At 70.7% G+C, this 56981-nt stretch carries 55 protein-coding genes and 2 riboswitches (2 of these 57 running past the window's edge); of the genes, 19 read left to right on the top strand and 36 right to left on the bottom strand.

Features of this window, described 5'->3' with window-relative positions; genetic code table 11:
- Positions 1-1166, top strand: partial view of a DUF3488 and DUF4129 domain-containing transglutaminase family protein gene (locus OG329_RS32405; RefSeq protein ID WP_405799932.1) — the final stretch only. The gene continues 1264 nt to the left of window position 1, outside the view; the window shows 1166 of its 2430 coding nt (coding positions 1265-2430); its start codon lies off the left edge, out of view; it ends in the stop codon at positions 1164-1166.
- Between the two features lie 265 nt (positions 1167-1431).
- Here OG329_RS32405 and OG329_RS32400 read toward each other — a convergent pair whose 3' ends face one another.
- The 3 genes from OG329_RS32400 to OG329_RS32390 form a co-directional block, all read right to left on the bottom strand.
- Positions 1432-1827 (bottom strand): DUF3040 domain-containing protein, encoded by a 396-nt coding sequence (locus tag OG329_RS32400; RefSeq protein ID WP_354607508.1) that lies wholly within the window; start codon positions 1825-1827, stop codon positions 1432-1434.
- Between the two features lie 285 nt (positions 1828-2112).
- On the bottom strand, positions 2113-2901 hold the full coding sequence (locus OG329_RS32395) for a methyltransferase (RefSeq protein ID WP_405799931.1): 789 nt from the start codon (positions 2899-2901) through the stop codon (positions 2113-2115).
- Positions 2902-2994: 93 nt separating this feature from the next.
- Complete coding sequence (locus tag OG329_RS32390; RefSeq protein WP_405799930.1) at positions 2995-3537, bottom strand: SAV_6107 family HEPN domain-containing protein; 543 nt, start codon at positions 3535-3537, stop codon at positions 2995-2997.
- Positions 3538-3757: 220 nt separating this feature from the next.
- Between OG329_RS32390 and OG329_RS32385 the strand changes: the two genes are divergently transcribed.
- From OG329_RS32385 to OG329_RS32375, 3 genes are all read left to right on the top strand, one after another.
- Positions 3758-4366 carry a TetR/AcrR family transcriptional regulator gene (locus OG329_RS32385; RefSeq protein WP_405799929.1) on the top strand — a complete coding sequence of 203 codons (609 nt, stop codon included), beginning with the start codon at positions 3758-3760 and terminating at the stop codon, positions 4364-4366.
- A 304-nt stretch (positions 4367-4670) separates the two neighbouring features.
- Positions 4671-5276, top strand: coding sequence for a DUF4126 domain-containing protein (locus OG329_RS32380; RefSeq protein WP_405799928.1), 606 nt, complete (start codon positions 4671-4673; stop codon positions 5274-5276).
- A gap of 69 nt (positions 5277-5345) precedes the next feature.
- Entirely contained in the window at positions 5346-6887 is a 1542-nt protein-coding gene (locus tag OG329_RS32375; protein ID WP_405799927.1) for a phytoene desaturase family protein, read from the top strand.
- Positions 6888-6959: 72 nt separating this feature from the next.
- Here OG329_RS32375 and OG329_RS32370 read toward each other — a convergent pair whose 3' ends face one another.
- From OG329_RS32370 to OG329_RS32350, 5 genes are all read right to left on the bottom strand, one after another.
- Positions 6960-7961 (bottom strand): hypothetical protein, encoded by a 1002-nt coding sequence (locus OG329_RS32370; protein WP_405799926.1) that lies wholly within the window; start codon positions 7959-7961, stop codon positions 6960-6962.
- A gap of 51 nt (positions 7962-8012) precedes the next feature.
- Positions 8013-8930 (bottom strand): methylenetetrahydrofolate reductase [NAD(P)H], encoded by a 918-nt coding sequence (metF, locus tag OG329_RS32365; RefSeq protein WP_405799925.1) that lies wholly within the window; start codon positions 8928-8930, stop codon positions 8013-8015.
- A gap of 143 nt (positions 8931-9073) precedes the next feature.
- A complete protein-coding gene (gene thiE, locus OG329_RS32360) occupies positions 9074-9742 on the bottom strand; it encodes a thiamine phosphate synthase (RefSeq protein ID WP_405799924.1) in 669 nt (222 codons plus the stop codon).
- A 93-nt stretch (positions 9743-9835) separates the two neighbouring features.
- The gene (locus OG329_RS32355; protein WP_078077767.1) at positions 9836-10201 is read right to left on the bottom strand and encodes an Rv2175c family DNA-binding protein; all 366 of its coding nucleotides are present in this window, start codon (positions 10199-10201) and stop codon (positions 9836-9838) included.
- 112 nt (positions 10202-10313) lie between these two features.
- Positions 10314-11477, bottom strand: coding sequence for an NAD(P)/FAD-dependent oxidoreductase (locus OG329_RS32350; protein WP_405802144.1), 1164 nt, complete (start codon positions 11475-11477; stop codon positions 10314-10316).
- Between the two features lie 175 nt (positions 11478-11652).
- A riboswitch (TPP riboswitch) is annotated at positions 11653-11767 on the top strand.
- On the opposite strand from OG329_RS32350, the gene thiO reads away from it, so the two are divergent.
- The 5 genes from thiO to OG329_RS32325 all read left to right on the top strand — a co-directional run bounded on the left by thiO (position 11764) and on the right by OG329_RS32325 (position 17218).
- Positions 11764-12969: a glycine oxidase ThiO gene (gene thiO / locus OG329_RS32345; protein ID WP_405799923.1), complete on the top strand. Its 1206-nt coding sequence runs from the start codon at positions 11764-11766 to the stop codon at positions 12967-12969. (Overlaps the previous riboswitch by 4 nt.)
- Before the next feature lie 80 nt (positions 12970-13049).
- Positions 13050-13250: a sulfur carrier protein ThiS gene (gene thiS / locus OG329_RS32340; RefSeq protein ID WP_405802143.1), complete on the top strand. Its 201-nt coding sequence runs from the start codon at positions 13050-13052 to the stop codon at positions 13248-13250.
- 6 nt (positions 13251-13256) lie between these two features.
- A complete protein-coding gene (locus OG329_RS32335; protein WP_405799922.1) occupies positions 13257-14051 on the top strand; it encodes a thiazole synthase in 795 nt (264 codons plus the stop codon).
- A 143-nt stretch (positions 14052-14194) separates the two neighbouring features.
- A complete protein-coding gene (locus OG329_RS32330; protein WP_405799921.1) occupies positions 14195-16333 on the top strand; it encodes a PASTA domain-containing protein in 2139 nt (712 codons plus the stop codon).
- Positions 16334-16336: 3 nt separating this feature from the next.
- Positions 16337-17218 (top strand): deoxyribonuclease IV, encoded by an 882-nt coding sequence (locus OG329_RS32325; protein ID WP_405799920.1) that lies wholly within the window; start codon positions 16337-16339, stop codon positions 17216-17218.
- A 25-nt stretch (positions 17219-17243) separates the two neighbouring features.
- Here the strand turns inward: OG329_RS32325 and OG329_RS32320 are convergent, their stop codons facing one another.
- A complete protein-coding gene (locus OG329_RS32320; RefSeq protein ID WP_405799919.1) occupies positions 17244-17876 on the bottom strand; it encodes a sulfite oxidase-like oxidoreductase in 633 nt (210 codons plus the stop codon).
- 152 nt (positions 17877-18028) lie between these two features.
- Here OG329_RS32320 and bfr point away from each other — a divergent pair, with 152 nt between their 5' ends.
- Positions 18029-18508 (top strand): bacterioferritin, encoded by a 480-nt coding sequence (gene bfr / locus OG329_RS32315; RefSeq protein ID WP_405799918.1) that lies wholly within the window; start codon positions 18029-18031, stop codon positions 18506-18508.
- Positions 18509-18726: 218 nt separating this feature from the next.
- Here bfr and OG329_RS32310 read toward each other — a convergent pair whose 3' ends face one another.
- Positions 18727-19029 (bottom strand): bacterioferritin-associated ferredoxin, encoded by a 303-nt coding sequence (locus OG329_RS32310; RefSeq protein WP_405802142.1) that lies wholly within the window; start codon positions 19027-19029, stop codon positions 18727-18729.
- Between the two features lie 153 nt (positions 19030-19182).
- On the bottom strand, positions 19183-20538 hold the full coding sequence (locus tag OG329_RS32305; protein ID WP_405799917.1) for a class II 3-deoxy-7-phosphoheptulonate synthase: 1356 nt from the start codon (positions 20536-20538) through the stop codon (positions 19183-19185).
- Between the two features lie 96 nt (positions 20539-20634).
- Here OG329_RS32305 and OG329_RS32300 point away from each other — a divergent pair, with 96 nt between their 5' ends.
- Together OG329_RS32300 and OG329_RS32295 are read left to right on the top strand one after the other, a co-directional pair.
- Positions 20635-20703, top strand: coding sequence for a trp operon leader peptide (locus OG329_RS32300; protein ID WP_405802141.1), 69 nt, complete (start codon positions 20635-20637; stop codon positions 20701-20703).
- A gap of 123 nt (positions 20704-20826) precedes the next feature.
- On the top strand, positions 20827-22866 hold the full coding sequence (locus tag OG329_RS32295; protein WP_405799916.1) for an anthranilate synthase family protein: 2040 nt from the start codon (positions 20827-20829) through the stop codon (positions 22864-22866).
- Positions 22867-22930: 64 nt separating this feature from the next.
- On the opposite strand, the gene OG329_RS32290 is transcribed toward OG329_RS32295, so the two are convergent.
- The 4 genes from OG329_RS32290 to OG329_RS32275 all read right to left on the bottom strand — a co-directional run bounded on the left by OG329_RS32290 (position 22931) and on the right by OG329_RS32275 (position 26917).
- Positions 22931-23959 carry a 6-phosphofructokinase gene (locus OG329_RS32290; protein ID WP_405799915.1) on the bottom strand — a complete coding sequence of 343 codons (1029 nt, stop codon included), beginning with the start codon at positions 23957-23959 and terminating at the stop codon, positions 22931-22933.
- Between the two features lie 144 nt (positions 23960-24103).
- Positions 24104-24787, bottom strand: coding sequence for a response regulator (locus OG329_RS32285; RefSeq protein ID WP_405802140.1), 684 nt, complete (start codon positions 24785-24787; stop codon positions 24104-24106).
- Between the two features lie 71 nt (positions 24788-24858).
- On the bottom strand, positions 24859-26106 hold the full coding sequence (macS, locus tag OG329_RS32280; RefSeq protein ID WP_405799914.1) for a MacS family sensor histidine kinase: 1248 nt from the start codon (positions 26104-26106) through the stop codon (positions 24859-24861).
- A gap of 106 nt (positions 26107-26212) precedes the next feature.
- Positions 26213-26917, bottom strand: a complete 705-nt coding sequence (locus OG329_RS32275) for a lysophospholipid acyltransferase family protein (protein WP_405799913.1) — start codon at positions 26915-26917, stop codon at positions 26213-26215.
- A 155-nt stretch (positions 26918-27072) separates the two neighbouring features.
- On the opposite strand from OG329_RS32275, the gene OG329_RS32270 reads away from it, so the two are divergent.
- Complete coding sequence (locus OG329_RS32270) at positions 27073-27852, top strand: alpha/beta hydrolase (protein WP_405799912.1); 780 nt, start codon at positions 27073-27075, stop codon at positions 27850-27852.
- Positions 27845-28552, top strand: a complete 708-nt coding sequence (locus OG329_RS32265; protein ID WP_405799911.1) for a hypothetical protein — start codon at positions 27845-27847, stop codon at positions 28550-28552. Before OG329_RS32270 ends, OG329_RS32265 begins: the two co-directional genes overlap by 8 nt.
- A 36-nt stretch (positions 28553-28588) precedes the next feature.
- On the opposite strand, the gene OG329_RS32260 is transcribed toward OG329_RS32265, so the two are convergent.
- From OG329_RS32260 to OG329_RS32235, 6 genes are all read right to left on the bottom strand, one after another.
- On the bottom strand, positions 28589-29335 hold the full coding sequence (locus OG329_RS32260) for an endonuclease/exonuclease/phosphatase family protein (protein ID WP_405799910.1): 747 nt from the start codon (positions 29333-29335) through the stop codon (positions 28589-28591).
- Positions 29336-29560: 225 nt separating this feature from the next.
- On the bottom strand, positions 29561-30502 hold the full coding sequence (locus OG329_RS32255; protein ID WP_405799909.1) for an ROK family glucokinase: 942 nt from the start codon (positions 30500-30502) through the stop codon (positions 29561-29563).
- 66 nt (positions 30503-30568) lie between these two features.
- Positions 30569-31045 carry a DUF5304 domain-containing protein gene (locus OG329_RS32250; protein WP_405799908.1) on the bottom strand — a complete coding sequence of 159 codons (477 nt, stop codon included), beginning with the start codon at positions 31043-31045 and terminating at the stop codon, positions 30569-30571.
- An 89-nt stretch (positions 31046-31134) separates the two neighbouring features.
- Positions 31135-32394, bottom strand: coding sequence for an ArsA family ATPase (locus tag OG329_RS32245; RefSeq protein ID WP_405802139.1), 1260 nt, complete (start codon positions 32392-32394; stop codon positions 31135-31137).
- A 38-nt stretch (positions 32395-32432) separates the two neighbouring features.
- Entirely contained in the window at positions 32433-32918 is a 486-nt protein-coding gene (locus OG329_RS32240; protein ID WP_405799907.1) for an SRPBCC family protein, read from the bottom strand.
- 98 nt (positions 32919-33016) lie between these two features.
- Positions 33017-33895, bottom strand: coding sequence for a metallophosphoesterase (locus tag OG329_RS32235; RefSeq protein WP_405799906.1), 879 nt, complete (start codon positions 33893-33895; stop codon positions 33017-33019).
- A 279-nt stretch (positions 33896-34174) separates the two neighbouring features.
- Here OG329_RS32235 and OG329_RS32230 point away from each other — a divergent pair, with 279 nt between their 5' ends.
- A complete protein-coding gene (locus tag OG329_RS32230; RefSeq protein ID WP_405799905.1) occupies positions 34175-35989 on the top strand; it encodes an AMP-dependent synthetase/ligase in 1815 nt (604 codons plus the stop codon).
- A gap of 158 nt (positions 35990-36147) precedes the next feature.
- On the opposite strand, the gene OG329_RS32225 is transcribed toward OG329_RS32230, so the two are convergent.
- Positions 36148-37302 (bottom strand): glycosyltransferase family 4 protein, encoded by a 1155-nt coding sequence (locus tag OG329_RS32225; RefSeq protein WP_405799904.1) that lies wholly within the window; start codon positions 37300-37302, stop codon positions 36148-36150.
- A 109-nt stretch (positions 37303-37411) separates the two neighbouring features.
- On the opposite strand from OG329_RS32225, the gene OG329_RS32220 reads away from it, so the two are divergent.
- Positions 37412-38803, top strand: a complete 1392-nt coding sequence (locus OG329_RS32220) for a glycosyltransferase 87 family protein (protein WP_405799903.1) — start codon at positions 37412-37414, stop codon at positions 38801-38803.
- Positions 38804-38866: 63 nt separating this feature from the next.
- Here the strand turns inward: OG329_RS32220 and OG329_RS32215 are convergent, their stop codons facing one another.
- The 5 genes from OG329_RS32215 to OG329_RS32195 all read right to left on the bottom strand — a co-directional run bounded on the left by OG329_RS32215 (position 38867) and on the right by OG329_RS32195 (position 44544).
- On the bottom strand, positions 38867-40066 hold the full coding sequence (locus OG329_RS32215) for a hypothetical protein (RefSeq protein ID WP_405802137.1): 1200 nt from the start codon (positions 40064-40066) through the stop codon (positions 38867-38869).
- 123 nt (positions 40067-40189) lie between these two features.
- Positions 40190-41218 carry an NlpC/P60 family protein gene (locus tag OG329_RS32210; protein WP_405799902.1) on the bottom strand — a complete coding sequence of 343 codons (1029 nt, stop codon included), beginning with the start codon at positions 41216-41218 and terminating at the stop codon, positions 40190-40192.
- A 324-nt stretch (positions 41219-41542) separates the two neighbouring features.
- Positions 41543-42568 carry an NlpC/P60 family protein gene (locus OG329_RS32205; protein WP_405799901.1) on the bottom strand — a complete coding sequence of 342 codons (1026 nt, stop codon included), beginning with the start codon at positions 42566-42568 and terminating at the stop codon, positions 41543-41545.
- 336 nt (positions 42569-42904) lie between these two features.
- Complete coding sequence (locus OG329_RS32200) at positions 42905-44266, bottom strand: NYN domain-containing protein (protein ID WP_405799900.1); 1362 nt, start codon at positions 44264-44266, stop codon at positions 42905-42907.
- Between the two features lie 35 nt (positions 44267-44301).
- Entirely contained in the window at positions 44302-44544 is a 243-nt protein-coding gene (locus OG329_RS32195) for a hypothetical protein (protein ID WP_405799899.1), read from the bottom strand.
- Between the two features lie 173 nt (positions 44545-44717).
- Here OG329_RS32195 and OG329_RS32190 point away from each other — a divergent pair, with 173 nt between their 5' ends.
- Entirely contained in the window at positions 44718-45446 is a 729-nt protein-coding gene (locus tag OG329_RS32190) for a rhomboid family intramembrane serine protease (protein ID WP_405799898.1), read from the top strand.
- Positions 45443-45724 (top strand): Lrp/AsnC family transcriptional regulator, encoded by a 282-nt coding sequence (locus OG329_RS32185; protein ID WP_405799897.1) that lies wholly within the window; start codon positions 45443-45445, stop codon positions 45722-45724. The genes OG329_RS32190 and OG329_RS32185 overlap by 4 nt, the downstream gene beginning before the upstream one ends.
- Positions 45725-45744: 20 nt before the next feature.
- Here the strand turns inward: OG329_RS32185 and OG329_RS32180 are convergent, their stop codons facing one another.
- The 6 genes from OG329_RS32180 to OG329_RS32155 form a co-directional block, all read right to left on the bottom strand.
- Positions 45745-47112 carry an aminotransferase class V-fold PLP-dependent enzyme gene (locus OG329_RS32180; protein WP_405799896.1) on the bottom strand — a complete coding sequence of 456 codons (1368 nt, stop codon included), beginning with the start codon at positions 47110-47112 and terminating at the stop codon, positions 45745-45747.
- 215 nt (positions 47113-47327) lie between these two features.
- Positions 47328-47445: riboswitch (SAM riboswitch) on the bottom strand.
- A 152-nt stretch (positions 47446-47597) separates the two neighbouring features.
- Positions 47598-48665, bottom strand: a complete 1068-nt coding sequence (trpD, locus tag OG329_RS32175) for an anthranilate phosphoribosyltransferase (protein WP_405799895.1) — start codon at positions 48663-48665, stop codon at positions 47598-47600.
- 244 nt (positions 48666-48909) lie between these two features.
- On the bottom strand, positions 48910-50538 hold the full coding sequence (locus OG329_RS32170; RefSeq protein ID WP_405799894.1) for a cytochrome bc complex cytochrome b subunit: 1629 nt from the start codon (positions 50536-50538) through the stop codon (positions 48910-48912).
- Positions 50535-51590 carry a Rieske 2Fe-2S domain-containing protein gene (locus OG329_RS32165; protein ID WP_405799893.1) on the bottom strand — a complete coding sequence of 352 codons (1056 nt, stop codon included), beginning with the start codon at positions 51588-51590 and terminating at the stop codon, positions 50535-50537. Before OG329_RS32165 ends, OG329_RS32170 begins: the two co-directional genes overlap by 4 nt.
- Positions 51587-52393: a c-type cytochrome gene (locus OG329_RS32160; protein WP_405799892.1), complete on the bottom strand. Its 807-nt coding sequence runs from the start codon at positions 52391-52393 to the stop codon at positions 51587-51589. The genes OG329_RS32165 and OG329_RS32160 overlap by 4 nt, the downstream gene beginning before the upstream one ends.
- A gap of 75 nt (positions 52394-52468) precedes the next feature.
- Positions 52469-53089, bottom strand: a complete 621-nt coding sequence (locus OG329_RS32155; RefSeq protein ID WP_405799891.1) for a heme-copper oxidase subunit III — start codon at positions 53087-53089, stop codon at positions 52469-52471.
- Positions 53090-53271: 182 nt separating this feature from the next.
- Between OG329_RS32155 and OG329_RS32150 the strand changes: the two genes are divergently transcribed.
- Positions 53272-53673, top strand: a complete 402-nt coding sequence (locus tag OG329_RS32150) for a hypothetical protein (RefSeq protein WP_405799890.1) — start codon at positions 53272-53274, stop codon at positions 53671-53673.
- 59 nt (positions 53674-53732) lie between these two features.
- Here OG329_RS32150 and OG329_RS32145 read toward each other — a convergent pair whose 3' ends face one another.
- The 3 genes from OG329_RS32145 to ctaD form a co-directional block, all read right to left on the bottom strand.
- Positions 53733-54986, bottom strand: coding sequence for an Ig-like domain-containing protein (locus OG329_RS32145; RefSeq protein ID WP_405799889.1), 1254 nt, complete (start codon positions 54984-54986; stop codon positions 53733-53735).
- 129 nt (positions 54987-55115) lie between these two features.
- Positions 55116-55514, bottom strand: a complete 399-nt coding sequence (locus OG329_RS32140) for a cytochrome c oxidase subunit 4 (protein WP_329079761.1) — start codon at positions 55512-55514, stop codon at positions 55116-55118.
- Positions 55511-56981: the 3' portion of a cytochrome c oxidase subunit I gene (gene ctaD, locus OG329_RS32135; RefSeq protein WP_405799888.1), read on the bottom strand. It continues 269 nt past the right edge of the window; the window shows 1471 of its 1740 coding nt (coding positions 270-1740); its start codon lies beyond the right edge, outside the window; it ends in the stop codon at positions 55511-55513. The genes OG329_RS32140 and ctaD overlap by 4 nt, the downstream gene beginning before the upstream one ends.

Genomic DNA, 56981 nt, shown 5'->3' with positions numbered 1-56981 from the left:
AGTACACGAAGGTGCCGGACGTCCTGCCGGACGAGGTGGAGGCCACCGCGCGCGAGGTGACCGACGGCGCGGCGAACGACTACGAGAGGGCGGTCAAGCTCCAGGACTGGTTCGCCGTGGACGGCGGCTTCACGTACGACACGCAGGTCGCCTCCGGCACGGGCGTCTCGGCCATCAGCCGCTTCCTCAAGGACAAGGAGGGCTTCTGCGTCCACTTCTCGTTCACGATGGCGGCGATGGCCCGCACGCTGGGGATCCCCGCGCGGGTGGCGGTGGGCTTCACACCGGGCACTCCGCAGTCGGACGGCTCGATGTCCGTCGGGCTCCGCGACGCGCACGCCTGGCCCGAGCTGTACTTCGAAGGTGTCGGCTGGACCCGCTTCGAGCCCACGCCGAGCCGCGGCAGCGCGCCGGACTACACCATCCCCGAGACTCCCTCGGGCGACGCGAGCGACCCGGCCCAGCCCGAGGCCAGCACGTCCTCCGCGCCGACCGCACAGCCGTCCGCCTCGGACAGTTGCCCGCCGCAGGCCGCCAGGATCGGCGACTGCGGCACGACCGCGCCGGCGGGAGCCCTGCCTCCTACGGACTCGGGAACATCGGCGGGGGCGGTGGCCGCCATCACGCTGGGTGTCCTGGCCGTACTGCTGCTGCCACTGCTTCCGCTGCTGTGGCGGGTCCGGGTCCGGGGCCGACGCCTCGGTTCCGGCGGCCGTACGCCCGCCGATGCCACGGCCCGTGTGCTGGGCGCGTGGCGGGAGATCATCGACACGGCCTGGGACCACGGAATCCTGCCGGACGATTCGCAGACCCCTCGTAGGACGGCGGCCCGGATCGTGCGGCTGGGGAAGCTGGAGGGCGATGCCGCCGATGCCGTGCACCGGCTGGCGCGTGCGGTGGAACAGGTGCTGTACGCGCCGGAGCCACGGCCTGTCACGGGTCTCGCCGACGACGCCCAGCGGGTCCGCGCGGGCCTGGGCGAGGCGGCGGGACGCTGGACCAGACAGCGCGCGCTTCTCCTGCCGCGCTCGTCCGTTCGGGTGATGTGGGGGCTCTCCGAGCGCTGGGCGGCTCTCACCGAGCGCTGGGGAGTGCGCCGCCTGGAGCTGGGCCGCCGGTGGGCGGCGCCGTTCCGCCTCCGCAGGCCGTCCCGGCAGCGGGGCTGAGCCGGGCGGGACCGCGGGACAACGGTCGGGGCGGGGGTACGGGGCGGCTTTCGGGCCCGTACCCCCGCCCCTTTCCGTTTTCCGTAGGCGACGGGCGGCACAGCGCGGCGTATGTCCGGTGGCCCGACGGTCGATCGCCGGAAGGGGACCGCCGTACGCGGATACGGGTGAGGGGCGAACGCGCTCTCGCGTTCGCCCCTCACCCGTATCCGGCGTGTGTCACGGCCGTCGCACCACTACTGCAAGCTTGGGAACCTGGGAGTCTTTACTGACCCTGCTCGTCACGACGGCGCTGCCACCGCTGCTCGATCCGGTTCATGAACGAACGGCGCTGCCGAGGTTGTCGGCGATCGGCCGTGGCCTCGCCGGATGCCTGTTGCTCACCCGGTTTCGGGGCCTTGCGCCAGCCGGTGACCGCGAGAACCGCACAGCCCAGCATGACGAGAAAACCCACCACGCCGATCCAGATCTGCTTGGCGACCATACCGGTCATGAGGAGCGCGATACCCACCAGAAAGCCAGCGACCGCCTGGTAGACCCGTCGCCGGGTGTACGTACGCAGCCCGCTTCCCTCAAGCGCTGTCGCGAACTTGGGATCTTCGGCGTACAGCGCTCGCTCCATTTGCTCGAGCATTCGCTGCTCGTGCTCCGAGAGCGGCACGGAGTCCTCCTAGTCGTCGGTCGCGGGGGGCGACCGGTATGCGGCCCCTTCAGGATAGGCAGGGAATCGCCCCCGTGAAACCCGCCCTCTACGCCATTTCGCCAATCCGGGCCGCCATGCCGACTCGGCCGTTGAGGCGTTGATTCCCCAACCGTCGACCCGTCATGCCGGAAGGCGTACCCCGATCATACGGCGCGGAACGCTTTGCCGGGGGGCCTGTGGCGCACTCCATGCGCAGCTACGTTGCTGATCAGCCCGGCGATCAGTGCTCGCGGGCGTTCCGCGTCAGGCCCGCTTCGCGCCCAGGACGTGCAACTGGCTCGCGACGGAGTGGAAGGAGGGCTGCTCGGCGGCTGCCGCCTCCAGCTTCAGAAGGGCCTCCAGAGCGCCTGGCTGGGTGTCCACCAGAACGCCCGGAACCAGGTCGGAGAAGACCCGGACGCCGTGTACCGCGCCCACGTCGGCGCCAGCCTTGTCGACCAACTCGGTCAGCAGCTCGACGGTGAACCGCCGGGGCACCGGGTCGCCCTCGCCCCAGCGTCCCGCCGGGTCCGTGAGTGCCTGCCGGGCCTCGGTGAAATGGCCGGCGAGCGCCCTGGCCAGGACGGCGCCGCCGAGGCCCGCCGCGAGCAGGCTGAGCGCACCTGCGGGCCGCAGCGCCTCGACCGCGTGGCGGACGCCTTCGGCCGGGTCGTCCACGTACTCCAGGACGCCGTGGCAGAGCACGGCGTCGTAGCCGCCGCGCCCCACCACGTCGAACAGGCCGAGGATGTCGCCCTGGACGCCGTTGACCCGGTCGGCGACGCCCGCCTCGGCGGCCCGGCGCTCCAGCGCGAACAGCGCGTTGGGGCTGGGGTCCACGACGGTCACCCGGTGGCCCAGGCGGGCGACGGGCACGGCGAAGTTGCCCGTGCCGCCCCCGGTGTCGAGGACGTCCAGGATCGCCGCGTCCCCCACCGCGGCGGCGCGGCTGTCGAGGGCGCGCTTGAGGACGTCCCAGACCACGGCGGTACGCAGGGAGCTACGGGGGCGCGACGGCGTCTCTCCGCCGAAGGCAGGGGAAGGGTCCGACACGGCAGTTGACTCCTCGGCGCGGTGCCGCCCCTGGTCGCGGGGCGTGAAAGGTGCAGGCTCCGGACAGCCTATTGCCTCTGTCGGCCGTCCCCGTCACCCCACGGCGCCGCCCTTCTCCGGCTGTTCGGCCCTGGGCTGGGGCAGTACCGGTTCGAGCACGAGCAGCCGCTCCACCAGGCGCAGGAACATGGCCACATCGCGCAGCAGATCGTCGGCGTCGCGGCTGCTCGCCGCGCCCTGTATACCGGCCTCGGCCCGCGCCCTGCGGGTGGCTCCGGAGGCGAACAGAGCGCTCCATTCGGACAGCTCGGGCACGATCTCGGGCAGCACTTCCCAGGCGCTCCTTATGCGCCTGCGGCGCGGGCCCGTCGTGGGCTCGGGCCGGCCACGGGCGGCGAGGACCGCCGCCGCGGTGCGCAGGGCGGCCAGATGGGCCGTCGCATAGCGCTCGTTGGGGGTTTCGAGGGTGGCGGCCTCGTCCAGGCCCGTACGGGCCTGGGCAAGCAGATCGAGGGCGGCGGGCGGCGCGGTCGCGCGCCTCAGGACGGGGTGGACATCGGTCGCGGCGCCGGTCAGTGAGGGGGCAGGGCCGCCTGTGCTTCGCCGGCGTGCGGCTGCGGCGTAGGAACTGGCCATGACGAACCTCCTGGTCGTCTCTGTGACGGCTCTGTGGCCGTATGTGTCCATCGTGGAGTACGCCACTGACAATCGGCCCTGACCTGCGCTTTCGCCTCGTTCGTACGTTCGGAGCAGGTTTTCGCACTGACTGGTCAGCACAGGCAGGCGTGGGCGGGCCGCGTCCCGAATCGCGCCGGTGAATCGGAGGACGGCACCGGCGCCTGTGAGAATCGGGCGCATGGACAGCAGCAGCACCCGCCGGCAGGCCACCCGACAGAAGCTCTACGAGTCCGCGGTGACGCTCATCGCCGAACAGGGCTTCTCGGCCACGACTGTTGACGAGATCGCCGAGCGAGCCGGAGTCGCCAAGGGCACGGTGTACTACAACTTCAAGAGCAAGACCGAGTTGTTCGAGGAGCTCTTACGCCACGGAGTCGGCCGGCTCACCGACTCCCTCCAGACCGCGGCCGACGAGACGGCGAAGCGCGACGGCACCAGCGTGGAGGCGTTGGACGCCATGATCCGCGCGGGGCTCGCCTTCATCGACAGCCATCCGGCCTTCACGCAGTTGTACGTGGCCGAGCTCTGGCGCACCAACCGCGCGTGGCAGTCCACGCTGCTGGTGGTGCGTCAGCGGGCCGTCGCCGTCGTGGAGAAGGTGCTCCAGGAGGGGGTCGACAGCGGTGAGCTGAGCCGTGAGATCGACGTTCCGCTGACGGCCGCCGCGCTGGTGGGGATGGTGCTGGTGGCGGCCCTGGACTGGCAGGCGTTCCAGCCCGAGCGGTCGATCGAGGAGGTGCGCTCGGCGCTCTCGCTGCTGCTGCACGGGCGGGTCGGCGGAGGCTGACGCGGGCGACGGACGCGGACACGGGCACGGACACGGCGATGCGCCGCTCCGGTCGGGCTTCCGCGTTCGGGGCCCGACCGGGGCGGCGCATTGCCTCACCCCGTTAGCGGTCGGGGTGCCACGCCGCTCCGCCGCCCCGTGTCGGCGGTTTCGGCGTCGCGCCCCTCCCGTGCCCCTCACTCTTCCGTCTCCGCAGGTGGGGGCCCATCCGCGTCTCTACTCATCTCACGTACTAGGTACGGATACTCACCACCCCGTTCGAATCCTCACCCGACCGGCCCACACGCTGGCTACGATTTCGTCCGTGTCCCTACTCCCCCTTGTCTTCACGAGTGGCTGGGCCAGCGGGATCAACGCCTATGCGGTGATTCTGCTGTTCGGTGTCTTCGGCGCGACCGGCATGACCGACGAGGTCCCCGAATCGCTCCAGCGCACCGATGTGTTGGCCGTCGTCGGCGTGCTGTTCGTCTGCGAGGCCGTGGCGGACAAGATCCCGTACGTCGACTCGGTCTGGGACTCCGTGCACACGGTGATCAGACCGTTGTCGGGAGCGGTGGTCGCGGCGCTGCTCGCCGGGCAGAGCGGTTCGCTCCCGGAGATCGCGGCGGGCGCGGTCGGCGGATCGACCGCGCTGGTGAGTCATCTGGTGAAGGCCGGCACGAGGATGGCGGTCAACACCTCCCCGGAGCCCTTCAGCAACATCGCCGTCAGCACGGCGGAGGACCTGGGCGTCGCCGGGATCATCACCTTCGCGATCTTCCATCCGCTCGCGGCGGCGATCGTCGCGGGCGGCCTCCTGCTGCTCGGCATCGTGATCATCATCTTCCTGGCCTCCAGGATCCGCCGGTTCCGCCGAAGCAGGGCGCGACGGCGCGAGGAGCGGCGCCTCGCCACGTCCTGGCCTCCCTGACGGCCCGCGGCTCCCCGACCCGGCCTCCCGGGCGCTACGCCGGAAAATCCGGCCGCTAAGGTCCACTTCATGGCACGGATTGCGGTGATCGGCGCCGGGATGGGCGCGATGGCGGCGGCTGCCCGGCTGGCGGTGGCGGGGCACCGAGTGACGGTGTACGAACGCTCGGCGACGTACGGCGGCGCCCTCGGGCGGTTCGAGCGCGACGGGTTCGCGTACGACACGGGGCCCGGCCTGCTGCATCTGCCCGCCGTGTACCGGGATCTGTTCGTCAAGACCGGCAAGCAGCCGCTCGAAGAGTGCGTACGGATGACTCAGGTCGACCCGGCGAGCAGGCATCTCCTCCCGGACGGCACCGAGGTGTCCCTGCCGAACGCGTCGCGCGGCGGTGTCGTCGCGGCCCTGGACGCCGCGCTCGGCGCGGGCGCGGGTGCCCGGTGGGGCGACTTCCTCGGCCGGGCGCGGGACGCCTGGGACCGGTCGCGGCGTCCTCTGTTGGAGGAGCCGTTGCGCGGCGACTGGCAGGTGCTGGGGCGCGATCCGTATCCGGCCGTCCAGCGGCGCAGGCTGCTGCGGACGCCCCGGATGGCGGGCACCGTCGCCGAGGTGGGGTCGTGGGAGCTGGCCGATGCCCGGCTCGCCGCGCTGTTCGAGGGGTACGTCCTGTCGTACGGACTCGATCCGCGGCGCACTCCGGCGGGCGCCGCCCTGCTGCCGTACATGGAGCAGACCTTCGGCACCTGGTACGTACGGGGCGGGATGCGGGCGCTGGCGCACGCGGTGTACGAGCGGTGTCTGGCGCGCAGGGTGGAGTTCGTCTTCCACGCCGAGGTGACCCGCATCGTGGAGAAGGACGGCCGCGCGGCCGGTGTCGAGCTGGCACCGGGGCCGGCCGCGTCCGCCCCCACGGTCGTGGAAGCGGACCATGTGGTGGCGGGCACGGCGCCCGCGGCCCTGGTGGGCCAGGAGCTGTGGCGGGACGACGATGTACGGCCCCGAGGCGGCAGCGCGGGCGGCGGCGGGGTGCCGTCGGTCCCCGGCAGGTTCACGGTGCTGCTGGCCCTGCGTGGCGGCAGGCCGCAGGGTACGGCGCACCGGACGGTGGTCCACTCCCCCGACGGCGGCGACGAGGCCGGCGCGGTGTTCTCCGGGCGGACGGCGCAGCGGCCCACGGTCACGGTGCTGCGGCCCGACGACCCGACGACGCGTCCGGACGACGAGCACGAGGCGGTCACCGTCACGGCGACCGTCGCGCCGCACGGTCCGGTGGACTGGACCGACGCCGCGCGGTGCGAGCGGTACGCCGAGGTACTGGTGGAGGCGGCCGGTTCCGCCGTGCCCGAGTTGCGGGGGCGGCTGCGCTGGCGGGAGATCCGTACGCCGGCCGACACGGCGGCCCGGACCGGGGCGCGGGGCGGTTCGGTGCCGGCGCCCTCGCTGGCGGGTGTCGGGGGCCGGTTGTTGCATCCGGGCAACAGCACACGGCTGCCCGGTCTGTATCTCGTGGGCGGCGAGGCGCACCCGGGTGGTGGGCTGGCGCACGCGGGGATGTCGGGGGCGCTGGTCGCCGGGCTGATCGTGGAGGGCGCGGACTTCCGCGGTTCGCGCTGACCCCGCGTGGCCGACCGGGCCCGCGCCGACCGCAGGTGAACTCGGGAACAGGTGGCGGGAGTTGAGCGCCCGTCAGTAGCGGTACTGCTGCTCGTCGTGGTTGGGGTCGTAGCCGTACGGCTGGGGCGCCTGCTGCGGCATCGGGGGGATGTTCTCGCCCTCGCGCTGCTGCGGGACCCAGACCCCGCCGGGCGGCGTCTCCGCGCCGTACTCGGGCCCCGCTGCCTGGCCGCCCTGGTCGCCCTGGTCGCCGTAGGGGTCCGCGTACTGCTGCCGGCCGCCGTAACTGTCGTACGCGCCGTAGGAGTCGCCGCCGGTGGTCGCGCCGCTGTACGGGTCGGTGTAGGCCGCGTACTGCTGCTGCCCCGTGCCGTAGTCGTACGGCCCGCTCTGGCCGTTCTGCCCCGCGTACGCGTCCGGCCCGCCGTACACGTCCTGGCCCTGGCTCGCGTGGGCGTCCGGGGCCCCGTAGGCGTCCGCCGTGCCGTACGACGCGTCCTGGCCCTGTCCGGCGTAGGCGTCGTGGCCGGCGTGGCTGGTGTAGGTGTCCTGGCCCGTGGGGGCGTCCTGGCCGTTGTACGGGTCGTAATTGCCGTACTGGGTCGCCTGGTAGGCGGCATCGCTGTACACGCCGTACTGACCGGTCTCGTCGGGCATCGGCTCCGGCTCGTAGACGGACGCGATGTGCGAGGGCTCGTCGGGGACCGGACCCATGGGGTCGGCGGCGACCGGCTGGTACTCCAAGTCCGAGACTTCCAGGCTCGGTTCGCGTGTCTCGGCCTCACCGCCGCCCGCCCTGCGGCGGCGGCTGGCGCCGGGGCTGCCGCCGATCGCCCAGCCGGTGGAGAAGCCACGGCGGAACGACAGCGTCACATAGGTCTGGCCGATCGCGAACGCGATCGCGCCGACCGCGATGACCAGGACGGAGGCGAGCAGGACGCCCAGCACCACACCGACGAAACCCGTGAAGGCGAGCAACCGCCAACGCAGCCGCGCCTTGTACTGGAGCAGCACTTCACCCAGCAGCCACAGCGCGACGACGCCGAACGCGATGTAGAGGACCGTCCAGCCCATGCCCGCCCCTCTCCTGCGGTCACCGCCCCGGGGCGGGGCGGGTACGACCGGTCACGACTGCTCGTGCAGTCCGAGATTCTCGTAGATTTCGAGCGTCGCCGTGGAGTTGTTGAGTGTAATGAAGTGGAGTCCGGGGACACCCTCCGCGCGCAGCGTCGCGCAGAACTCCGTCGCGTACTCGATACCGATGGAGCGTACAGCGGCGGGATCCTCCTTGGCGGAGAGGATCCGCTCTTTCAGCGCCGGGGGCAGCGACGCGTTGCTGAGCTGCGAGAAGCGCTCGATCTGCCGGACGTTCGTGACCGGCATGATCTCCGGGATGATCGGGGTGTCGCAGCCCGCCGCCGACACCTTGTCCCGCAGCCGCAGATAGTCCTCGGGGTCGAAGAACATCTGGGTGATCGCGTAGTCGGCGCCCGCGCGGCATTTGGCCACGAAGTGGCGGATGTCGCTCTCCCAGTCGGGCGAGCGCGGATGCATCTCGGGGAAGGCGGCGACGCCCACACAGAAGTCGCCGGACTCCTTGATCAGACGGACCAGATCCGCCGCGTAACGCACACCCTCGGGGTGCTTGACCCACTCGCCCATCGGGTCGCCGGGCGGGTCTCCGCGCACGGCGAGGATGTTCCTGATCCCGGCGTCGGCGTACTGGCCGATCATGTTGCGCAGTTCGGCGACCGAATGGTTCACAGCGGTGAGATGGGCGACCGGGGTGAGCGTGGTGTCGGACGCGATGCGCTGGGTCGCCTTGACCGTGCCCGCGCGGGTGGAACCGCCGGCGCCGTAGGTCACCGAGACGAAGTTCGGGGCGACGGCCTCGACCCGGCGCAGCGCGTTCCACAGATTCCGCTCGCCCTTCTCCGTCTTGGGCGCCCAGAATTCGAATGAGTACGACAATTTGCCGGTCGCCAGCAGATCACGCACCGTACGGGCGTGATCCGTCCTGGTCGAAGCTGTACCGAGGGCCATACCGGAAGGTTATCCACGGTGCGGCTGTCACCCAACCAGAGCAGGCTGTTTTGTCCATTTCACGCCATGCCTGTCCACCCCTTGGACAGTACGGGCGCCGCGGGGTGTGGGCGCGGGGCGGTGCGGGGGTCCGGCGGCGCGTGTCAGGCGACCCGGTCGCGGACGCGCTTCGCGATGCCGGCCGCCGCCATGGCCGGGTCCCGCGCCTCCGTGAGGGCCCGTACGACCACGACCCGGCGGGCGCCGGCGTCCAGCACCTCTTCGAGGTTGCCGGTGTCGATCCCGCCGATCGCGAACCACGGGCGGCGGGTGGCCAGCGAGGCCGCGTACCGCACGAGGTCGAGTCCGGGGGCGGGCCGGCCGGGCTTGGTGGGGGTGGGCCAGCAGGGGCCGACGCAGAAGTAGTCCACGCCGGGCTCGCCGGCCGCCGCCATCACCTCGGCCTCGGAGTGTGTGGAGCGGCCGATCAGCAGCTCCGTACCGAGGATGGCGCGGGCGGCGGAGACAGGCAGGTCGCCCTGGCCCAGGTGCAGCACGTCGGAACCGATGGCGTGCGCCACGTCCGCCCGGTCGTTCACGGCCAGGAGTTTGCCGTGGCGCCGGCAGGCGTCGGCGAAGACCTGGAGGTGGTCCAGCTCCTCGGCCGCCTCCATGCCCTTGTCACGCAACTGCACGATGTCCACACCGGAGGTGAGGACGGCGTCCAGGAACTCGGGGAGGTCCCCCTGCCGCTTGCGCGCGTCCGTACAGAGATAGAGCCGGGCGTCGGACAGCAGATCGAGTGCGCTGGGCGCACCGGGCGCTGCGGGCATGCGGGTCTCCCCCGTCGGATCGTCGGACCGTTGTCGGGACGGCCGTGCGCGGGCCGGGACTGCCCGGTCCGCGCACGGCCGGTGTGGGTGCACTCAGACGGCGAGCGCCTGCGCGCGGCGCTTCACCTCCGTACCGCGATTCTCGCTGAGGGCCTGCGCGGGCGTGCCCGGCAGGGACGGGTCGGGAGTGAAGAGCCACTCAAGCATCTCTTCGTCGGTGAAGCTGTCGTCCCGCAGGAGCGTCAAGGTCCCCGCGAGGCCCTTGACGACCTTGTTGCCGTCGATGAAGGCGGCCGGCACCTGGAGCGCCCGATTCTCACCGCGGCGCACGGCGATCAGTTGGCCCTCCTTGACCAACTGGCGCACGCGCGTCACCTCGATATCGAGCATTTCGGCGATATCGGGCAGGTGAAGCCAGGCAGGGACGAGAGCATCGATCTTTGCGTCAATCTCAGTCACAGGACAAGCCTGCCATCTGGGACTGACAGTCGGAAGCCGAGCCGGGCACCCAGGGGGTGTCCTGCGGCCCGCCGGGCGGGCGTCCGGCCGGGAGGAACGGGGCGGGGCGCTGTCACAGAGCCGTCAGTTTGAGCGGTACGGCGGGGTCGGCGGCACGCTCCGTGTCGATCCGCGCGCCCGCCGCGACGAGCTTGCGGCCCTGTGCCAGGTCACGCGGTCTGCCGACGGCGAGCAGCGCCACCAGCGCCCCGTCCCGCAGCCACAGGACCGACCAGGCGGCGCTCGCCGGGTCGCCGCGCCACAGGAGGGTGTCGGCCCGCGCGTGGTGGCCCGCGTACTGCACGAAGCGGCCGAACTGCTCGGACCAGAAGTACGGAACGGGGTCGTAAGGCTCGTGCGACTCCCCCACGATGTCGGCGGCTACCGTGCGCGGTCCCTGGAGCGCGTTGTCCCAGTGGTGCACCATCAGCCGCTCGCCGTAGCGGGCCGAGGGGAACGAGGCGCAGTCCCCGACCGCGTACACGCCGGGCGTCGAGGCGCGCAGCCGGTCGTCGGCGGTGACGGCGCCCTCGGCGCCGGTCGCGATGCCGGAGCCCGCCAGCCAGGCCGTGGCGGGTCTGGCGCCGATGCCCACGATCACCGCGTCCGCCGCCAGTTCGCGGCCGTCGGTGAGGACCACCCGGCCGGGCTCGACGGTCGCCACGCGCGCGTGGGTGAGGAGTTCGGCGCCGCTCTCGGCGTACCAGTGCGCCATCGGAGTGGCGACCTCGGCGGGCAGGGCGCCGGCGAGCGGACGGTCCGCGGCCTCCAGGACGGTCACCGCGCAGTCGGCCTCCCGGGCCGCGGTGGTGAACTCGGCGCCGATCCAGCCCGCTCCCACCACGACGACGCGGTGCTTGGCGTCCAGGACGGGGCGCAGCCGCGCGGCGTCGTCCAGGGTGCGCAGCAGATGGACGCCGGGCACGCCTTCCGCGCCCGGCAGCGTGATCGGTTCGGCGCCGGTGGCCAGGACCAGCACGTCGTACGGAACCGGCCCCGCCGCCGTGTCCAACTCCTGGTCCCCGGGGCGCACGCCGGTCACTTCGAGGCCCAGCCGCAGTTCCACGGACAGCGCGTCGAAGTCCACGTCGAAGGCCGAACTCTCCGCCGTCCCGAGAAGGACGGCCTTCGAGAGCGGGGGCCGGTCGTAGGGCTGGTGCCGCTCGGCGCCGATGAGGGTGACGGGGCCGTCGTGCCCCAGTTCGCGCAGTGCCACGGCGGTCTGCACACCCGCCATACCCGCGCCGACGATGACCGTGCGCCGCTCGTCCGCCTGCTTCCGCTGCTCGCTCACCCGATCACCTTAAGGAACCGGCCGGGGCCACGAGTGACCACGACTCCCTTACAGGGGGCGGGGACAGGGGGTTACCCTGGCAGCCGCAAGCACTTGTCGCCGGTAGCGGACAAGAGACTTCACACCTCGCGGGAGCCCGGACGCACCGGGCTGAGAGGGAGGCTGACGCGGCCTCCGACCGTACGAACCTGATCCGGGTCATGCCGGCGAAGGGAGGAGCTGGACGCCCATGCGGTCATCTCATACAGACGTTCTCGTCGTCGGGGGCGGAATCATCGGCCTCGTCACCGCCTGGCGCGCCGCGCAGCGCGGGCTCGGCGTCGGCGTCGTCGATCCCGAGCCGGGCGGCGGCGCCGCCCAGGTCGCCGCCGGAATGCTCGCCGCCGTCAGCGAACTCGACCACGGCGAAGAGACCTTGCTGGGGCTGAACATCGCCTCCGCGCGGCTGTACCCCGACTTCGTCGCCGAACTGGAGTCGGCCACCGGGCAGGACACCGGCTACCGCGTCTGCGGCACGCTCGCCGTCGCTCTCGACACCGACGACCGGGCGCAACTGCGTGAACTGCACGCCCTCCAAAGGAGGTCGGGTCTTGAGTCGCAATGGCTCACCGGCCGCGAGTGCCGGCGGCTGGAGCCGATGCTCGCTCCGCGCGTACGCGGCGGGCTGCGGGTCGACGGTGACCACCAGATCGATCCGCGCAGGCTCGCCGCCGCCCTTGTGACGGCCTGCGAGCGGTCGGGGGTGGTCTTCCACCGGGCCTGGGCCGAACGCCTGCGAGTGGTCCGGGGCCGGGCCGCCGGGCTCACGGTCGGCGGCGGCGCCGAACTCGGCGCCGGCCAGGTCGTCATCGCCGGGGGCAGCCGCAGCGCACAGCTCGCGGGCGTGCCGGACGACGTGCTGCCGCCGGTACGCCCCGTCAAGGGCCAGGTCCTGCGGCTGACGGTGCCGCGCCAGTACGCCCCGTTCCTCTCCCGGACGCTGCGGGCCGAGGTCCGCGGCAGCCATATCTATCTCGTGCCGCGCGAGAACGGCGAGCTGGTCCTGGGCGCGACGAGCGAAGAACTCGGCTGGGACACGACGGTGACGGCGGGAGGGGTGTACGAGCTGCTGCGCGACGCCCATGAACTGCTCCCCGGCATCACCGAACTGCCGCTCACCGAGACCCGCGCCGGGCTGCGCCCGACCTCGCCGGACAACGCCCCGCTGCTCGGGCCGACCGCCCTGCCGGGCCTGCATCTGGCCACCGGGCACCATCGCAACGGGGTGCTCCTGACACCCGTCACGGGCCAGGTGATGGCCACCGTACTCACGACGGGTGAACTCCCCGACGACGCACGGCCCTTCACGCCGGGACGCTTCTCGCCCGGTCTCCCGCCCGGCCGCTCGCCGGCCTTCTCCCCCGCCGTCCGCGCAGGTCAGGAGCAGCACGCATGACCGACACCGTGAATTCCCCGGTTCCCGAAGCCGATTCCGAGTCCGTTCCGCGATCCGTTCCCGCGTCCGCTTCCGCTTCCGTGACCGTCTCGGTGAACGGAGCGGCCCGCGTCCTCGCCGGCCCCGTCACCCTCGACGTCCTCGTCGCGAGCCTCACCGCCGCCCCGTCGGGCGTCGCCGCCGCGCTCAACGAGACGGTCGTCCCGCGCGGACGCTGGTCCGCCACCACCGTGTCCGACGGAGACCGCGTCGAAGTCCTCACCGCGGTCCAAGGAGGCTAGGTCCCTATGTCCGACGACCGGCTCACCATCGGCGGCACCGTCCTCAACTCCCGGCTCATCATGGGCACCGGCGGCGCGCCCAGCCTCGACGTACTGGAACGGTCCCTGACCGCGTCCGGCACCGAACTCACCACCGTCGCCATGCGCCGGCTGGACCCCACCGTCCAGGGCTCCGTCCTGTCGGTGCTCGACCGCCTCGGCATCCGGGTCCTGCCGAACACGGCGGGCTGTTTCACCGCCGGCGAGGCCGTTCTCACCGCCCGGCTCGCGCGCGAGGCGCTGGGCACCGACTGGATCAAACTCGAAGTGGTCGCCGACGAACGGACGCTGCTGCCCGACCCGATCGAACTGCTCGACGCCGCCGAGACGTTGGTGGACGACGGCTTCACCGTCCTGCCGTACACGAACGACGATCCCGTGCTCGCCAGGAAGTTGGAGGACGTGGGCTGCGCGGCGGTCATGCCGCTCGGCTCCCCCATCGGATCGGGTCTGGGCATCCGTAACCCGCACAACTTCCAGCTCATCACCGACCACGCGCGCGTGCCGGTGATCCTGGACGCGGGGGCGGGTACGGCGTCGGACGCCGCCCTCGCCATGGAGCTGGGCTGCGCGGCCGTCATGTTGGCGTCGGCGGTCACGCGCGCCCAGGAGCCCGTCCTGATGGCCGAGGCGATGCGGCACGCGGTCGAGGCGGGCCGGCTGGCCCGCCGCGCGGGCCGCATTCCGCGTCGGCACTTCGCGGACGCCTCGTCTCCCACGGAGGGGCGCGCGGCGCTGGACCCGGAGCGGCCGGCGTTCTGAGACCCTCCCGCCACGGGCGAAAGGTGACGGCGAGGGCCGTTTGCCGCGATGTGGTGTGGGTGCTGTCACAAGACGGCTCCAGCCGCGGGTCACGCCTGACACGGGGCTGCGGGAGTGTCGGTGGCGGCTCGTAGACTCAACGGGTGGACACGACGCTTAAGGACCCTCTCGTCGGGCAGGTGCTCGACGGCCGTTACCGCGTCGACGCGCGCATCGCCGTCGGCGGCATGGCCACGGTCTACCGGGCTGTCGACACCCGGCTCGACCGGGTCCTGGCCCTGAAGGTGATGCACCCGGCCCTGGCCACCGACGTCACCTTCGTGGAGCGCTTCATCCGCGAGGCGAAGTCCGTGGCACGGCTGGCGCATCCGAATGTCGTCGGGGTCTTCGACCAGGGCGCCGAGGGCGCGTATGTGTATCTGGCGATGGAGTACGTGGAGGGCTGCACGCTGCGCGACGTCCTGCGCGAGCGCGGCGCCCTCCAGCCGCGTGCCGCGCTCGACATCCTGGAGCCGATGCTGGCCGCGCTGGGCGCCGCCCACCGGGCCGGCTTCATCCACCGGGACATCAAGCCGGAGAACGTCCTGATAGGGGACGACGGCCGGGTGAAGGTCGCCGACTTCGGTCTCGTACGGGCCATCGGCTCGGTCACCAACACCACGGGCACGATCCTCGGCACTGTCTCGTACCTCGCCCCGGAGCAGATCGAGCACGGTACGTCCGACACCCGGGTCGACGTGTACGCGTGCGGTGTCGTCCTGCACGAGATGCTGACCGGCGCCAAGCCGCACGGCGGGGACACCCCCGCACAGGTGCTCTACCTCCATCTGAACGAGGACGTGCCCGCGCCGTCCGCCGCGGTGCCCGGTATGGCGATCGAGCTGGACGAGCTGGTCGCGACGGCCACCGCCCGCAATCCGGAGATCCGCCCCGAGGACGCGGTGGCGCTGCTCGCGCTGACCCGGCGCACGCGCGCCGCGCTGGACGACGCGCAGTTGGACGCGCTGCCGCCGCGGGCCACGACGGAGACCTCGTCGCCCACCGCCGGAACGAAAGGCGGGGCGCGCGGCAGGAACGGCGCGGTCTTCGGCGGCGCGTCGTCGGAGCCGTCCCAGGACGGCCACGGCGCCTTGGCCCGCGCGGTGGCCGACCGTGCCGGGAGCAGTCCCGACGACGGCTCCGGCGACGGCTCCGACGACCGTACGAGCGTGATTCCGCGCCTCGTCCGCCCTTACCCGTCGCCGGACGGATCCGGTACGTCCCACCCGTCCGCCGCCTTCTCCCCGGGAGACGGCGAGGTCCGCCGCACCAGCCGCCTCACGATGCCCCCGCCGGGGTCCCAGGGGCCCCCGCGGCAGCCGCCCACGCGCCGCCGCGTCGGACGGATCGCCGCCGCGCCCCGCAAGGGTGTCCTGGCGATCGTGGTCGCCGCACTGCTCGTGCTCGGTGTGGGCGTCGGTGTCTGGTACATCAACTCGGGGCAGTTCACCCGCGTCCCCTCCCTCCTCGGGCAGACCGAGGAGACGGCCAAGAAGCGCCTCGGCGACGCCGGACTCGACTCGAGCGTCGAGAAGGACTTCAGTGACACGTTCGAGCGCGGCACGGTCATGCGCACCGACCCGGAGCCCCGCGCGCGGATACGGGGCAACGGATCGGTGACCCTCGTCATCTCACGCGGCCCGGAGATCGTGCGGGTCCCGGACCTGGCGGGCCGGTCGCTGGCCGACGCCAAGGACGCGTTGAAGAAGATCGGGCTGGCGCCCGGTGTCGTCACGCGGTCCTTCGACGAGCAGACCGATCAGGGCGACATCATCCGCTCCCAGCCGAAGGCGGGGACGGAGCTGCGGCCCGACGCGGGCGTGGCGCTGGTCGTCAGCAAGGGCCGGCCGGTCCATATGCCCGACGTGACGGGCCGGTCCGAGGACGAGGCGACCGCCTCGCTCGAAGACGCGGGACTCGATGTGAAGATCGCCGCCGAGCGGGTCAACTCCGCCGAGGACGCGGGGACGGTGGCGAAGCAGTCCGCGGGGGAAGGCAGCAAGCTCGCCCGCGGCGACACCGTCACGCTGACGATCTCCAAGGGCCCCCGGATGATCGCCGTCCCGGATGTCACGGGCGAGTCGATAGACGCGGCCCGTACCGAACTGACCGACGCCGGCTTCGAGGTGGAGGTCGACCGGAGCTTCCCGTTCCTGGACGACACCGTGTCGGAGCAGTCCGTCGAGGGCGGCGAGAAGGCCGCCGAGGGCAGCACCATCACCATCACGACCAAGGGAATCTGAGGCTTGACGCTCCCCGACCGCCCGCGCAATCCCGTCGGCGGCCATGTCCCGGTGGCGGGCGGTCTCGCCCGCGTGGGGCTTCCCTGGGCGCGTGACATCGGCGCCGAGACCGTACAGGTCTTCGTCGCCAATCCACGCGGCTGGGCGACACCCGACGGGAATCCCGCCCAGGACGAGCTGTTCCGGGCGGGGTGCGCCGCCGAGGGGCTGTCCGCGTACATCCACGCGCCGTATCTGATCAACTTCGGCTCCCACACGCCGGAGACGGCCGAGAAGTCCGTGCACTCCCTGCGGCACAGCCTGCGCCGGGGCCGGGAGATCGGCGCCCCGGGCGTCGTCGTCCACACCGGCTCGGCGACCGGCGGTCGGCCTCGCGAGGTGGCGCTGGCGCAGGTACGGGAGCGGATGCTGCCGCTCCTCGACGAGCTGACGCACGACGACGACCCGTATCTGCTGCTGGAGTCGACGGCCGGGCAGGGCTCCTCGCTCTGCTCGCTCGCCGAGGACTTCGGTCCGTACTTCGACGCGCTCGACTCGCACCCCAGGCTCGGCATCTGTCTCGACACCTGCCACATCTTCGCGGCGGGCCACGATCTGGCCGCGCCGCACGGGACGCACCGGACGCTGGACCGACTCGTGGAGACGGTGGGGCCGGGGAGGCTCAGGCTGATCCACGCCAACGACTCGAAGGACGTGTCCGGCGCCCGTAAGGACCGGCATATGAACATCGGCGCGGGACACATCGGCGAGGCGCCGTTCCGGGCGCTGTTCTCGCATCCGGCGACCGAGGGCGTGCCGCTGGTGATCGAGACCCCCGGCGGCAAGGAGGGGCACGCGGCGGACGTGGCGCTGCTGAAGAAGCTGCGTGAGCAGGGGCAGCCGTAGGACAGGGCGGTCGAAGACCGGGAACTCAGAGCTCGGGGCCGTCCCCGGGGCCTTCCTGGTAGGAGTAGCGCTGCTCGCCCCAGGGGTCGCCGATGTTGTGATAGCCGCGCTCCTCCCAGAAGCCACGGCGGTCGGCGGTCATGTACTCCACGCCCCGGACCCATTTCGGGCCCTTCCACGCGTACAGATGCGGTACGACGAGCCGCAGCGGAAATCCATGCTCGGCGGTGAGGAGTTCGCCGCCGTTGTGCGTGGCGAAGACGGTCCGCTCCGACGTGAAGTCGGCGAGCCGGATATTGGCGCTGTAGCCGTACTCGGCCCAGACCATGACATGGGTGACGGTCGGCGCCGGCGGTGCCAGTTCCAGAATCGTACGGGCGAGCACTCCGCCCCATTCGGCCCCGAGCATGCTGAATTTTGTGACGCAATGCAGATCGGCGACGACTGCCGAGAACGGCAGGGCCGAGAACTCCTCGTGATTCCAGCAGCGCTTGTCACCGTCGGCCGTGGCACCGAAGACCCGGAACTCCCAGCGGTCCGGTTTGAACTTCGGCACGGGCCCGTAATGGGTGACCGGCCACCCGCGCTGGAGCCGCTGCCCCGGCGGAAGCCCGGACTGCGCCGACTCCCGTTCTTCCCGGCTCCGCGGCTGACCCATGCCTTCCATGGTGACAGACCGCGAAGGGTGGTCATGACCAGGCACTGCCCTATTCGGGCAACTACTACTAAGCCGGTCCTTACTGGACGCCCATCGGGCGTGATGCAAGGATGCGCAGCCTGGCCAGTCCCCGTGTGGAAGGAGCCTCTGCGATGCAGGGCGACCCCGAGGTCATCGAGTTCCTCAATGAGCAGTTGACCGCCGAATTGACAGCGATCAACCAGTACTTCCTGCACGCCAAAATGCAGGAGAACTTCGGTTGGACGAAGCTCGCCGCGTACACACGGTCCGAGTCCTTCGACGAAATGAAGCACGCGGAGATCCTGACCGACCGAATTCTCTTCCTGGAGGGCCTGCCGAATTATCAGCGGCTTTTCCATGTACGGGTGGGCCAGACCGTCACCGAGATGTTCAACGCGGACCGGCAGATCGAGGTCGAGGCGATCGACCGGCTGCGGCGCGGGATCGACGTCATGCGTGCCAAGGGCGATGTCACGTCGGCGAAGATCTTCGAGTCGATCCTCAAGGACGAGGAGCACCACATCGACTATCTCGACACCCAGCTCGAACTGGTGGAGAAACTGGGTGAGGCGCTGTACATCGCCCAACAGATCGAGCAGCCCGACAGCTAGGCCCTGTCCGGCGGATCTTCGGGGGTCCGGGACGCCTGGCACGGCACCTCCCTGCGTTGTCGGAGTCATCCAAGTACGTCCAGTACGAGGATGACCCTCCGCCTTGCGATGCACCGCACCAGCCGCCCCGGCCTGATCCCCGAAGATCCGCCGGACAGGACCTAGCGGACCGCGGCGCGCCGGTGCCTCAGGCGGCCCCAGGCGGCCTCAGGCGTCGGTCAGGCGGCTTCCCGGCCCGCCGACGTGGCCACCGCCGCCTGTACAGCCGCTTGCGTGACGGCCGTCTCCACCACGGCGGCAGCCACCGCGGTGGTCGCCACCGCGGCCGTCCCCAGCAGCTCGCGGCGTGGGCAGCCGCCACGGCCGAGGATCGACTGGATGCTGCGCACGCACGACCCGCAGTCCGTGCCGGCCTTCGAGGCCGAGGCGATCTGGCGGGGGGTGCACGCACCCGCCTCCGCGTGTTCCCGGACCTGCTTCTCGGTGATGCCGAAGCACGAGCAGACGTACACGCGGTTCACCTCCCGGCGGGATCGTTGGGCTGGCACCGTCCCCGTTCGCACGGTGAGGCAAACCTAACCTAACCTGCCGCCCCCGGTGCGCGAAAGTCCCCCCAAGCGGGTGGGGCGCGGATCACATCGTGATCCGCGCCCCGTGTTCACACCGCGCCCGCCCTACTGCGCCCGGTACATCTCCGCCACCAGGAAGGCCAGGTCCAGGGACTGGCTGCGGTTGAGGCGGGGGTCGCAGGCCGTCTCGTACCGCTGGTGGAGGTCGTCCACGAAGATCTCGTCGCCGCCGCCCACGCACTCGGTGACGTCCTCGCCGGTCAGCTCCACATGGATGCCGCCGGGGTGCGTCCCCAGGCCCTTGTGGACCTCGAAGAAGCCCTTGACCTCGTCCAGTACGTCATCGAACCGGCGCGTCTTGTGGCCGGACGCCGCCTCGAAGGTGTTGCCGTGCATCGGGTCGGTCACCCACGCCACCGTCGCACCGGACGCGGTGACCTTCTCGACCAGCTCGGGAAGCTTGTCCCTGACCTTGTCGGCGCCCATCCGGACGATGAAGGTCAGCCGGCCCGGCTCGCGCTCGGGGTCGAGCCGGTCGATGTAGCTGAGCGCCTCGTCCACCGTCGACGTCGGACCGAGCTTGATACCGATCGGGTTGGCGATCTTCGAGGCGAACTCGATGTGCGCGCCGTCCAGTTGACGGGTGCGCTCGCCGATCCAGACCATATGGCCCGAGACGTCGTACAGCTTGCCGGTGCGCGAGTCCACGCGGGTCAGCGCCGACTCGTAGTCGAGCAGCAGCGCCTCGTGCGAGGAGAAGAACTCGACCGTGCGGAACTCCGCCGGGTCGGTGCCCGCCGCCTTCATGAAATTCAGCGCGTTGTCGATCTCGCGCGCCAGCCGCTCGTAACGCTGCCCGGACGGGGACGACTTCACGAAGTCCTGGTTCCAGGCGTGCACCTGGCGCAGATCCGCGTAACCGCCCGTGGTGAAGGCACGCACCAGGTTGAGCGTCGCGGCGGACGCGTTGTACATCCGCTTCAGCCGCTCGGGGTCCGGGATCCTGGCCGCCTCGGTGAAGGCGAAGCCGTTGACGGAGTCGCCGCGGTAGGTCGGCAGCGTCACCCCGTCACGGGTCTCGGTGGGCTTGGAACGCGGCTTCGAGTACTGCCCCGCGATCCTGCCCACCTTCACCACCGGCACGGACGCCGCGTAGGTCAGGACCGCGCCCATCTGGAGCAGGGTCTTGAGCTTGCTGCGGATCTGTTCGGCGGACACGCCGTCGAAAGCCTCGGCGCAGTCGCCGCCCTGGAGGAGGAACGCCTCACCCTTGGCGACGGCTCCCATCCGCGTACGGAGCTGGTCGCACTCGCCCGCGAAGACGAGCGGCGGATAGCTTTCCAGCTCCGCGACGGCAGCGCGCAGGGCCTCGGCATCGGGATACTCGGGCTGCTGCGCCGCGGGGAGGTCTCGCCAGGTCGCCTGCACGGCGGGTGCTCGGGTGTCAGCGTTCACGGTCACGCGGACAACATTACGGGGTCCCGGCAGCCGTCCATGCCCTCTCTCAGTGGTTGAGACGGCTGTCCACGACTGTGCCGTGGGCGGGTGACGTCGGTTATGCTCCGCGGCATGTTCGCGCAGTTGAACCAGGCTTGGTGGTGGACCGCACATCCGGCGGTCCGCTGATTCACGCGCGCAACACCGAATCGCAAGGCCGCCCGAGGGGCGGCCTTCCGTGTTTTCGGCCCGTCGGCCGACACGGACCGGGAATCGGGGCCGTTCCTCTCCTCCGGAAGGAACCCACCCCGCATGGACCCCACCGCTAGCGCCCCCGCCACCGGCATCAGCCGCACCCGCCCCGACACCGGCGGACTCCTGGCCCGGCTCCTGGACGACGACTGCCCGCCCTTCGCCCTGCTGCGCCGCCGCACGCCGGGGCGCGACCACGACACCGTGGAGCTGCTTCTCGGCGACGTACGCGAGGTCCGCCGGCTGGCCGACATCCCGGCCGACGACGAGCGCCCCTCGCTCGCCCTGATCCCGTTCCGGCAGATCCGCGAGCGCGGCTTCGAGGCGCACGACGACGGCACCCCGCTGGCGGTGCTGGTGGCGGACGAGTCTTACGAGCTGCCGCTCGCCGAAGTCCTCGCGAGCCTCCCCGACCGTCCGGTCCGGGTCGAGGACGGCGCCTTCGACATCGGCGACGAGGAGTACGCGGACATCGTCCGGCGCGTCATCGAGGACGAGATCGGCCGCGGCGAGGGCGCCAACTTCGTCATCCGGCGGACCTTCGAGGGCCGGATCCCCGGCTTCGGACGCGCCGACGCGCTGGCGCTGTTCCGGCGGCTGCTGGCCGGCGAGCGGGGCGCGTACTGGACGTATGTGGTGCACACGGGGGATGCGGTGCACACCGGAGACGAGAGAGGGCCCGAAGGGCGTTCCTCGGAAGGGCGGGGGCGGGAGACGGGCGGGCGGACCCTCGTGGGGGCGAGCCCCGAGGTACATGTGCGGATGAGCGGCGGCACCGTCGTGATGAATCCCATCAGCGGGACGTTCCGCTATCCGCCCGAGGGGCCGACCACCGAGGCACTGCTCGCATTCCTCGGCGACCGCAAGGAGACCGACGAGCTGTCCATGGTCGTGGACGAGGAACTGAAGATGATGTGCACCGTCGGGGACATGGGCGGCGTGGTGGTCGGGCCGCGTCTCAAGGAGATGGCCCATCTCGCGCACACGGAGTACGAGTTGCGCGGGCGCAGTTCGCTCGACGTCCGCGACGTCCTGCGCGAGACGATGTTCGCCGCGACCGTCACCGGATCGCCTGTGCAGAACGCCTGCCGCGTCATCGCGCGGTACGAGCCCCCGGGGCGGGACGGCGTCGGGCGCGGCTACTACGCGGGCGCGCTGGCCCTCGTGGGGCGGGACGCGGGCGGAGCGCAGACCCTCGACTCCCCCATCCTGATCCGGACGGCGGACATCGCCGCCGACGGCCGACTGCGTGTGCCGGTCGGGGCGACGCTCGTACGGCACTCCGACCCGGCGGGCGAGGTCGCCGAGACGCACGCCAAGGCGGCGGGGGTACTGGCGGCGCTGGGCGTGCACGCGGGGCGGCCGGACACCGCCTCCGTACGGAAGGTGCTCGCCGACGATCCTCGGGTGCGGGCCGCGCTGGACTCGCGGCGGGCCCATCTGGCGCCGTTCTGGCTGAAGATGCAGGAGCGGTCGGCGGCACTGACGGGGCACGCGCTGGTCATCGACAGCGAGGACACCTTCACGGCGATGCTCGCGCATCTGCTGCGGTCCGCCGGCCTGGACGTGACCGTACGGCGGTACGACGAACCCGGCCTCGGTACGGAGGCGGTGCTCGCGCACCGGGGACCCGTGGTGCTCGGCCCCGGGCCGGGGGATCCGTCCGACGCCGCCGATCCCCGGATGCGTACGCTGCGCGCGCTGACCGCCGCGCTGCTGCGCGAGCACCGGGACGGGCTGCTGGGCATCTGCCTCGGCAACGAGCTGATCGCGGCGGAGCTGGGCCTGGGGACGGCGCGCAAGCGGCAGCCGTACCAGGGCACGCAGACCCCGATCGAACTCTTCGGCACGACGGAAACAGTCGGCTTCTACAACAGCTTCACCGCCCACTGCGATGACACACAGGCGGCGGAGCTGGCGACGCGCGGCATCGAGGTGAGCCGGGACGACGCGGGGGAGGTGAACGCGCTACGGGGTCCGGGCTTCGCCGGGGTGCAGTTCCACCCGGAGTCCGTACTGACGCTGCGCGGGCCCGAGATCGTCGGCGGCCTCGTCGCCGACGCGATGCGGGGCAGCGGGGCGCGGCGCCGGCGTCAGTAGAAGGTGGCCCGGTTGCCCGGTCGCGCGGGCCCTGAGCCGCGCGACCGGGCAACTGACCGACCGGTCAGCCGAAGAAGACGCCGACTTCTTGGTAGAGCTCCGGCCGGACGGTCTTCAGCTCGGCGATCGCCTCCGAGATCGGGACACGCACGATGTCCGTGCCGCGCAGGGCGACCATCTTGCCGAAGTCGCCGTCCTTCACGGCGTCGATCGCGTGCAGGCCGAACCGCGTGGCCAGCCAGCGGTCGAAGGCGCTCGGCGTACCACCGCGCTGCACATGGCCGAGGACCGTGGTCCGTGCCTCCTTGCCGGTGCGCTTCTCGATCTCCTTGGCAAGCCACTCGCCGACGCCCGACAGCCGGACATGGCCGAAGGAGTCCAGCGTCCCGTCCTTGAGAATCACCTCGCCGTCCTTGGGCATCGCGCCCTCGGCGATGACGACTATCGGCGCGTACGAGGCTTTGAAACGCGACGTCACCCAGGCGCAGACCTGGTCGACGTCGAAGCGCTGCTCCGGGATCAAAATGACGTTCGCGCCGCCCGCCAGGCCCGAGTGCAGGGCGATCCAGCCCGCGTGCCGCCCCATCACCTCGCAGACGAGGACGCGCATGTGGGACTCGGCGGTGGTGTGCAGGCGGTCGATCGCCTCGGTCGCGATGCCGACCGCCGTATCGAATCCGAAGGTGTAGTCGGTCGCCGAAAGGTCGTTGTCAATGGTCTTGGGCACGCCCACGCAGGGAACGCCGTGCACGTCGGAGAGTTGGGCCGCCACGCCCAGGGTGTCCTCCCCGCCGATCACGATGAGCGCGTCGACCTCGCTGCTCGCGAGGTTCTCCTTGATCCGGCGGATCCCGTCGGCCGCCTTGAGCGGATTGGTGCGCGAGGATCCGAGGATGGTGCCGCCGCGGGGCAGGATGCCTCGCACGGTGGGGATGTCGAGCGGTACGGTGTCGCCTTCCAGCGGTCCTCGCCAGCCGTCCCGGAAGCCGGTGAACTCGTACCCGTACTCCTGGACGCCTTTGCGCACGATGCCACGAATGACCGCATTGAGCCCTGGGCAGTCGCCGCCCCCGGTCAATACTCCGACCCGCATGGAAACACTTCCCTTCGCCGTCGGTGACGCACCTGAGCCACGCCTGAGTGACACAGGTCACCCCGGCATGGTGCGCAGGGTCATTTCCGTAGCACCAGAGGGCGGTGGGGGTGGTTTGCGGAACGGCCGTGGCCCGGCCGTTCGTCAGATGTCGTCGAGGCCGCGCTCTATGGCGTACCGCACCAGCTCCACGCGGTTGTGGAGCTGGAGCTTGCCGAGGGTGTTCTGTACGTGGTTCTGCACGGTGCGGTGCGAGATGACGAGGCGTTCGGCGATCTGCTTGTACGAGAGCCCCTTGGCGACCAGGCGCAGCACCTCGGTCTCGCGGTCGGTCAGTTGCGGCACCTTGGGGTCGTCGGACGCCGCGGGCGCGGGCTCGGAGGCGAGCCTGCGGTACTCGCCGAGGACGAGGCCGGCGAGGCCGGGGGTGAAGACCGGGTCGCCGACGGCGGTGCGCCGCACGGCGTCGGTCAGCTCGGCCGTGCTGGCCGACTTCAGCAGATAGCCGGTCGCGCCGGACTTCACCGCTTCGAGTACGTCGGCGTGCTCGCCGCTCGCCGACAGGACCAGCACCCGCAGGCCGGGCTGGGAGCCGACCAGCTCCTTGCAGACCTGAACGCCGGGCATGCCGGGCAGATTGAGGTCGAGGACGATCACGTCGGGGGTGGTGGCCGTCGCGCGGCGCACCGCCTGGGGGCCGTCACCGGCCGTCGCCACGACGTCGAACCCGGCCTCCGACAGATCGCGGGCGACGGCGTCGCGCCACATCGGATGGTCGTCCACGACCATCACGCGCGTCGCGCCGCCGGAATCGCGGTCCGCGCCCATGCCCTTGCCCTGCTCGTCGTTGTCCGTGCGGTCCGTGCCGTCCGTGCTGTGCGTGTTGTGTGTCTGCTCGCTCATCGCTCCGCCTTCCCCCGTGGAACCTTCAACTCGACTTCCGTGCCCTGGCCGGGGACCGAGATCAGCTCGGCCGTACCCCCCAACTCCCGCAGCCGCCCCCGGATCGAGAGCGCCACACCGAGCCGCCCCTCCCCCTCGGCCTGCGCGAGCCGGCCCTCCGGGATGCCGGGGCCGTCGTCCCTGACCGTCACGACCACCTCGTCCGGCGAGTCCTCGACCAGGATCCAGGATCGCGCGCCGTCCCCGGCGTGTTTGCGGACATTGTCCAGGGCGGCACTGACAGCCGCGGCCAGCTCCCTGGCCGCCGCGGGCCGCAGCAGGACCGGAGCGCCCGGCTCGGCGAGCGACACCGCGGAGCCCGCGAGCGGCGCCAGCAGCGTACGCAGATCCCATCTGCGGTCCTCGGTACCGTCCCCGGCTCCGCCGGGGACGCGGGCTCTCCCGGCCGCGTACTCCGCGTCATCGACGGTGCGCACCACCGCTCCGAGCGAGCTGTCCTCGGAGGCGCGGGTGGTCGGTACGAGACCGCTGGAGACCAGCGTCCGCAGGGCGACCTCCTGCTCCCCGGCCATCCGGCCCAGCTCCGCCGCCTCACCCCCGAGGGCCGTACCGCGCCGCTGCACCATCGCCAGGACCTGGAGCACGCTGTCGTGGATGTCGCGGGCCAGCCGCTCGCGTTCGCGGGTCGCCGCCTCGATCTCCAGGGCGCGCGCCAGGGTGCGTTCGGAGGCGCGGGCGACCTCCACGATGTAGCCGATCGCGATGGACGCCACCCACACCAGCAGCACGTTGTGCAGGGTGTCCCGGCTGGGCGTGCCGCGTCCGACCAGGTTGGCGACGGCGACGAGCGAGGAGGCGAAGGCCGCCCAGCGCCAGCCGCCCTTGACGGCGAAGGCGAGGACGGAGCCCGCGGTCCATATGGTCGGCAGGGTGGGGCCGTCCATGTGCCGCGCCTCGACGTCGACCACCGGGGTGAGCAGGATGCCGGCGAGCGCGATGGTGAGGTCGATGCCCAGGAAACGCTTGGTGCAACTGACGGCGTTGGCCACCTTGGGCAGCGTGGCGAGCGTCCAGACGACGAGGACCGCGAAGAAGGCGGCGGCGGCCCAGGGCCGCTCGAACTTGTCGCGCCCGAAGGCGAAGATCAGGACGGCGTAGACCATGGTCAGCAGGCGGTACGCGGTGAGCGCGCGCCACAGCGGCTGCTCGACCGACATGCGTACGACCCGCTCGCGTCTGGCCATGTGTCCCCCGCCCCCGTTGTCACGCCGTGTTCTCTGTACTACTGCCGGCCACCTGCCGCCGGACCGGTGCCCCACAGACCTCAGTTGCCCGACCGGCGCCCGGTCCTCAACTCGCCTTGGCCTTCGCCTCTTCGGCGATCTTGCGCTTGGCCGCCGTCGCGTAGACGTCGACGTACTCCTGGCCGGAGAGCTTCATGATTTCGTACATGACCTCGTCGGTCAGCGAACGCAGGATGAACCGGTCCCCCTCCATGCCTTGATACCGGCTGAAGTCCAGCGGCTCGCCGATCCTGATCCCCGGCCGCATCAGCTTCGGCATCACCGTGCCCGGCGGCTGGATCTTCTCCGTGTCGATCATGGCTACCGGGATCACGGGCGCGCCGGAGGCGAGCGCCACGCGCGCGAGGCCGCCCGGCTTGCCTCGGTAGAGGCGGCCGTCGGGCGACCGGGTGCCCTCGGGGTAGATGCCGAAAAGCTCGCCGCTCTCCAGTACCGCTATGCCGCTCTTGATGGCCGCCTCGCCCGCCCCGCGCGCGCCGGAGCGGTCGACCGGCAACTGACCGACTCCTTTGAAGAACGCGGCCGTCAGCCGGCCCTTCACACCCGGCGAGGTGAAGTACTCCGCCTTGGCGATGAAGGTGACCTTCCGGGTCAGGACCGCGGGAAGGAAGAACGAGTCCGAGAACGAGAGATGATTGCTGGCCAGGATCGCCGGGCCCTCCTCGGGAATGTTCTCGATGCCCTCGACCCAAGGTCTGAAAGCGAGCTTGAGCGACCCTCCGATGGAGAACTTCATCGCGCCGTAGATCAACTCGGGTGCCTCCTGTGTGCTGTCGACCGACCTTAACCCGAGGGGGGCGCGCGGGTTCCGTCACGGGGCGCCGACGGCTCTGGTCGGTGTCGGTCCGGTCGCGTACGGTGAAGTACCACTTCGAGACTCACGACGACTCATGAACAGGAGACCCTGTGCCGGTCCTGCCCGGAGCCGAGCCGTACCGCCACGAGGGCGGAGATGTCGGCGTCCTCCTCTGTCACGGATTCACCGGTTCCCCGCAGTCGCTGCGCCCCTGGGCCGAGTATCTGGCCGCCCGGGGCCTCACTGTGTCACTGCCGCTGCTCCCCGGGCACGGCACCCGCTGGGAGGACATGCAGATCACCGGCTGGCAGGACTGGTACGCGGAGGTGGACCGGGCGCTGCGGGAGATCGGCGAGCGGTGCGAGCGGGTCTTCGTCTTCGGCCTCTCCATGGGCGGGACGCTGGCGCTGCGGCTCGCGGCCAAGCACGGCCACGCGGTCACCGGCGTCGCCGTCGTCAACCCGGCGAACAAGGTGCACGGCCTTTCGGCGTACGCCCTGCCTCTCGCCCGCCACCTCGTCCGGACGACAAAGGGCGTGCGCAGCGACATCGCCCTGGAGGGCGCCGAGGAGGTCGGTTACGACCGGGTCCCGCTGCACTCCGCGCACTCGCTGCGGAATCTCTTCCGGCTGGTGGACGGGGAACTGCCCCAGGTCACCCAGCCGCTGCTGCTGATGCGCAGCCCGCGTGACCATGTCGTGCCGCCGGCCGACTCGGCCAGGATCCTCGGCCGTGTCTCCTCGACCGACATCCGGGAGGTCATCCTGGAACAGAGCTACCACGTGGCGACGTTGGACCACGATGCGGAGCGGATTTTCGAGGAGAGTCACGCGTTCGTCGGCCGACTCGCTCCGAGCGTCGGGAAGAAGGGGAGCACAACCGGTGGCTGAGCATGACGCGGACCGCGAGCCGCAGCCGATCGACGAGGACGCCGCGTGGGCGGCGATCGTCGCGGGATACGGCGATGAGCCGGCGGATCCGCCGGGAGCCAAGCCCTTCAAGTCGGTCGAGGATCTGGCGCTCCTGGAGAGCGACCGCAACAGGTCGGAGCCGGCACCGCCGAAGGACAAGGAGCCCGGGACCACGAAGGCCGATCTCGGGCCGGTGAACCGCTCGGAGGCGCCGCAGACGGCGAAGCCGGACACCGCCGGGACCGAGGCTGGCGACGTCGGCGCGGATGCCGCGGCGGAGCGCGCCCCCGAAAGCGAGCGCGAGCCGGACGCCAAGCCCGACAAGCCGTCGCTCGGCAGCTCGATCATCTTCGCGCCCGGAGTCGCCGGCGGTGGCCCGCGCGACTACTCGGTGGCGGAGCCGAAGGACGACGACCTCGACGACAGCGACGAGGGCCATTTCGTACCGCCGGAGCCGCCGCCGCTGCCCGAGGCCGACGTCACGGCCAAGTTCGCCTGGCTCGCCGTGATCGGTGGCCCGGTGCTCATGCTCCTCGCCGTGCTGTTGCAGTGGGAGATGACCTGGTGGCTGACGACGGTCTGTATCGGCGGCTTCCTGGGCGGTTTCGTCACCCTGGTGGCACGGATGCAGCACGGGGACGAGGAGGACGACGATCCGGGCCGCGGCGCGGTGGTCTGACGCACCGTCGACGCACAGTCCACCGCTGACGCGGGTTCAGGACGCGGGCACACGCAGGGCGGCCAGCACCGGAAGGTGGTCCGTGGCCGCCCTCAGGTCGCTTGCCTCGATGCCCGGCAGGCCCAACGGCACTCCGCAGCCCAGCACTTCGACCCTCTCGGTCGCGAAGATCGCGTCGATGCGCTGACGGGGATCGGCGGGCGTCGAGGTGTACTCGCTCCCCCACGGCTTGACCGCCCACCCGTCCTGAAACTCCTCGGCCAGCCGCCGGAAAGAACGCCCCGTCGGCCGGTCGTTGAGATCACCGGCCACGATCGCGTGCGGTACGTCCATCTCCCGGACCTGGTCGAGCACCATCCCGGCCTGGGCGAGGCGTTCGTCGCCCCGGAGGCTGAGATGGCAGCTCAGCAGCCCGATACGGGCGCCACCGATCCGTACGACGGCCGTGGCGAAGCCCCGCCGGTGCAGACCGGGTGTCAGGGGCAGCAGCACGTCCCGCGTACGCTCCACGGTCGCGCGCAGTGAGCACATCAGCAGGGGGCCCGCGGCCGTACCGCCACCGCTGAGGACGACGAGATCGGTCCGGGCGGCCAGCCACGCGGCCCGCTTGCGCCAGCGGAAGAACCGGGGCGCCTCCTGGACGAAGACCAGGTCGGGCTCGCAGGCCCGGATCACCCGGGCCAGCGCCTCGCGATCGTCGCGCATGGAGCGGACGTTGTAGCTGAGCACCCGGATCACGGCCGAACCGTCGGGCTCGGTACGGGAGTCGGGCAGCGAAATCATGGGGACGGGTCCACCCAGTCCACTCACCGGAGTTGTCACCGCACCACGATATGACAACGCCCGCGGTCACCCCGCGGGGCGCGGCGGGGCATGATCGCCCGGATACCGGGTCCCGCCCGGTGGCCGGTTTTGTCCTCAATCGCCGGACGGGCTACGTGTTTTGTCCTCAATCGCCGGACGGGCTTGTCAGCCGGCGATTGAGGACAACCGTACGGTCCGGCCGGCTCAGCCCTGGCGGGCCAGGTCCGCGGCGCCCACCAGCCCGGCCTTGCCGCCCAGTTGGGCGGCGAGCACCTGGGCGTGCGGACGCCACGCGCCGCCGATCAGCCAGCGGCGGAAGGACTTGCGGATCGGGTCGAGGACCAGTTCGCCCTCGTCCGACACACCACCGCCGACGATGAACGCCGACGGGTCGAACAGCGAGGCCAGATCGGCCAGGCCCGCACCGGCCCAACGGGCCAGCTCCCGGAAGGAGTCGACGGCCACCGGGTCGCCCTCGCGGGCGGCGGCGGAGATGTGCTTGCCCTCGATGCCCTCGGTTGTGCCGTCGCCGAGGCGCAGCAGGATCTCCGCGTTCTCGGGTGTGGCGTTGGCGCGTTGCTTCGCGTATCTGACGAGGGCGCGCCCCGACGCGTACTGCTCCCAGCAGCCCTGGCTGCCGCAGCCGCACAGCAACCCGTCGGGAACGACCCGGATATGGCCGAATTCCGCCGCCACTCCGAAGCGTCCACGGCGCAGTTTGTTGCCGATGATGATGCCGCCGCCGAGCCCGGTGCCCAGCGTGATGCAGATGACGTCGTCGTGGCCCTGTCCGGCCCCGAACTTGTACTCGCCCCACGCTGCCGCGTTCGCGTCGTTCTCCACGACGACCTGCATCCCGACCCGCTGCTCGACCTTGTCCTTGAGCGGTTCGTGACGCCAGTTGATGTTCGGCGCGAACAGGACGGTGGCGCGCTTGTCGTCCACGTAGCCGGCGGCGCCGATGCCGACCGCCTCGATCTCGTGTCCCTTGCCGGCTCCGGACACCGCCGCGCAGATCGCGTCGACAATGCCCTCCGCAGTTGGTGGGGTGGGCACCAGGTGCGTATCGAGAATCGCGCCCTCTTCGTCGACCACGCCCGCCGCGATCTTCGTGCCGCCGATGTCGACGCCGATGGTGAGTCCCATGTATCCCTCAGTTTTCGGTCGAGCCCCGCTGTGGCCAACCGTACCCGAGGGCGGGCGTACGGCTGGTCAGTCCAGGTCGATGCGGTTGCCGGGAGTGGGGCCCTCGTCGCGGGGATCCGAGGGGTCGTTGGCCTTTTCGTCGGTCTTGCCGAAGCTGACGTCGGGCGTATCGGCCGGTCCCCGGGTCCAGCGGCGCTCGTCGCCCTCGACGGCGGACCGGTAGGCGGCGAGCAGTTCGTTTCCGGCCGCCGCGAGATGGTCGAAGAGATCCGGATTGCGGTCGATGACCGGCTCGACGGCGGACTTCGCCTGGTTGATGAACTGCTGGACGGCGCCCTGCGCGGCCATCCCCAGCAGCGGGCTCTGGAACGAGGACACCTTGTCGGCCACGGCGTCGACGAACCGGCGCAGCTCCTCGGAGGCGGAGCCGGGCGGCGTCCCGTGGACGGCACGGCGGCGGGCCTTCTCGGCGGCCAGGTCCTCGGCGCAGGCCGTGGCCCAGGCGTCCGGGTCGGCGGCGGGACGCTCGGTCGCATCGCTCATGGGTTACTCCCGCATCAGGACAAGGCGCCTCGTCCGGGTCGGACCGGAGGCTGTGTACCTTCGACGGTACCTGAACCCGGGTGGGACGTTCAGGGTGTGCGCGGCCAGAGCCCCGGGTCCGGCGTGAAACGGACCTTCAGGACACCGTCCGTGAGCGCGGCGCCCGAGACGGTGCAGCGCCGCAGGGCGGCGGCGAGGGGCACGATGCGGTGGAACGGGCCCACGGTCAGGAGCAGTTCGTCGCCGCGCCGTATCAGTGCGACGTCCGCCTTCACGGCGCCGGGAAGTGGCAGGGACCACACCAGCAGCCCGTCCGCCTCCCGCCGGTCCTCGACCCACCACGGATCGTGATCCGGCCCCGGACCTCCGTCGAGACCGCCGAGATCCGGTCCCGGATCAGCCATGTCACCGAGATCACCGAGATCGGCGAGATCGGCGAGATCGTCCGGGCCACGCGGGTCCCGCCCCAGGTGGCGCACCGCGCGCAGCGGCCACGCGGGGGCGGTGGCGGTGGCGGTGGCGGAGCCGGAGCCGTACTCCTCGCTCCACTCGTCCAGACACTTCTGCTGCTGGGCGGCGAGCGTCGCGAGCCAGGCGTCGGGCGAATCCGTCGGCAGCACCTTGTTCGGTACGAGGGCGTCGACGCGCAGCCCGTACAGACCGAGCCCGGCGCGGGCCACCCGCAGGGCCTCCCCGGCGGCCGGGCCGGGCTCGGCGACGAGCCGTACGGTCGTGGTGCCGGCCTCGATCAGCGCCTGGACGGCGGCCAGTTCCTCGTCCTTGCGGGCGGCGGCACCGTACAGCCAGTCCGCGGGCATCGGTACGCCGGCGAGCTGCGCGATCATGGGCCGCAGCGCACGCGCGGCCTGTCGCTCGACCGGCAGGAGGCGGCCCAGCAGCCGGCGCAGCCGCTCGGGCAGGGCGAGTACGGACAGGGCGTCGCGCAGCGGCGGCAGGTCCACGACGAGCAGGTCCCAGTCACCGGCCGAGGCCCGGCGCAGCGCCTGGAGCAGGGCGAATTGTTCGCTGCCCGGCAGCTCGGTCAGCTCCTCGCCGTCGAGTCGGCGGGCGCCGAGCATGTCGAGCGCGGCGGCGGCGCGGTCCTGGAGGGCGAGGAATTCGGTGCGGAAGTAGTCGGCGGGGTCGACGCGCGCGGCCCACAGGCCGGGCGTCACCTCGGCCGGTTCGACGGTGACGGCGACCGAGGCGCCGAGGACGGCGCCGGGGCCCGCCGGGTCCGCGCAGAGCAGCAGCGTGCGGCTGCCGCGCCGGGCGGCGGCCAGGGCGGTCGCCGCCGCGACGGTGCTGCGGCCCGCCCCGCCGGGGCCGGTGACCAGGACCGTACGCATCGCGCCCGCGGGGCCTGTGCTGTGCGCGCGTTCCGTCATCAGGTGGTGGGCGTCTCGGCCGCTCCGGCGGCTCCGGCGCTGCCCGGTGCGCTCTCGACGCGCTTCTTCAGACCGGCCAGGGCGCGGTCGATGATGACCTTCTCGGCCTTGCGCTTGATCATGCCGAGCATCGGGATCTTGACGTCGACGGTCAGCCGGTAGGTGACCTCGGTGCGCTCACCGCCGGCCGCCGGTGCCAGCTGGTACGAGCCGTCGAGCGCGCGCAGCATCTGGGACTTGACCAGCGTCCAACTGACCTCGTCGCCATCGGTCCAGGTGTACGCGAGGGTGTGGTCGTCCTTGATCGCTCCCGCGTCGAGGACCAGCCTGACCTGCTCGGCCCGGCCCTCGGCGTCGGTGGACAGGACCTCGGCCTCCTTCACCTCGCCGGTCCACTCGGGATAGCGGGCGAAGTCGGCGATCACGCCCATCACGTCGGCGGGCGCCGCCTCGATCGTGATGCTCGACTTGGTGTGTTCCGCCATCGACGTGCTCCTCCAGATGGTGTCCCCCGGTGAAGCGGGGCGACGGTCACGCTTACCGGTACCGGCCGTGCAGCGTGCAGGTTATCGCGTGGTGCCGGTCACCATTCCATGGCCCAGGGCCGTCCGGTGGACGCGAAGTGTCCGACGTTCACACACTCCGTCGAGCCGACGCGCATCCGGGGGACGAGCGGCTGGTGGACATGGCCGAACAGCGCGTACCTCGGTTTCGTACGGCGGACGGCGTCCAGCAGCGCGCGGCTGCCGCGCTCGAAGCGGCGGGCGACGGTGTCGTACGTCAACTCGGGCACCTCGGGCGGGATATGGGAGCACAGCACGTCGACGTCGCCGAGCCGCTCGACCTTGGCCGCGTACTCCTCGTCGGAGATCTCGTACGGGGTGCGCATCGGGGTGCGCAGGCCACCGCCGACGAAGCCGAAGACGCGTCCGCCGATCTCGACCCGCTCGCCGTCGAGGACGGTGGTGCCCGGTCCGGCGTACTCGGGCCAGAGGGCGGGGATGTCGACGTTGCCGTAGGTGGCGTACGTCGGAGTGGGGAGGACGGCGAACATTTCGGCGTACTGGCGGCGTACCGCCGATTCGATGGCCGTGTCCCGGTCGGTCGCCAGCCCGGCCCAGAGGCTACGGCCCAGGTCACGGGCCTCCTCGAAGCGGCGGGCGGTGCGCAGTTCCACGATGCGGTCGGCGTTCTCCTTACCGAAGAGGTCGGGGAAGATACCGCGCGAGTGGTCGGCGTAGTCGAGGAAGAGCACGAGGTCACCGAGGCAGATCAGGGCGTCGGCGCCGTCGCCGGCCGTGGCGAGGTCGCGGGTGTTGCCGTGCACGTCGCTGACGACGTGGACACGGGTGCGCGCGGGGCCGTGCGCAGCGCCGTTCCCGCCCTTGTCCCGGCCGCCGTCCCGGCCGCTGTTCCTGTCGCCGTTCCCGCTGTTCCCGCCGCTCATCCCGCCGTCGCGCATGCCGTTCACCCTAGATCGCCGCCTGCCGGCTGTGTAGAGGGGTCCGGACCTGCGCTTACCCACACGTTCGTTCAGCCGTGGACTACTCTGCGCGAAGGACCGTCAAAACCAAATGTGACGCAGGGAACATCTGGCTGGGCACCCCTATCCGGAACCGAGTACTGATGGGTAACGTCCGGGCAGTCCTTCTGTGCTCACCCCCGAAGCACCTGCCCGATGTGGACCGCAGCCGGTTCGGCACAGTGCCGTGTCGCCGGCGCCCGACGAGGAGCAGCAGTCTTGCGCGAGTTCAGCCTTCCGGCCCTGTACGAAGTCCCCTCGGACGGCAACCTGACGGATCTCATCCGCCGCAACGCCGCCCAGCATCCCGATGTCGCGGTCCTTGGCCGCAAGGTCGCGGGGGCGTGGACGGACGTCACGGCCACCCAGTTCCTCGCCGAGGTACGGGCGGTGGCCAAGGGGCTGATCGCGTCCGGGATCCGCCCCGGTGAGCGGGTCGCCCTGATGTCCCGTACCCGGTACGAGTGGGTGCTGCTCGACTTCGCGATCTGGAGCGCGGGCGCCGTCACCGTACCGGTGTTCGAGACCAGCTCCGCCGAACAGGTCCAGTGGATCCTCGGTGACTCGGGCACCGCGGCCATGATCGTGGAGTCCGACGAGCACGCCGCCGCGGTGCGGTCCGTCTCGGACGGGCTGCCGGAACTGCGGCACGTCTGGCAGATCGAAAAGAGCGACGCCGACGACAGGGGTTGTGTGGCCGAACTGACCGCCGCCGGCGCGGAGATCACCGAGGCGGTGGTCGACGAGCGCAGCGCGACGGCGAAGGCCGACGATCCGGCGACGATCGTCTACACGTCGGGAACCACCGGCCGCCCCAAGGGCTGCGTGCTGACGCACCGCGCCTTCTTCGCGGAGTGCGGCAACGTGGTGGAGCGTCTGAAACCGCTGTTCCGTACGGGCGAGTGTTCCGTCCTGCTGTTCCTGCCCGCCGCGCATGTCTTCGGGCGGCTGGTCGAGGTGGGCTCCGTGATGGCGCCGATCAAACTCGGCTGCGTACCGGACATCAAGAATCTGACCGAGGAGCTGGCCACGTTCCGGCCGACGCTGATTCTCGGGGTGCCGCGCGTCTTCGAGAAGGTCTACAACTCGGCGCGGGCCAAGGCCCAGGCGGACGGCAAGGGCAAGATCTTCGACCGCGCGGCACAGACGGCGATCGACTACAGCCGGGCGCTGGGCGGCGAGCAAGGTCCGTCCCTCGGGCTCAGGATCAGGCACCGGGTCTTCGACGCGCTCGTGTACCGCAAACTGCGGGCCGTGCTCGGCGGTCGCGGCGAGTACGCCATCTCCGGCGGCGCCCCGCTGGGCGAACGGCTCGGTCACTTCTTCCGTGGCATCGGCTTCACCGTGCTGGAGGGGTACGGCCTGACGGAGACGTGCGCGGCCACCTCGTTCAACCCGTGGGACCGGCAGAAGATCGGCACGGTCGGGCAGCCGCTGCCGGGTTCGGTGATCCGTATCGCCGACGACGGCGAGGTGCTGCTCCACGGCGAGCACCTGTTCACGGGGTACTGGAACAACGAGGCGGCGACGGCGGAGGCGCTGGCCGACGGCTGGTTCCACAGCGGCGACATCGGCACGCTGGACGAGGACGGGTATCTCGCGATCACCGGCCGCAAGAAGGAGATCCTGGTGACGGCGGGCGGCAAGAACGTCGCGCCCGCCGTGCTCGAGGACCGTATCCGCGCGCACGCGCTGATCGCCGAGTGCATGGTGGTCGGCGACGGCCGTCCGTTCGTGGGCGCGCTGCTGACGCTGGACGAGGAGTTCCTGGCGCACTGGGCCAGGGACCACGGCAAGCCGCCGGGCTCGACGGCGGCGACGCTGTACGACGACCCGGAGCTGCTGGCGGCGGTCCAGCGGGCGGTGGACGACGGCAACGCGGCGGTCTCGAAGGCGGAGTCGGTACGCAAGTTCCGCGTCCTCAAGGCGCAGTTCACCGAGGACGCGGGGCACATCACACCGTCGCTGAAGCTGAAGCGCGGCGTGGTGGCCAAGGACTTCGCGGACGAGATCGAGTCGATCTACCGGGCGTAGCCGCTGGCCGTTGGCCGGGCGCCGGGACACACCGGGCTCGGCCCGAGAGCCGGGCGGCCCCGCGTACGCCTCGCGGCCACAACGGTGCGGACGGCCTACGCGTCGCGCACGGCCGACGCGTGCCGGGCAGACACGCGCCACCCAACAACCCCCACCTCCTACAGCAGCGTGCGCAGTCGCGTCGCCAGGAGGTCCCAGCGCCAGCGTTCCTCGACCCATTCCCGGCCACGGCGCCCCATCCGCCGCCGCAGCTCGGGGTCCTGGAGCAGCGTCACGACGCGGTCCGCCGACTCCTCGGCGGCGCGCGCGGCGGGGCCGCCGCGCACCACCCAGCCCGTCTCGCCGTCCAGCACGGCGTCCGGCGCGCCGCCGGAGTCGCCGGCGACCACCGGGAGCCCCGTCGCGGACGCCTCCAGGTAGACGATGCCCAGGCCCTCCACATCGAGGCCGCCGCGACGGGTGCGGCAGGGCATCGCGAAGACGTCGCCCGCGCCGTAGTGGGCGGGCAGTTCGGACCAGGGCACGGGGCCGGTGAAGCGTACGGAGTCGGCGACGCCGGTGTCGGCCGCCAGCTTCCGCAGTTCCTTGGCGTACGGTCCGCCGCCCACGATCAGCAGTACGGCGTCCGGGACCCTCGCGAGGATCGCCGGCATGGCGAGGATCAGCGTGTCCTGCCCCTTGCGCGGCACCAGCCGCGAGACACAGACGACGACGGGCCGCTCGGCGAGCCCCAGGCGCTCGCGCACCGCGTCACCGCCCGATCCCGGATGGAATGTCTTCTCGTCGACGCCCGGCGGCAGTTGGACCATGCGCCCGGCCGCATCCGGCGTGAGCGCGGCGGCGATACGTGAGCGGGTGTACTCGCCGAGGTAGGTGACCGTGTCCGTGCCCTCGCCGATACGGCGCAGCAGCCGCCGTGCCCCGGGCAGTTGGGCCCAGCCCGCCTCGTGGCCGTGCGAGGTGGCCACGATCCGCCGGGCGCCGGCCCGGCGCAGCGCGGGGCCCATCAGACCGAGCGGGGCCGCGGCGCCGAACCACACGGACTCGCAGTCGTGTTCACGCAGCAGGCCCACCGCCCGCTCGGTCACCTTCGGGGTCGGCAGCAGCATCGTCGTACGGTCGCGCACGACCGTGAAGGGCTGCTCGGCGTCGAAGGCGGCCGTCGCCTCCGCACCCTCGGCGCCACGCTTCCAGGTGGAGGCGTAGACGACGATCCGCGCGGGGTCCAGCCGTAGCGCCATGTTGTGCAGGAACGCCTGGATGCCGCCGGGCCGGGGCGGGAAGTCGTTCGTCACGATCAAGGTCTTGTGCATCGTCGCCGACAGTATCGAACGGCCCCGCCTCATCGCTCCCGCGTCCGTCTCCCCGCATGATGGCTCCCGCCACTCAAATACACATAACGGTCAAAACGGGCAGGTGGTCATGGCGGTCGGGGACGGGACGCACACGCACGGCACAGAGGCCGCAGAGGCGGCAGAGGCCGGGGAAGCCCCGGCGGGCCACGCGATCGGCGCGCTCGCGCCGATCGCGGTGTGGCTGTTCACCAGGTCCGTACTGATGCTCTGCGTCCTGAAGATCCTCCTCGCGCCCGGCGTCGACGTCACACCGGACGTCTCCGTGACCTATCAGGGCTGGTACGACATCCTGCGCACCGGCACCTTCCCTCAGTCGGACGTCACCTGGCAGTACCCGCCCGGCGCCGCCTTCGCGATCCTCTCCCCCGCCCTGCTGCCCTTCCTCGACTACGCCACCGCGTTCTTCACCCTGTGTCTGCTCTGCGACGCGCTCGTCTTCGGTCTGCTGCTCCGCACGAGCCGCCGCGCGAGCCCCGGAACCGGAACCGGGACCGGGACCGGGCGCTCGACGCGCGGCGTGTGGATGTGGGTGGCCGGCGTGGCACTGCTCGGGCCCACCGTGTACGCGCGCTACGACCTGATGGTCACCGCCGTCGCCGTCTGCGCCCTCCTCGTGGGCGTCCGCAGGCCCCAACTGCTGGGAGCGCTCGCGGGGTTCGGGGCGCTGCTGAAGGTGTGGCCGGTGCTGCTGCTGATCGGTACGCCGCGGGGCCGGGTCACCCGGCTGTCCTGGTCGGCCGCCGTCGCGACGGCCCTCGCGCTGCTGGCCGTGGTGTCCGCCGTGCTGCCGGGCGCGCTGGACTTCCTCACCGCGCAGCGCGACCGGGGTACGGAGGTCGAGTCGCTGGGCGCGCTCGTCTTCCATGTGGCCCGGCATCTGGGCTGGGACGGTGCCGTGATGTTCAGTTACGGCTCGGTGGAGTTCCGGGGGCCGTACGTCCCGCTCGTCAGCGCGCTCGCCCTGATCCTGAGTGTGGCCGCCTTCGGCTGGCTGCTCCTGTGGCGGGTCAAGGCGCGGACGTTCACGGCGGGCACCGTGTGCGACGCGGCGTTCGTCGCCGTACTGCTGTTCACCGTCACGAGCCGGGTGATCAGCCCGCAGTACATGATCTGGCTGGTGGGCCTGGCCGCCGTGTGCCTGCTGGCGCGCTCGAGCCCGATGACGCTGCCTTCGGTGCTCGTGCTGGTGGCCTCCGCGGTCACCGCGCTGGAATTCCCGCTGTTCTTCTCGCACGTGACGGCGAGCGACCCGCTGGGCGTGACCCTGCTCGTCGTACGCAACGGGCTCCTGGTCGCCGCCGCGCTGACCGCGTGCGGCCGGCTGTGGCGCGCGACGGTGCCGGGGCAACGGTCGCGCGAGCGCGAGGAGGAGGCGGCGGACACGGCCGACACAGCCCCGAGCGGGCACCGGGGCGCGGCGGACGGCAAGGAGGACGCGAACCGGCTGCTCGGCTCCTGACGGCCCGGCACAGGCCCGGCACAGGCCCCGTGCGACGCCTGTACGGGCCCCGGCCCGCCCCCGTCAGCGCAGCCGCTCGCGTATGTAGTCCCGCCACAGCGCGCCGAACTCGTCGGGCGTCACCGACAGCACCTCGTTCATCGCGTCCTCCACGGCGCCCTCCCGCCGCTCGTGCTCCCCGACCGCCCGGTAGAGGTCCGTCAGCTTCCGCTCGCCCCAGCGCTCGGCGATCAGCTCGCACGCCAGGCGCCCGCCCTCGTACGCGCGCGCCAGTTCGTCCGCCTCCGCGTCGAAGGCGAACTCCGTGTCCTCGGGGAGCGCGGCGGGCAGGCCGCCCCGGCGCAGGGACCGTTCGAGTTCCGGCGCGGCGTGCCCGTCCGTACCGCCGCCGTCCCGGTAGGCGACCCAGTCGGAGAAGCCCTCCGACAGCCACATCGGCGTTGCCTGGGAGGTGGCCGCGCGCGTCGCCACATGGGTGGTCTCGTGGGTGAGGACGATCCGGCGCCCGAAGTCGCCCAGCACGCCGTACGCGTCGGGGTTGACGATCACCCGGTCCGCCGGCGAGGAGCCCTTCGCCCCCGTCTCACCGGTCGTGACGGCGGCGATGCCCCGGTAGCCCGCCGCCGACGCGCCCAGCAGAGCGGCCATCGACGTCACCGACTCGGGCACCAGCACCACGACGCGGCCCGACCACTCGCCCGGCCACGCCTCGTCCACGGCGGGCACCGCCTCGTCGGCCGCCGCGGCGATCTCGCGGAGCCGGGCGTTGTCCTGGCCGACGCCGAGGATCAGGCTGCGCCTGCCGTGGACGACCTCGACGGCGCCCTGCTGCCAGAGCTGCTGCACGCCGCCCTCGCCGGGCCGGTCGGCGCTCACATACCAGCGCCCGTCGCGTTCCGCCAGCTCCAGCGTGCGGGAGGAGGTGACGGGCGCGGTGTCGTAGCCCGCTATCCGGTAGCGCAGCTCGGCGCGCACCGTCGCGCGGGCGCCGGAGCGCTCGACGTCCCGCAGCTCGTACTCCCAGGACCGCACGGGTACGTCGGCGAGGTTCTGATACGTGCGCCGCTCGGCGGCCAGCAGTTCACCGGCCGTCGGGTCGACGGCGGCCAGATAGCCGCTCTCGTCGCGCTCGAGCAGGGCGTCGGCCCGGCTGTCGAGGGTCCGCTGGATGGCGCCGGTGGCGGCGTCGGTCCCGGGGGGCGCGGAGCAGCCGGAGGCGACCAGCAGACACCCGAGCAGCGAGGCCACCGCACGGCGGCGCACCGTGTCGCGGCGGGTCGTACGTCCACGACCCGCCGCACGTCTCCGAGTCGTACGTCCCTGACCTGCCACCCTGCCGATCGTACGGGGCGCCGCGAGGGCGCCCCCGCGACAGCGGGCCGGGGCTCAGACGCGGGTGACCGACGAGACCGGCATCATGCCGACCGGGTCGTAGCGGACCGAGGCGCCGGGGTAGGGCGCGTGCACCACCTGGCCGTTGCCCATGTACATCCCGATGTGGCTGGCGTCGTCCCGGTAGGCGACCAGGTCGCCGGGTCTCGCCTGGGAGAGCGGCACCTGCTGTCCGGCGTACCGCTGCGCCTGCGAAGTGCGCGGCAGGGACACCCCGGCCTGCGCGTACGCCCACTGGGTCAGGCCCGAACAGTCGAACCCCGAGGGGCCGTTGGCGCCCCACACGTACGGCAGGCCGACGACGCCACGGGCCGCGCGGGCAGCCGCCGCCGCGCGCTCGGACGCGGGCGCCTCGCCGGAGAGCGACATCGGGGCGCCGTCGCGCCCCGAGCGCGAGGCCCGGTCGGCGTCCCTCTCGGCATCGGGCAGCGAGTTCAGCAGCCGCCGCGCCTCGGCGAGCTTGGCCTCGACGGTGCGCTTGTGGCGGGCGACGGCGGCCCGGCTGCGCTCCAGCTCGGCGAGGTCCTTGCCGGCCTCCTGACGCTGCTGGCCGAGCTTGCGCTGGGCCTGCCCGAGATCGCGCAGGGCCAGGGCCTGACGGTCGCTCAGCCGGTCCAGGGCCTCGGCCCTGCCGAGATAGCTGTCCGGGTCGGAGGAGAGCAGCAGCGCGAGCGCCGGATCGATGCCACCGGAGCGGTACTGGGCGCCGGCGATCGAACCGAGCGCGCCGCGCATCCGGTTCACCCGTTCCTGGCCCCGGGCGGCGCTGTCGCGCACCCGGTCCACCCGCGCGCGCAGCGCGTCGGCCCGCTCGTCCGCCTCGTTGAACCGCTCGGTGGCCTTCTCGGCCTCCTCGTAGAGCCGGTCGACGGTCGAGCGGGTCGCCTCGGTCGTGTCGCGCGGGTCCGCGCCCGCCGACGCCGTCCCGAGGGCGGTCACGGCGGTGACCGCGGCGGCGGACAGGACCGTGACCCGGGTGCCCCGGCTGTGGCCGGGGTGTGAGGAACGACGATGGGACACCACAGGAAGCCGCACTTCCTTCCGCTGGACGCAACTACACAGCCCCTGCCGCCCGACGGGCGGACGATGGCCGGGAGCTGCGGCGCAGCAGACAGTAACCGTGCGGACACTCGGTGATCAAAGACCGCGCCGGGCACAGACAGTGACGCCCCGCCGGAGACCACAGGTCACCGGCGGGGCGTGCGTCAGCGGGAGTAACCGGAGTTCGCCCGAACGGGCGGTCGCGGTCGCGTCCGTGAGGTGTGCGTACGTCACCGGGCGTATGTCACGGGGCGCACGCGTACGCCCGCGTACACACGTGCCCGTGCGTATGCGTACGCCTACGCGTCAGACGCGGACGCCGAACTGGAAGCTGCCGGCCCACTCCATGGACTCGTACCGCACCACGGTGCCCGGCTTGGGGGCGTGGATCACCTGGCCGTTGCCGACATACAGCGCGACATGGCTCAGACCGCTGAAGAACACCAGGTCACCGGGGGCGAGTTCGCCCCTGCCTATCTTCACTCCGTCGTTGACCTGGGTGTACGTGGTCCTGGTGAGGCTCACGCCCGCCTGGGCGTAGGCCCACTGGGTCAGCCCGGAGCAGTCGTAGGAGTCGGGGCCCTCGGCGCCGGAGATGTACGGCTTGCCCAACTGGGTCTTGGCGGCGGCCAGCGCGGCGGCGGCACGGCCCGAAGAGGCCGTCTCGTTGCCGAGGTCGGCGCGCTCGTTGCCACGGGCCGCGCGGTCGGCGTCCTCCTGCTCGATCTGCTGGCGCTCCTCGGCGGTCAGCGTGTTGAGCAGCTTGTTCGCCGCGTTGAGCTTGGTCTGGACGTCCTTCTTCTTCTTCGCCAGCTCCGTGCGCGTCTCGGTGAGGTCCTTCAGCTTCAGGGTCGCCTCTTCGCGCTGCTGGGCGAGCGTCCGCTGCTTGGCCTGGATCTGCTCCAGCGCGCCGACCTGCTTGCTGCCCATCTGGTCGAGTACGGACGCCTTGTCCAGATAGTCGTCCGGGTCGGAGGAGAGGAACAACTGGAGCGCCGGGTCGATGCCACCGGAGCGGTACTGGGCGCTGGCCATCGAACCGAGGCCGGTACGCAGCTCGTTGAGGTCTTCCTGACCGCGGGCGACCTTGTCCTGGATCGCCTCGACCTGCTTCTCGAGCTTCTTTTCCTTCTCCTCGGCGCCACTGGCCTTCTCGGTCGCCGCCTCGGCCTCGTGGTAGAGCTCGTCGACCTGTTCCTTGACGTCTTCCTTGGTCGGCTTGGGATCTGCCTGCGCGGCTTGGGACGTCAGGGCGACAGCGGCGGCGGCGGTCGCGGAGAGCACGGTCACGCGGGCGCGGCTCGGCTGCTTGGGACGACGGTGGGACGCCACGAAGGCGAGCTCCTTCTTCCTCGAGCCGCCTACCGGGCGTGGGGAGCGGATCCCCGGCTCCATGAGTCAGCTTTCCCGGCGGGCCGGGAATCCGGATTCGACCGGACTGAACTACACGGATTCGGCGGTTCCTTCGCCGCCACCCCGGATGGGTGATCAACCGCGCGAAGGTTCGAGCCCTGACCCTAGTGACCTTCTTGTGATCAGTTCAAATCCTGAAGAGAAAAAACTTCACCGCGGAGGGGTTTCTTCACATACATCGCACAGACAGTGATGAGCACTTGACCGTGCGAGGTGACATCGGGTGAGCAAATGCCGCATTGGCCACAGGAGTTACTAGACGCGCGAAAGCCGCTTCAGCAGCAAGGCGGACGCGACGGGTCTCGCACCGGCCCGCGCCACCCCGTCCGCGACCTCACGATCGGTGGAGACGACCACCACCGGACGCCCCGGCGGCTCCGCCCGCACGAGCTGCCGGATCAACTCGTCCGCCGTCACGCCCGGTTTGGAGAACAGCACCCGCACCCCGCGCGGCGGCGCGAGCAGTACGGGAGCGGCCAGTTCGGCACCGTCGAACACACACGTCATCTCGGCGCCCGACTGTGCCGCGAGCATCGCGAGCCCGCCGAGCAGCCGCAGCCGCTGTTTCTCCAACGGCATCGTCGGATAGCCGGTCTTGGTGACGTTGTAGCCGTCCACGACCAGATGCGCCTGCGGCAGCGCCAGCAACTGGTCCAGCAGCGCCGGATCCATGTCCGACAGCGCGCGGGCCGCGATGTCCTTGGCAGACATCCGGCCGGGCTCCACGGCGTCCACCAGATCGGCGGGGTGCGCGGCGGCCGGCGGCAGCGCCAGCTCGCGCCGCAGCCCCTGCGCCGACTCCAGGACGGTGTCCAGCAGCAGCCGCAGCCGCATGTCCCCGACCGAGCGCCCCTCGCGGGCGGCCCGCCGGCTCGACTCCACCGCCGACTCCGCCTCCGTGAGCCGGGCCTTGAGACGCCGCGTCTCGCTCTCCGCCGCGGACACCTGGGCCGCGGCCTCCGCCCGTACGGTCTCGATCTCGGCGGCGTTACGGCGCAGGGCGGCCTCGCCGCGCTTCACATCGCTCAGGGCACCGCGCAGCTTGCGCTGCGCGGACTCGGCCTCCCTGCGGGCGGCGTCCAGCTCCGTACGCAGCCGCTCCGTCTCGGCCTTCGTCGCGGCGCGGGCCAGCGTCAGCTCCTCGCGCAGCCGCTCCAGCTCGCGGCGGTTCTCCTCGTCCACGCGCTCGGCGTCGGCGCGCTGGACCTCCTCGCCCGCGGCGGCCACCAGCTTCACCCAGCCAACGGGGCGCAGGACGTACGCGGCGGCGGCGACGTCCATGGGGTCGGCGGCCGGCGGCGGTGAGCCCGATTCCACGGCGGCGGCCAGCTCGGGATCCGCCTGGGTGAACCGCTCACCGATCCGCTGCCGGAAGACGGCGTCGCTCTCCAGGGCCGCCGCCATGGCGTTGCCCGCGAACCGGGCGCGTCTGTTCGGTGTGAAGCGCGCGTACTGGCGCAACTGGGCGGGCAGTTCGGTGACGGTCAGACCGCCGAAGGCGTCCGAGACCAGCGCCACGACCCGTCGCCGGACTCCCTCGGGCAGCGGCCTGTCGAGCGCCTCGGCGTCGCCGCCGGCCGCGTCGGCCGACTCAGCGCCGCTTGCGGGCTGCTCCACGATCCGTCACCCCACTACCCTTTCGGGCGGCTCCCTCAGGAACCGGCGCCCGGCCTGTCAACCAGTTCGATCTGATCCACCGCGTTGCACCAGCGGCAGCGGACGGACTCGATGGTCTCACTGACCACGTCGCGCTCCTCGACCTTCGGCTCCCCGGCCAGGTCCAGATGGACGTACTCCACCACCTTGGAGGACCGCGTCACATCGAACCGGGTGAGATTGCCGCACAGCGTGCAGCGCCACCGGGTGGCATCGGTCGGCGAGGGAACCGTCGTCATCGTGCCGTCCTCTTGTCTCGAGCGCTGATGTCGTGCTGCCGAGCCTGCCGCACCGTTCCCCGGTGCGGCGCCGAACCGGGGAAGTGCGCGCCGTAACCCTACGGCCTCCCGCGTATCCCATGTCGCGGCGAGGCGGTCTGTACCTGTCTGTCCGCGTACGAGATGATCCATGGATGATCAATTGGCGCGCGGCGGCCGGTGCGCCGGTCGTGACCTACGGTCTGATCGGCCTGTGCGCTCTGGCCTTCCTGGCCAGTCCGCTCTCGGGGTTCAATCCCGCGTACGGGACGGGCGACGCCCTGCTCGCCGCGCAGAGCACGTACTTCGAACGCTGGGGGGTGATCCCCGACGAGCTGATGAGCGGCGACTCCCATGCGCTGCTCACCCCTCTCACCGCGCTGTTCGTCCACGGAAGCTGGCTCCATCTGCTGGGAAACCTGCTCTTTCTCTACGTCTTCGGGGCGATGGCCGAGGAACGGATGGGACGGGTGAGGTTCACCCTCTTCTATCTCGTCTGCGGCTATCTCGCCCTGCTCGCCTACGCGGCGGCGAACGCGGACTCCGGCCAGACCCTGGTGGGCGCGTCGGGCGCGATCTCCGCCGTGCTGGGCGCCTTCCTGTGTCTTCTTCCCCACGCGCGCGTCACCAGCCTCTTCCCGTTCCTTTTCTTCCTGCCGCTGCGCTTCCCCGCCTGGATCGTCCTGATCTTCTGGTTCGCCCTCCAGTGGCTGGCGGCCCACAACGCGAAACCGGGCCCCGGCGTCGCGTATCTGGCGCATCTGGTGGGCTTCAGCCTCGGCTTCGTCGCCGCGTGGGTCCTCTTCAGGCGTACGGCGTTCGCCGGGAGGGGCACTAGAGTGAAGCCCCGTTCAGCGGCCACCGAGGGAGAACGCCAACCGTGATCACCGCGATCGTGCTCATCAAGACCAGCGTCGACCGGATCCCCGAGATCGCCGAGTCGATCGCCGCGCTGGAGAGCGTCACCGAGGTCTTCTCCGTCACCGGCACCTACGACCTGATCGCCATGGTCCGCGTCGCCAAGCACGACGATCTGGCGGACGTCATCCCCGGCAGCATCAGCAAGATCCCGGGCGTCGAGGCCACGGACACGCACGTCGCGTTCCGTACGTACTCCCAGCACGATCTGGAAGCCGCCTTCGCGATCGGCCTCGACGCGTAGGACCGTCCGCGTCTCGTGGATCAGCCGCGGTCAGGGACGCAACGGCCGTCCTCCGTACGGTAGTTCCAGCGCGCCCCGTCCCGGACCAGCTCCTTGACCGCGCCGATGAACCGTTCCACGTGCTCGTCCGGTGTGCCGGCCCCGAAGCTGACCCGGATCGCGTTGAGCGACGTCTCACCGGGAGCGGCGTCCGGGGCGCCGCACTCCCCCGGGTCCCCGGCGTCGCCGCCCAGCAGGGTCCGCACGAGCGGGTGGGCGCAGAACAGTCCGTCGCGTACGCCGATGCCGTACTCCGCGGAGAGCGCGGCGGCGAAGTGCGAGCTGTTCCAGCCGCCGACGACGAAGGAGATGACGCCCACGCGGGGGGCGTCGTCACCGAACAGCGAGAGCACCCGCACTTCGGGCACCTCGGCGAGACCCGTGCGCACCCGCGCCACCAGCTCCTGCTCACGCGCGACCAGTTGGCCGAAACCCGCCTCGGTCAGCGCCTCGCAGGCCGAGGCGATCGCGTACACACCGATGACATTCGGCGAACCGGCCTCGTGCCGGGCGGCGGTGGTGTGCCACTCGACGTCCACACCGCCGTCGGCACGCCGCGCGACCTTACGGCTGGCGCCACCACCGGCGAGATACGGCTCCGACTCCCGCAGCCAGTCGGCACGGCCCGCGAGCACACCGGAGCCGAACGGCGCGTAGAGCTTGTGCCCGGAGAAGGCGACCCAGTCCACGTCCAACTCCGCGATGTCCACGGGGTGGTGCGGGGCGAGCTGCGCGGCGTCGAGGACCACACGCGCGCCGTGGGCGTGGGCGGCGGCGGCCAGTTCGGTCACGGGCCACAGCTCGCCGGTGACATTGGAGGCGCCGGTGACACACACCAGCGCCGGGCCCTTCGGGTCGCGTCCCGCGAGGGCGCGCTCCAGGGTGGCGACGGCCTCGGCGGGGGTGCGCGGCGCGTCGAGATAACGGACGCGGGCATCACGCCAGGGCAGCAGCGACGCGTGGTGCTCGGTCTCGAAGACGAACACCTCGCAGTCGGCGGGCAGCGCGGCGGCCAGCAGATTGAGCGAGTCGGTGGTGGACCGGGTGAAGACGACCTGGTCGTCCTCGCGGCAGCCGAGGAAACGGGCGACGGTGCGGCGGCTGTTCTCGAAGAGGTCGGTGGAGAGCTGCGAGAGGTAACCGGCGCCGCGGTGGACACTGCCGTAGTACGGGGCGTAGGCGGCGACGTCGTCCCAGACCCGGCGCAGGGCGGGGGCGCTGGCCGCGTAGTCGAGCGCGGCGTAGGTGACTTCGCCGCCGGTGACGAGGGGGACGGTGACGTCACAGCCGAGCACGGGCAGCGGCTGGTCGGTTCCGGTGTGGGTGAGGGTGTCGGTGGGTGCGGACATGGCGGTATCTCCCGGCAGGACGAGGCGGAAACGGCATCAGGACCCGGCAGGCGGACACACTGCCGCGACGGCGGATGCCGTGACGGCGTGCGGGATCACCTGGGGTGTGGGACTCACTGAAGAGGGCCCAAGGCCCTATCGCATTCGCTTGCTCACGAGACTGCTCCCTTGAGGACCAGGACCCCAGGGATGACGACATCCGAACGATGTCCAGGGGTCCGCGCTTGCCGCAGACCTCGCTGCCTACGGCCTGGTCTTCACCCGGGGCACCCCGCCACGGACGGAGGGTTGCCGGACAGCGGGCCGGGGCCGTAGTCGCTGTCACTCATGACCTGGGGTGAGATTACCCCACCCGTCCGCGACGGCCCAGACCGCGTCCGCGATACGGGACACGCGCCGGCCCGCACACTCAGCCCGTCCGGCGGCCGGCTTGTCCTCAATCGCCGGACGGGCTGCATTTTTTGCAGCCCGTCCGGCGCCCGCCGCTACGCGTTGCTCGCCGCCACCCAGCGCTCCAGGCTCTGCTTCGCCGCGCCCGAGTCGACCGCCTTCGCCGCCCGCGCGAATCCCGCCGCGAGCTGGTCGTTCAGCGAGCCGTCGCCCGGCTCCAGCGCCACCAGCGCCGCCGCCGCGTTCAGCAGGACCGCGTCCCGTACGGGGCCGGTCTCACCGGCCAGCAGCCGGCGCGCGACGTCCGCGTTGTACGAGGCGTCCGCACCGCGCAGCGCCTCGACCGGGACCAGCTCCAGACCGATGTCCCTGGGGTCGAAGGTCTGCTCGGTGACCCGGCCGTCACGAACCACCCATACGTGTGAAGTGGCGGTCGTGGTCAGCTCGTCCAGACCGTCGTCGCCGCGGAAGACGAGCGAGGAGTTGCCGCGCTCGGCGAGCACCCCGGCCACGATCGGCGCCATCCGGCTGTCCGCCACACCGACCGCCTGGGCGCGGACCCGCGCCGGGTTGGTGAGCGGTCCCAGGATGTTGAACGTGGTCTGCGCGCCCAGCTCCTTGCGGGCCTTGGCCGCGTAGCGCAGCGCCGGGTGGAACTTCACCGCGAAGCAGAAGGTGATGCCCGCCTCCTCGGCGACCTCCACGACCCGCTGCGGCGTCAGCTCCAGATTGACGCCGAGCTTCTCCAGCACGTCGGAGGCGCCGCTCGCGGACGACGCCGCGCGGCTGCCGTGCTTGACGACCTTCCCGCCCGCCCCGGCCACCACGATCGCGGCCATCGTGGAGATGTTGACGGTCTTGGCGAGGTCGCCGCCGGTGCCGACGACGTCGACCGTGTCGCCGGGCACCTCGATGGTCCTGGCGTGCTCGTACATGGCACGGACGAGTCCCGAGACCTCGTCCACGGTCTCGCCCTTGGCGCGCAGCGCGACGGCGAAGCCCGCGATCTGCACGTCGGTGGCCTCACCGCTCATGATGCGGTCCATCGCCCAGGCCGTGGCGCCGGTGTCGAGATCCTGGCCGCGCAGCAGCGAGTTCAGTACACCCGGCCAGGAACGCGCCGCCAGGGTGTCGCCTCCGGCCGGTGCAACAGCGCTGCTCATGCTCGCTCCTGGGATCTGGGGACGGGTGCACGGCGTTGTGGCCCGTGCTGCCAGGCGTCAGCCTATCGGCGCCACCCGCGATCCAAGACCCGCTGCCCGAACTACGGACACACCGGCCCCCGGAGCCGGTGCCGGAGCGTGGGCCGGCCGGCCGCACACCGTACGTACACCCACGTACGAAGGCCCCGGCCCGGTTCCTGGAAAGGAACCGGGCCGGGGCCGACCGTACGGTGGTGGTGCTCGATCAGTGGTGGCCGTGGCCGCTCGTGATCTCCTTGTACTCCTCGGCCGTCGGCTTGGGGATCTGGCTTCCCTCGCCGTAGTAGCCCTTGTTCAGCCTGACCCGCAGCTTCTCCGTAGGAGACGCCTTGCGCTCGACACCGTTCTCGTCGACCGTCGGCCCGATCTCGGCCGGCTTGTACTGCTCGTGAGCGGTGAGCGTGTGCAGGTCGCCCTGGTTCAGCGGCTGGTGGACCTCCACGAACTCACCGTGCGGCAGCCGCTTGATGATGCCGGACTCGCGTCCGTGCAGCACCTTCTCGGCGTCGCGGCGCTGAAGTCCCAGACAGATCCGCTTGGTGATCACGAACGCGATGACCGGGCCGACGAAGAACGCGATCCTGACGAACCAGGTGATCGTGTTGATCGACAGATGGAAGTGGGTGGCCCAGATGTCGTTCCCACCGCCGATGAGCGCGATGAAGTACACGGTCAGCCACGCCACACCGAAGGCGGTCCGGGTCGGCGCGTTGCGCGGCCGGTCCAGGATGTGGTGCTCGCGCTTGTCGCCGGTGACCCAGGACTCGATGAACGGGTAGACCGCGAGGACCACGAGGATCCCCGGGAAGATCATCAGCGGGATGAACACGCCCAGGGCGAGCGTATGACCCCAGAGGTTGATCTCCCAGCCTGGCATCACCCGGATCAGGCCCTCGGAGAAGCCCAGATACCAGTCCGGCTGTGCTCCCGTGGAGACCAGGTCCGGGCGGTACGGGCCGATGGCCCACACCGGGTTGATCGTGGCGATGGCCGAGATAATCGTGATGACACCGAAGACCAGGAAGAAGAATCCGCCGGCCTTGGCCACGTAGATCGGGAAGAACGGCGCGCCGATCACATTGTTGTTGGTCTTGCCGGGGCCCGCGAACTGCGTGTGCTTGTGGTAGAAGACCAGGATCAGATGCGCCACCACGAGCCCGAGCATGATGCCCGGCAGCAGCAGGATGTGGATGGAGTAGAACCGCGCCACGATGTCGTGTCCGGGGAACTCCCCGCCGAACAGGAACATCGAGATGTACGTGCCCACGATCGGTGTGGACAGGATCGCGCCCTGTGCGAAGCGGACACCGGTGCCGGACAGCAGGTCGTCCGGGAGCGAGTAACCGGTGAGTCCGGTGAACAGCGCCAGGAAGAACAGCAGGAACCCGAACAGCCAGTTGATCTCACGCGGCTTGCGGAAGGCGCCCGTGAAGAAGACGCGCATCATGTGCACGAACATCGCGGCCACGAAGATCAGCGCGGCCCAGTGGTGGATCTGCCGGATCAGCAGACCGCCGCGGACGTCGAAGCTGATGTCCAGCGTCGAGGCGTACGCCTCGGTCATCCGGACACCCTGCATCGGTACGTAACTGCCGTCGTACACGACCTCGTTCATGCTCGGGTGGAAGAACAGCGTCAGATACACACCCGTGAGGATGATGACGGTGAAGCTCCACAGGGCGACCTCGCCCAGCATGAACGACCAGTGGTCCGGGAAGACCTTCCGCGTCATGCCCTTGGCCGCGCCGTAGAGCCCGAGACGACCGTCCGCCCAGTCGGCGACCCGCTCTCCCGCGGGTGCCTGGCGCTTCTTTTCGTCAGTCGCAGTACTCATCCGCGCTCCCAGAACGAAGGACCGACGGGCTCGTCGAAATCGCCGAGCGCATAGAGGTAACCGTCGTCGTTCACCGCGATCCGCAGTTGCGGAAGCGCGTGACCGGCCGGGCCGAAGATGACGCGAGCGCCGTCGGAGAGGTCGAAGGTGGACTGGTGGCACGGGCAGAGCACATGGTGTGTCTGCTGCTCGTAGAGGCTGATGGGACAGCCCACATGGGTGCAGATCTTGGAGTACGCGACGATGCCGTCGTGCGACCACTCGAGTTCGCGCTTGTCCTTGATCTCCGAAGGCTGGATACGGACGATCATGAGAGCGGCCTTGGCGATCTCGTTGTTGAAGTTCGGGTCGTGGTCGTCCAGCCCCTCGGGCTGGGCGAACGTGAGCGACCCCACGGCGACGTCCTCGGGACGCAGCGGCTCGCTCGTGTTCTGGTTGATGAGCAGCAGGCCCTTCTTCCAGAACGTCTTGCGGAGCTTGTCCTCCGGCAGCGGGCCGAGGTCACGCAGCAGGACCACACCGGAGAGCGGCACCAGGGCCAGCGCGCCGAACATCGTGTTGCGGATCAGCTTGCGCCTCCCGAAGCCGGACTCCTCCGCACCGATGCGGAAGTCCTCCTTCGCCCCTGCGGCGACCTCGGGACGGGCCTCGATCGGATGGCGCTCCTGGACGATCTCCTCGTCGTTCATCAGCGTGCGGGCCCAGTGGACCGCTCCCGCGCCGATGGCGAAGAGGGCCACCCCGAGCGTGATTCCCAGCGAGAAGTTGAGCGCGCTCACATGGCCGAACGGCCAGATGTACACGATCTTGTCGACGGGGAAGGCGACGAACGAGGCGATGAAGGCGACCGTGGCCACCATCGAGAGCGTGAAGAGGAAGGCCACCGTGCGCTCGGAGCGCTTGGCCGCACGCTCGTCGATGTCCTGGATGCGCGGCCGGTGGGCCGGCAGTCCGGGGTCGGCGAACGGGTCCCGCGCGCTCTCCACCTCGCCGCCGTGCGCGGACTCCTGCTCACTCGGCAGGTTCTCGTCTGAATTCCGGTTGCTACTCATGACTTCTTGGCCTTAGCGGTGTGCGCCGCGACCCAGACGGCAACTGCGATCAGTGCGCCCAGACCGATGATCCAGGAGAACAGGCCCTCGCTGACGGGCCCGATGCCACCGAGCTTGAGGCCACCGGGATTCGCCGACGTGTCGCTGTTCACGGACTCGATGTACTTGATGATGTCCCGCTTCTCCTGCTCGGGCATCGTCGAGTCGGGGAACGAGGGCATGTTCTGCGGGCCGGTGAGCATCGCCTCGTACATGTGCTTGGGCGTTACCCCCTCGAGCCCCGGTGCGTACTTGCCGTTCGTCAGCGCGCCGCCCTCACCACTGAAGTTGTGGCACTGCGCGCAGTTGGAGCGGAACAGCTCACCGCCCTTGGCGGATTCCGCGCCTTCCGGGTTGTACTGCTTGGCGGTCGGGACCGAGGGTCCGGGGCCGAGCGAGGCGACGTACGCCGCGAGTTGGTCGATCTCCTTCTGGTCGTAGATGACCTTCTTCTTCGGTACCTGCGGGCCGGGCTGCTGCGCCGGCATGCGGCCGGTGCCGACCTGGAAGTCGACGGCGGCGGCGCCGACGCCGGTCAGCGAGGGACCGTCGGTCGTCCCCTGACCGCCGACGCCGTGGCAGCTCGCGCAGCCCACGGCGTACAGCTTCTTGCCTTCGTCGATGGCGAGGCTCTGGGCGGTGTCTGCCTGTGCCTCGCCCGCAGGAGCGAACGCGGCGTACAGCCCCCCGGTGGCCGCCAGCGCGAGGAGTAGGACGACGACCGCCGCCAAGGGATGGCGTCGTCGTGCGGAGAGCTTTTTCACGGATTACCCCGGTGTCAGGATCTTCTGCGTCGGTGCTTCTGGACTGTGCGCGATCGCTTCGGGCGCTGTGGCCCGCTACTTGATCAGGTAGATCGTGGCGAAGAGGCCGATCCAGACGACATCGACGAAGTGCCAGTAGTAGGACACGACGATGGCGGCGGTTGCCTGCTCGTGGGTGAACCTCTTGGCCGCGTACGTTCTGCCGAGAACCAGCAGGAAGGCGATGAGACCGCCCGTCACGTGCAGACCATGGAAGCCGGTGGTCAGGTAGAACGCGGAGCCGTACGCGTCGGACGAGAGCGACAGGCCCTCGTGCTTGACGAGCTCCGTGTACTCGAAGATCTGACCACCGATGAAGACCGCACCCATCACGAACGTGATCACGAACCACGAGCGGAGCCTCTTCACGTCGCCCCGCTCGGCGGCGAAGACGCCGAGCTGACAGGTGAGCGAGGAGAGCACCAGGATCGTGGTGTTCACCGCGGAGAACGGGATGTTCAGCGATTCGGCCTTCTCCGACCAGAACGCTTCCCCTGTCACCGACCGCAGGGTGAAGTACATCGCGAAGAGGGCCGCGAAGAACATCAGCTCGGAACTCAACCAGATGATCGTTCCGACACTGGTGAGGTTCGGCCGATTGACCGTCGGGTGCGCGTGCCCGGTTTCTACTGTCGTTGCTGTCGCCACGACCGACATTATGTCGGTCGCTTATCCCGCCCTCACTCCCGGGGGTCCCATTCGGAGTGTCAGCCACTTCGGACGGGAGCGCGACGGGGACCGAACGGCCCATCGCCGGGGGGCGGGGACCCGTGCTGACATGGTGTCCGACGGAGTAGCATCCGCGCAGCGGGTCTCACGACGGATGTCACGGAGGAACAATGCAGCCGACCGCCACGGTCCTGGTCTACAGCGACAACGCGAACACCCGCGAGCAGGTGCGCACGGCCGCCGGGCGCAGGCCGGCCGCCGATCTGCCGCCGGTCGAGTATCTGGAGTGCGCCACGATGCACGCCGTGCTCAAGGAGCTCGACAAGGGCGGCATCGACGCGTGTGTCTTCGACGGTGAGGCCACCCCGGTCGGCGGCATGGGCCTGTGCCGGCAGATCAAGGACGAGATCTTCAACTCCCCGCCCGTACTGCTGCTGATGGGCCGCCCGCAGGACGCCTGGCTGGCCACCTGGAGCCGTGCGGAGTCCGCCGTGACGCTGCCGGTGGACCCGGTGGGGTTCCCCGACGCGCTGGCCGCGCTGCTGCGCTCCAGGCTCGCCGTGGAGGCCTGACGGCGCCGTCCGTCCCGTCCGGTCGCGCCGTCCGTTCGCCTGGGTCCAGGTCAGTCCGGTCAGACCTGCGGGCGCAGCCGGGCGGCTTCGACGTGGCCGCCGCCGTCCTTGGTCCCGCCGATGAGGGCGCTGCCCTGGCGCCACTTCGCCCAGTCCACGTTCCAGTCGCCGAAGCCGTTGCCGAACGGATCCATGTCCTCGCCACCGCTGTTGACGACCTTGACGATGTCGCCCTGGCGGACGGTGCCGAAGAACCACTCGGCGTTGTCGGTCGACATGCCGACACAGCCGTGGCTGACGTTCGCCGACCCCTGTGAGCCGACGGACCACGGGGCGGCGTGTACGTATTCACCGCTCCAGGTCACGCGTGTGGCCCAGTAGACGGGCAGGTCGTACGACTCGCTGCTGCCGGCCGCGATGCCGACGCTTTCGCCGCGCATCCGTACGAACTGCTGCTTCTCCAGCACCACCTTGACGCCGTTGCGGGTCGAGAAGCCGGGCTTGCCGGTGGTGACCGGGATCGTGTTGATGACCTCGCCGTTGCGCAGGACCGTCATGTGGTGGCTGCCGGCGTCGGCGATGGCCTCGAGGCGGTCGCCCGTGGTGATTCTGAGCGGCTTCGTCGGGCCGCCGTAGAGCTTGTCGCCGACCTTTATCCCGTCCATGGTGCTGGTGACGTCGACGGTCGCGTTGGCGGGCCAGTACTCCTTGGGCCGGAAGTGCAGCTTCTTGTCGTCGACCCAGTACCAGGCGCCCTCGACGGCGGGGCTTGAGCGGACCTTGAGGCTCCGTTCGACGACGGCCCTGGCTTCCTTCTCCTTGACCGGTGCGCTGAGTTCCGCCGTGACGGGCTGGCCGACGCCGTACTTGCCCGCCTGCGGGCCGAACTTGACGCTCAGGTTGCGTTTCACCGAGGACGTCTCGAACTTGAACGTACGGCTGCCCGGAGCGCCGTCCTCGTCCTCCGTGGCGACCTTGACGGTGTAGCGGGCGCCCGCGGCCAGCGGAGCCGTGGAGTGCCAGCGGGCCCCGTCCGCGGCCAGCTCGCCCGCGAGGTGGTGGCCGACCTTGTCGGTGACGGTCACGTCGGTGATCCGTCCGTCGCCGCCCTTGGAGACGACTTCGAGCGGCTTGTCGGGGTTCGCCTTGGCGTCGCCCTTGGGCGCGTTGAGGGAGACCTGGTCGGCTGCGTCGTAGGGCTTGCCGGACAGCGGGTGGCCGTCCGGAGCGCCACAGCCGGTCGCTACCGCCCCGAGGGACAGGACCAGCAGAGTGCAGCCGATAACGGTGCGAAAGCGCGGCGTGTGGTTCATATGCACACGTTATGAAGAATGTCTGGTTACGGCGCGCTGTGTGACTGCAAACGAGGGGCCCGGATCCTCCTCAGGGGTGAGGGGGATCCGGGCCCTGGTCTCGGGTACGGCGTGTCGTCGCCGTATCGGCTACTGGTTCTGGTTCTCACCGCTGTAGTACTCGAAGACCCAGCCCCACAGCCCGATCAGGAGGATCGGGAAGGAGAAGAACAGCAGCCACCAGCCGATGGCGATGGACAGGAACGCGAGCGCTCCGCCGACGGCCAGCGAGAGCGGCTGCCAACTGTGCGGGGAGAAGAACCCGACCTCGCCGGCCTCGTCCGCGACGTCGGCTTCCTTGTTGTCCTGCGCCATCGCGTCGACCCGCCGGGCCGTGAAGGCCAGGTAGAAGCCGATCATGAGGCTCAGGCCGAAGGCCAGGAAGAGGGCGGTGGTACCGACCGGCTCCTTCGACCACACGCCGTAGACACCGGCGACGACGAGGATGAAGAGGCTCAGCCAGAGGAACATCCAGCCTTGGACCTTCACTTGCCGACCTCCTTGCCACCGAGCAGAGCGGCGTCCTTGTGGGCGTCGATCTCAAGGTGTTCGAGCGCCGCGATCTCCGGGTGGTGCAGGTCGAACGCCGGGGATTCGGAGCGGATGCGCGGCAGCGTGATGAAGTTGTGCCGCGGCGGCGGGCAAGATGTCGCCCATTCGAGTGAACGGCCGTAGCCCCACGGGTCGTCCACCTCGACCTTCTTCCCGTACTTGGCGGTCTTCCAGACGTTGTAGAAGAACGGCAGGACCGACATGCCGAGCAGGAACGAGCTGATCGTGGAGATGGTGTTCAGGGCCGTGAATCCGTCGGCGTTCAGATAGTCCGCGTAACGGCGTGGCATTCCTTCCGCGCCCAGCCAGTGCTGCACCAGGAACGTGCCGTGGAAGCCGATGAACAGCGTCCAGAAGGTGATCTTCCCGAGCCGTTCGTCCAGCATCTTGCCCGTCATCTTCGGCCACCAGAAATGGAAGCCGGCGAACATCGCGAACACCACCGTGCCGAAGACGACGTAGTGGAAGTGCGCGACGACGAAGTACGAGTCGGAGACATGGAAGTCCATCGGCGGCGACGCGAGGATCACGCCCGTCAGACCACCGAAGGTGAAGGTGACCAGGAAGCCGATGGTCCAGAGCATCGGTGTCTCGAAGGACAACGAGCCTTTCCACATCGTGCCGATCCAGTTGAAGAACTTCACACCGGTCGGCACCGCGATGAGGAAGGTCATGAATGAGAAGAACGGTAGGAGTACGCCGCCCGTCACATACATGTGGTGCGCCCAGACCGTCACCGACAGACCAGCGATGGCGATCGTCGCGCCGATCAGACCGATGTAGCCGAACATCGGCTTCCGGCTGAACACCGGAATGATCTCGGAGACGATCCCGAAGAACGGCAAGGCGATGATGTACACCTCTGGATGCCCGAAGAACCAGAACAGGTGTTGCCACAGCAACGCCCCGCCGTTGGCGGCATCGAAGATATGCGCACCGAATTTCCGGTCGGCCTCCAGGGCGAAAAGCGCGGCGGCCAGCACCGGGAAGGCGAGCAGGACCAGCACACCGGTCAGCAGCACGTTCCAGCAGAAGATCGGCATCCGGAACATCGTCATGCCGGGCGCGCGCATGCAGATGATCGTGGTGATGAAGTTGACCGAACCGAGGATCGTGCCGAAGCCGGAGAAGGCCAGACCCATGATCCACAGGTCGGCGCCGATGCCCGGTGAACGGACCGCGTCCGACAGCGGGGAGTACGCGAACCAGCCGAAGTCCGCGGCGCCCTGCGGCGTGATGAAACCCGCCACCGCGATGATCGAACCGAACAGGTAGAGCCAGTAGGCGAACATGTTCAGCCGGGGGAACGCCACATCGGGCGCGCCGATCTGGAGCGGCATGATCCAGTTCGCGAAACCGGCGAACAGCGGCGTCGCGAACATCAGCAGCATGATCGTGCCGTGC

Origin of the sequence: Streptomyces sp. NBC_01506 (assembly GCF_045040295.1) — a bacterium.
Lineage (GTDB): Bacteria > Actinomycetota > Actinomycetes > Streptomycetales > Streptomycetaceae > Streptomyces.
This window is presented reverse-complemented; position numbering and strand designations above follow the sequence as displayed.

Excerpts from the sequence above, each read along its gene's own strand:
- OG329_RS32390 (WP_405799930.1), bottom strand. The coding sequence starts at position 3,537 with ATGGCCAGTTCCTACGCCGCAGCCGCACGCCGGCGAAGCACAGGCGGC.
- OG329_RS32385 (WP_405799929.1), top strand. The coding sequence starts at position 3,758 with ATGGACAGCAGCAGCACCCGCCGGCAGGCCACCCGACAGAAGCTCTAC.
- OG329_RS32375 (WP_405799927.1), top strand. The coding sequence starts at position 5,346 with ATGGCACGGATTGCGGTGATCGGCGCCGGGATGGGCGCGATGGCGGCG.
- OG329_RS32370 (WP_405799926.1), bottom strand. The coding sequence starts at position 7,961 with ATGGGCTGGACGGTCCTCTACATCGCGTTCGGCGTCGTCGCGCTGTGG.
- metF (WP_405799925.1), bottom strand. The coding sequence starts at position 8,930 with ATGGCCCTCGGTACAGCTTCGACCAGGACGGATCACGCCCGTACGGTG.
- thiE (WP_405799924.1), bottom strand. The coding sequence starts at position 9,742 with ATGCCCGCAGCGCCCGGTGCGCCCAGCGCACTCGATCTGCTGTCCGAC.
- OG329_RS32350 (WP_405802144.1), bottom strand. The coding sequence starts at position 11,477 with ATGGCGGGTGTGCAGACCGCCGTGGCACTGCGCGAACTGGGGCACGAC.
- thiO (WP_405799923.1), top strand. The coding sequence starts at position 11,764 with ATGCGGTCATCTCATACAGACGTTCTCGTCGTCGGGGGCGGAATCATC.
- OG329_RS32335 (WP_405799922.1), top strand. The coding sequence starts at position 13,257 with ATGTCCGACGACCGGCTCACCATCGGCGGCACCGTCCTCAACTCCCGG.
- OG329_RS32320 (WP_405799919.1), bottom strand. The coding sequence starts at position 17,876 with ATGGGTCAGCCGCGGAGCCGGGAAGAACGGGAGTCGGCGCAGTCCGGG.
- bfr (WP_405799918.1), top strand. The coding sequence starts at position 18,029 with ATGCAGGGCGACCCCGAGGTCATCGAGTTCCTCAATGAGCAGTTGACC.
- OG329_RS32295 (WP_405799916.1), top strand. The coding sequence starts at position 20,827 with ATGGACCCCACCGCTAGCGCCCCCGCCACCGGCATCAGCCGCACCCGC.
- OG329_RS32290 (WP_405799915.1), bottom strand. The coding sequence starts at position 23,959 with ATGCGGGTCGGAGTATTGACCGGGGGCGGCGACTGCCCAGGGCTCAAT.
- OG329_RS32285 (WP_405802140.1), bottom strand. The coding sequence starts at position 24,787 with ATGGGCGCGGACCGCGATTCCGGCGGCGCGACGCGCGTGATGGTCGTG.
- macS (WP_405799914.1), bottom strand. The coding sequence starts at position 26,106 with ATGGCCAGACGCGAGCGGGTCGTACGCATGTCGGTCGAGCAGCCGCTG.
- OG329_RS32260 (WP_405799910.1), bottom strand. The coding sequence starts at position 29,335 with ATGATTTCGCTGCCCGACTCCCGTACCGAGCCCGACGGTTCGGCCGTG.
- OG329_RS32255 (WP_405799909.1), bottom strand. The coding sequence starts at position 30,502 with ATGGGACTCACCATCGGCGTCGACATCGGCGGCACGAAGATCGCGGCG.
- OG329_RS32250 (WP_405799908.1), bottom strand. The coding sequence starts at position 31,045 with ATGAGCGATGCGACCGAGCGTCCCGCCGCCGACCCGGACGCCTGGGCC.
- OG329_RS32245 (WP_405802139.1), bottom strand. The coding sequence starts at position 32,394 with ATGCGTACGGTCCTGGTCACCGGCCCCGGCGGGGCGGGCCGCAGCACC.
- OG329_RS32240 (WP_405799907.1), bottom strand. The coding sequence starts at position 32,918 with ATGGCGGAACACACCAAGTCGAGCATCACGATCGAGGCGGCGCCCGCC.
- OG329_RS32235 (WP_405799906.1), bottom strand. The coding sequence starts at position 33,895 with ATGCGCGACGGCGGGATGAGCGGCGGGAACAGCGGGAACGGCGACAGG.
- OG329_RS32225 (WP_405799904.1), bottom strand. The coding sequence starts at position 37,302 with ATGCACAAGACCTTGATCGTGACGAACGACTTCCCGCCCCGGCCCGGC.
- OG329_RS32220 (WP_405799903.1), top strand. The coding sequence starts at position 37,412 with ATGGCGGTCGGGGACGGGACGCACACGCACGGCACAGAGGCCGCAGAG.
- OG329_RS32195 (WP_405799899.1), bottom strand. The coding sequence starts at position 44,544 with ATGACGACGGTTCCCTCGCCGACCGATGCCACCCGGTGGCGCTGCACG.
- OG329_RS32190 (WP_405799898.1), top strand. The coding sequence starts at position 44,718 with ATGATCAATTGGCGCGCGGCGGCCGGTGCGCCGGTCGTGACCTACGGT.
- OG329_RS32180 (WP_405799896.1), bottom strand. The coding sequence starts at position 47,112 with ATGTCCGCACCCACCGACACCCTCACCCACACCGGAACCGACCAGCCG.
- trpD (WP_405799895.1), bottom strand. The coding sequence starts at position 48,665 with ATGAGCAGCGCTGTTGCACCGGCCGGAGGCGACACCCTGGCGGCGCGT.
- OG329_RS32170 (WP_405799894.1), bottom strand. The coding sequence starts at position 50,538 with ATGAGTACTGCGACTGACGAAAAGAAGCGCCAGGCACCCGCGGGAGAG.
- OG329_RS32165 (WP_405799893.1), bottom strand. The coding sequence starts at position 51,590 with ATGAGTAGCAACCGGAATTCAGACGAGAACCTGCCGAGTGAGCAGGAG.
- OG329_RS32155 (WP_405799891.1), bottom strand. The coding sequence starts at position 53,089 with ATGTCGGTCGTGGCGACAGCAACGACAGTAGAAACCGGGCACGCGCAC.
- OG329_RS32150 (WP_405799890.1), top strand. The coding sequence starts at position 53,272 with ATGCAGCCGACCGCCACGGTCCTGGTCTACAGCGACAACGCGAACACC.
- OG329_RS32145 (WP_405799889.1), bottom strand. The coding sequence starts at position 54,986 with ATGAACCACACGCCGCGCTTTCGCACCGTTATCGGCTGCACTCTGCTG.